We start from the raw sequence: 57,671 nt of genomic DNA on the forward strand, positions 1-57,671 counted from the left end.
GAAAAGTATTCCTAAATTTGCAGCTCCAAAAACAGCCTCATAGTTCAACGGATAGAATAAGAGTTTCCTAAACTTTAGATCCAAGTTCGATTCTTGGTGAGGCTACAACAAAAAACCCCTTTTAGATCAATGGATTTGGAAGGGGTTCATGTTTAGATTTAGGATATCTCAATCTGCTGCTCTATTTTTTCAAAGGACGATTTGGGAGCTTCACAAACAGAACAGACATATGACTTTGGTAATTCTTCAAATGTCGTCCCAGATACAATACTGGCTTTAAGGTCACCATAGGTGTCATCATAGATTGTCATACAAGAGGCACATTGATATACTTCTTTGATAGCTTTGATTTTTTCCTTTTTAGATGATTTAGTAATGGAATCAGTTGTACCCAATTGACTGAAGTATTTTTTGCTTAGTTCCATCAAAAGACCTGGAAGTTCAATTTTGTCAACATCCTGTGCATAGGCCTGATATATTTGAGTATTTGGGTCGAAATTCTTAAAATGCAGCACATTATAGGTAGGTCTAAAATCAAATTCCTTCACAATGGTTGGTTGGGTGTTCTTTTCAATGATGACCGATGAGAAATGGGACCTTTTTCCTGGATCATTGCTAATGCCAAAGGTAAGTCCATAGGTACTTATGTCATTTTGATCAAAACTCAATACCAAGAATTTTTTAAGTTCTAAGGCTTCCTTGTCATCTACAGGCAGATGCCAGTTCATCTCCAATTGGGAATGCCGAACATTGATCCCTTTTTGACCCAGAAAGCGTTCCAATTCAGGCCTGCTGCTACTTTTAATACCCTTTACAATAAACGATTTCCAAGGGGTGATACAAATTTTACCTACACTGTTATCCAGGCAAAATCCGCAGAATTCTTTAAGGAAATCCAAGTCATATCTATTATTTCTCCAGTAGAGGCCCAACCAAAATTGATCATCACCCATGCGATTCATTCCCTCGTAATAGGGAAAGGTAGTATAAGGGATTTCGAGTTCCTTATCCATGACCTTATTGTTGGTATCCAGACTCTTGTTAAGGATATAAAAAAGTTCATCCACATCGGCAACATCTTCATGGATGTCCTCAATGGCCAGCGCTATGGCGTTTATATCCCAACTGTAGACCAGCACTGGATAATAGGCCGATTTTGTCCAATGGGGCAACTTTATATTGAAGTACCAATAGTCTTCATGTTGGGAGGCTATGAAGTTGAGGTTTCCACTAAAAATGGGAACCAATCGTTGCTTAGGGTCTGTTATGTTAATTTTCAACTTGGGTAGATAAGTAAACCCTTCAAGAATATATAAATAAGTAGAACCCTTGAGCCAATAGGTCATATCGAAAATATCTGCGGACACATAGGAACTGACAATGTTTTGACAGCTTCTATCCGGAATAATGTCCGTATTGAACTTGGATATTTTTTCAAGCTGTTTTTCATCCATATTCTGAAGCGGAAACAAAAGGTCCTGACGGGAGCCAAAGAAAACCTCTTTAAGCCCGGCGGCCTCCAACATGGTTATGCTGTCTTTTAATTCTCCCGGGGAAGTAACTCCTCCCTTGATTAGAATTCTGTGAAGATTATCGTTCATAGTTTCTACGTATTAAGAGGCAACAGATTTCAATTGCCGATGCAGTAATTCTTTTATTTCTGGTTTACAACTTCCACAACCGAGGCCAGCGCCTGTTTCTGAACACAATTTGTTGAAATTATTACAGCCTTCTTTGATGGCATCTTTTAAATTTCCTTCTCCTACCTGGCTACAGGAACAAACCAATTTTCCTTTCAATGGCACGGAAGCGGTGTTGCCCCTTAATAGCTCGTTTCTTTTTTCGGAGAGCTCTATCTCTTCCTCAATAAGGCGTTTGAATTCCGCGAATTCATTCTTATCACCCATCAGGATGGCTCCAAGAAGTGTGTCATCTTTGACAATGCATTTTTTATAATAGCGCTTGGTGACATCCATGAAGATGATCTCTTCATAGCTGCTATCGTTAATAGGGGCGTTGACCATCCCTAAGCTGCACAGATCCAGATTTTCAAATTTTAGAATATTCATGAGTACGGAGCCATTATAAATACTGCTAAAATCACCCAAAATATACCTCGCAGCGCTGTCAGCCTGTTGTTCAGCAGCAGAGGTAATGCCAAAAAGCCCACCATTGAATTCGGCTATTTCACCTAGCGCAAAAATGGAAGGGTCACTCGTCTGTAAATATTCATTGACCACTACGCCCCTTCCTGTTTTGATATCGGAATGTTTGGCGAGTTCTATATTTGGTCTTGTTCCAATGGCATATACAATGGCATTGCACTTGATGGTTTTACCAGTCTTTAAGGTTACTGATAAGGATGATCTTTGATCACGCTCCTCAAAAACAGTGCTCACCTCATTATCAAAGTATAATTTTATGCCCCTTTCGATAACGTCCTCAGCCAAAAGTCTACTGGCGATATTGTCCAATTGCCTTTCCATGAGTCGAGGTGCCCGCTGTATAATACTGATGTTTACATTACGCTTTTTAAGAGCTGCTGCCAATTCCAGTCCCAAGAGACCGCCACCAACAATGACCATATGCTGTTCTTCCACCGGAAGTCCAGTATTTTGAAGATATTTTCTTAGGTCATCGGCATCTCCTCTTTCCCTCATGGTGAAACGTCCAGGCATATTAATTTGCACATCACTGGGAACAAAAGCTCGACTCCCAGTTGCCAACACCAACAGGTCGTATGAATGGGTCTGGTTATTGCTGTCTGTAATTTCTTTGTGTTCCTTGTCAATAGAAAGGATTCCTACCCCTGGATATAAGCTGATTTCCAGCTTTTTCAATTCCCCCTTCTTAAGTTTTTCCAATGCTTCCCAAGAAAGCTCTTCACTCACGTATTCGGGCAATAATACCCTATTATAAAACGGTTCCTTTTCTTTGGAGAAGACATGGAGCTCGTCCTTTTCATTTTTGTCCCGGTACGATTGAACAAAGCGGTATGCTGCCGCCCCGGCACCTACCACAATAATTTTCTGCTTTGGTTTTTCATATTTAACCACTTCTACAGCGCAGTATTTAAAATCGGGTTCTTTTGATACGGGATCTACTAAATCATTGGTGATATTATTGGCTCTGCCAAAATCATTGTTCAAAACCTTACCCCAATGCATCGGTAAAAATACTACCCGTTCCCTTATATCGAAATTCACTTTTACCTTCACCTGAACCTGACCACGGATACTTTTTATAATGGCAACATCTCCATCTTTAAGTTGACGCAAATAGGCGTCTACCTTGTTTATTTCTAGATAAGGCTCTGGAATATGGGTTAGAAGTCGTTTTACCTTACCGGTTTTGGTGCGGGTATGCCATTGATCACGGACTCTTCCCGTGGTTAAGATCAAGGGGAATTCTGGGGATGTTTTTTCCGATTGGTTATAAATTTTATGAGGCGCGTTGAAATGGGATTTATGGTCATTGGTAAAAAACCTACGGTCCGAAAACAATCTTGGCGTTCCTTTATGGGTATTGTGGGGTACAGGCCATTGAAAGCTGCCCTCCTTAATTAAACGTTGATGTGAAAGTCCAGAAATATCTATTTCTGTGCCTTTGGTCAAAAGGCAGTGTTCATCATAGACTTCGGAGACATTGTTGTAGCCGAATCCTGTAAAGCCCATTTTTTGGGCAAACTTCCAAAGTATTTCGGCATCTGGAAGAGCCTCACCCGGGGCATCTATGACTTTTGGTAAGTAGCTAATTCTTCTTTCAGAATTGGTCATTGTGCCATCCTTTTCCAGCCAACCTGCTGCTGGGAGCACTAGATCTGCATATTTGGTGGTTTCCGAATTGTGGGAGATGTCCTGAACTACCACGAAACTTGCCTTTTCCAGTGCCTTTTCAACTTTGTGGGCGTTGGGCATGCTTACGATAGGATTGGTGCAAATCACCCAAATTGCCTTTAGTTTTCCACTGTCGAGGGCATCGAACATTTCTGTGGCCGTTAGGCCTGGTTCTGATTTTATGGGCTTGCCACCCCAAAATTCTTCAATTTCCTTCCTATGATGTGGGTTCCCCAAGTCGCGGTGTGCCGCCAATAGACTGGCCATGCCGCCTACTTCCCTACCGCCCATGGCATTGGGCTGTCCTGTCAGGGAAAACGGTCCAGCACCTGGCTTTCCTATCTGCCCCGTTAAAAGGGATAAATTCATTAAAGACACATTTTTGGAAACTCCTATGACACTCTGGTTGAGACCCATGGTCCACATACTAATAAATGCCTTCGCATTCCCAATATATTGCGCCGCTTTACGAATATCGTCTGCGGAAATGCCACAAAGATCAGCTGCTTGGCGTATGGAAAGCTGAAATGCACTTTCCTTACAGGCATCAAAGTTAGCGGTGTGTTTTTTTATAAAGCTTTTGTCAATTTTTTTCTTTTCAATCAACCATCTCGCAATGGCATTGAACAGGATCACATCTGTACCCGGCAAAATCTGTAAATGTAGGTCGGCGGAAGCACAGGTCTGCGTCTTTCGGGGATCTACTACGATAATTTTTACATTGGGATTTTTTTCTTTGTGCATTTCTATGCGCCTAAAAAGTATAGGGTGGCACCAAGCCGGATTGGCCCCTGCAATAAGGAAACAATCTGACAATTCTATATCATCATAGGAAATCGGTACTGCGTCTTCCCCTACCGTTTTTTTGTAACCTACCACAGCGGAACTCATACATAACCTGGAATTCGTGTCTATGTTATTGGTTCCGATAAAGCCTTTTGTCAGTTTATTCACCAAATAATATTCCTCGGTGAGGCATTGTCCAGAAACATAGAAGCCCACACTGTCCGGACCATGTTTTTCTATGATGCTCTTAAAAACGGCCGCGGCACGGTCTATAGCGGTATCCCAGGATACCCGTTGCATAGGATGGTTGCGACTCCAACGCATTTCGGGATAAAGGATCCTGTCACTAAGGTCTTGGGCAACATAATTGAGATTTTTGCCTTTTGAGCATAACATGCCTTTATTCACGGGATAATCAGGATCGCCCTCAACACTAATAACTCCTTTTGCATCTTTTTCTACTAGAATACCGCACCCGACTCCACAGTAGGAGCAAATAGTCTTATGTACATTCTTTTTCAGCATGATATTCTGTCTTGGAAGAATACTTCTGTTTAGAAGATGAAATTACAAAATTAAGTATAAATACGTAGTGTTGTTTTGGTAATAGTTCTTAGGATTTCAAGGTGAATCCATAAAATAGGTAAGGGGAAATTGGCATTAATATCAAAAACCACTATTTAGGTGGTTTATGAAATATAATATACTTTGATTTTTGTTTAAATTAAACCAAGTTATGCAGTTGGGCCTTTTTTGAAAGATCAATTAAATTTTTCACATCCATTTTTCGCATCAGGTTGAACCGATGTGTCTCAATGGTGCGTTTACTTTTATTGAGTTTTTCAGAAATTTGTTTATTGGTAAGACCCGAAAGTACAAGTTCCAATATTTGAAGCTCTTTACTCGTGAGGTCGAAAGGCTTTTCTTCTGACTTGTTTGTGGTAGCAGATGGTAGAGGTGCCGCTGATTTGTTCAAAAGATTATTGACAAGGACATTGCTAATATCTCCACTAAAATATTTGCCTCCATCCCTTACAGTATGTATTGCCTTTAAGAATTCGGTCTTCCCTGTGTCTTTTAACAAATAGCCACTGGCACCAGCGTTCACGGACTTTAAAATGTATTCCTCTGAATCGTGCATGGATAGAATGATGCACTTTGTGTCCGTACCTTGGTTCTTTAAGATTTCAACGGCTTCAATCCCGTTCATTTCGGGCATGCGAATATCAATGATAAGCAGGTCGGGTTGTTTTTCATTGACCATGGCTATTGCTTCCTTTCCGTTGGAAACTTCCCCTATGACTAATAAATCTTTTTCTTCTTCCAAAAGGGCCTTGATGCCATCCCTTACCAGGGAGTGGTCGTCTGCTAATACAATACTTGTGGTTTTGTTCAAAACAATCAATTATTACAACACAAATATAGGGTAAAAATAAAACTAAGTATTCATACGGTATTGTTTATAAATTAAAAAACGATCACCGTCTGCAATTGCATACGATGATCGTTTGGTACTATCTTAATTAAATGATTAGTCTTTGTTAGTGTTCAAAAATTTGGGTTTGATAACCAACATCGCCCATGCCCAGTTTTGGGAGCTAGCGGCCAAATCTTTTGTGGTGCCTTTCAATTCATACATTCCGTCACTTGCAAATAGTTGTGAATATCCCAACATTAGTGAGTATCCATTAAATTTTTGAGCAAGTACGAAATCTAACTCCGTGCCCAAAGCTTTTTCACCACTTGGCAACTCCTGTTCTCCACTAAAGTTTAGGGCCTTTACCATTAAGCTCGACTTTTCCCCTAGCTTGAAATTGGCACTTACGTGTACATCGAACAATCCAATTGAATTTGCGTGGTTGCCTACGTAGAAGTAATCCATAAATCCGTTGAACTTGTGGTTGGTGCCGTAAAGAGGGAAAAATGCTTCCGTTCTATTTGTAGTATTGGTGTCATTGCCACTTATGATTTCTAAGCCTGCACCCAATCCTATTTTATCTGAAGCTTTATAGGTAATGTCCAAACCAAGGAGATAGGCATTACCAACATTTATGGCACCTTGTCTTTCCCCAGTTTGAAGAAAAGCATTTACTGCAGCTCCAAAACCTCCTTTGTTATAGTCTAGATGAGTTCCAATGGTTTGTAGGTTGCTGATCCCATCTGGTGTGACGCCATCGCTTTCAAAATTTTGAAAACCATTGTTCAATAGCAAGAAGCTTCCAGTTAGATTCTCCCAGCCTTGTTTAAGGTATAGATATTGCATGGTCTTGTAGGTAAAAAAGCCTGTTGTGTTATAGGCTGTCCCTACCGACTGGAAACCAGATGGATTGTCATAATCCTGACTAAAGGCCAATCCCAAATCAATTTGAAACTTGTCTTTTTCATATTTCAATAAAGCTGCATCATGGTTTCGTGCTTGTTGGGTCCAACCTACACTTCCTAAAATACGTTCGTCATCATAATCCAAAGTCTGCCTTCCTATTTTAGTAGAAAAGCCACTGCCTAAATTGATATTAGCCCACGCCTCAAAAATAGCGAAGGAATTGTTTTCATCATCTGGCAGTAATTGTCTGTTTTCTCCCCAAACAATTACGTCTTGAAGGCTAACATAAACAGAGTAGGCGTCAACGGAATAACCGGTGTTAAGGCGAATTCTGGTAGACACTCCAAAGCCGGCATCGGCCCCATCGGCTATAATAGTGCCAAATCCGTGACGGAATTCTGTTCTAGGACGAAATTCACCATCAATGGTAAGCTGTGCGCTTATCACTTGCACGGTTAAAAATATAAGTCCTATTAATAAATGTTGTTTTTTCATAATTTTATTATTGAGGTGGTTGGTCAATTCGTATTTACAATCCATGGTAAATTGGTAAAACCAAAAACAAATTGTATTCATTCCACAATTGTACATCAGGTTATACGGGGTTTAAAAATTCAAATTTGATAGTTATTTATCCCCTGCTGAAAATTGTATGGCACGGACTTCAACCTCTTCTTCGGCAGCAGCAAACTTTATGGCTAGCGCCATGAGGGCCGATACCACTACAAATCCCCCTATAAGAAAGTAACCACTGGATACAGCTGAGGCAGCCGCTGAGGTTTGGGCAGCCTTTATGACTTGTTCCCCAAACTCACTATTTGAATTTATAGCCGCACTTTCTGCTACGGCGGATTTCGATTTTAAAAATAGGGCTGCTAAAAAAGCACCTACATTTCCACCTGCACCAACGATACCCGAAATAGAACCAATGGCTTTTTTATTGATAAAGGGCACTACGGAAAAAGTAGCTCCCTCTGCCATTTGAACGGTTAGACTAAAAGCAATAAGGAATATCATTCCAACTGCCAAGCTTGTAGTGATGGAGAATAGTGACAACATTGCGCCCTCTGCGGCCAAGATCAAGGCCAAGAAAATGACCCTTCCTCTCAGGCCTTTTAATTTTCCAAAAAGGTCACCAAAATAACCCCCCAATGTTCTTGCAAAAATGTTCATCAAGGCAAAGGATAGCACTAAATTTCCTGCTGTGCTTCGATCCAAACCAAATCTATTCTGGAGATAGTCATCCATGGTTCCATAAACCGTGAGTTCCATTCCAAAACAAGCCGCATAAACTAAGAAAAGAATCCATACCCTATAGTCTTTTAAAGTGCTTATAAAGGAGACCTCGTCTTTTTTCAGCATTGGCATTTCTCCGGATATTTTAAGATCGGCAAAATTACCTTTTGGGGTATCCTGTGTAAAAAAGTAATAGATTAGACCCATGGCCAAGCATAAAAATCCTGCGATTACCATGGAATAACGCCAAGCGATATCTTCGGCAACACCAAAACTAATAACAGCCGCGGCGATCAGGGGCATTCCCAATCTGTTGGCCCCGCCACCTAAATTACCCCATCCTGCGGAAGTGGCATTGGCAGTTCCCACTATTTTTGGGGCGAACATAATGGAGGTATGGAATTGGGTGATTACAAACGAGGCCCCTATAAAGCCAATAAACAATCGGCAGATCAAAAACTGTAGGGGTGTTTGCACAAATCCCAAAAGAATGACGGGGATGGCACCAAGAATAAGTAAATAGGTATAACAAAGTCTTGGGCCGTATTTATCACATAATTTACCTATTAGTAATCTGGCAAATACAGTTCCCGATACGGCCAAGATAATGGAATTCCATTTCTGTGCTGGGGTTAAGCCTAGATCCTTTACGACATCAGGCATGAAAGGAACAATGCCAAACCAGGCGAAGAAGCATATAAAAAAGGATATGGACGTTATCCAAAACGTACGCATGGGAATGCTCTTAAAGTTCAATAATTCAAGTTTTGTGGCTTTTTCTGATACAGTTGATTTCATAGTGTTGTTAATTATGTTCTACTTCAGTATATATTGCTGCGGTAAAATTAAGTACTAATACGTAATAATACGTATTTTGAAAAAAAAAGAGACTTAAATACGTATGTTTTACGAAATAGAAGAAAAATCGACTTGTATCTTAAGGGATATTAAAAATGGATAAGCAATATTTATGGGATTGATGCCCATGGTGTTATGATTGGTTATGGAAAATCAACAGTTCTGTGGCTAACCAGAAATAATTAGCGCTTAGATAAAGGCAAATTATGACCAATGTCACAGATTGGACATTTGCTATACCTTAATATATGATTGAGAAACGTGATTAAAGATTGGAATTGAGCACCCGTTGAAGTTCTTCATCAAAAAATGAGGGGTGTTCCGCAACCACGTCACCAATGACAATTATGCCGGGAAGCGTCGGGTCTATTTGCCGTATCATTGCTTTCGTTCCAAGCAACGTTCCGGTTATACAGGATTCTTTATCTAGGGTGCCGTTCTGTATCAGGGCAATGGGAGTATAACTTTTTCTGTATTTGCTTACTTCCTCTGCGATAGCCTTTAATTTTCGAACCCCCATTAATATGACTATTGTGGCTGATGACTGTGCTGCCAAGGATAGATCATCAGAAAATGACCCGTCCCTTTTTGTGGCGGTCATTACCCAAAAACTACTACTTATTCCCCTTCGCGTCACTGGGATTCCCTGGCTGGCAGGAACTGCAATGGCACTTGTGACACCGGGAATTACTGTTATCGGTATGCCAAAAGATTCCACATATTCTATTTCCTCGCTTGCCCTTCCAAAAACAAATGGGTCGCCACCTTTTAAGCGAACTACGTGCCCATGAGTATACGCTTTCTCTACAATGATTCTATTAATATCGTCTTGAGTAAAGGAGTGCTCACCACATCGCTTGCCTACGTATATTTTTGGAATGTTTTCATCAACTTCATTCAATAGTTCTTCACTGATCAGGGCATCATATAAAATGATATCTGCCTTTTGTAAGGTGCGTAAACCCTTTACCGTAATAAGGTCACTACTGCCTGGTCCTGCGCCTACTAAACTTACTGTTGGGACTTTGATTGTGCTCATATTATTGAATTTTAAGGGGTAACAATTATTAAATTCTCAGCAAAACTACGTATTTATTTTTATAAAAATAGTAATAAAATACGTAATAATACGTAATATTGCCTTGTAATACCTAAAACAATACGTATGAAGACGGTTATAGTTGTTGGAAATGGAATGGTAGGATACAAGTTTTGCGAAAAATTTGTGGCCAAGGCCGACAAAGAGGCCTACCAACTGATTGTATTTGGAGAAGAGCCACGGGTGGCATATGATAGGGTTCATTTAAGTGAGTTTTTTGAAAATGCCGATGCAGAACGATTGTCCTTGGCCCCAAGATCGTGGTATGAGGATAATGGAATTCAACTTTATACGAACGAGCGGGTAACTGACATCCATAGAAATTCCAAGACCATTACCACGTTGAGTGAAAAAACACTGTCCTATGATTATTTGGTTCTGGCCACTGGATCTACTCCTTTTGTTCCTTCTATAAATGGGGTGGATAAAGAAGGGGTTTTTGTATATCGGACCATTGAGGATCTGGAAGAAACTTTGGCATATGCCGAGAAAATAAAGAAAACCGTAAAATCCCCCAAGGCGGCAATTTTAGGTGGGGGACTGCTTGGCTTGGAAGCGGCCAAGGCGGTTATGGATATGGGACTGGAGCCCCACGTTGTGGAATTTGCTCCTAAACTGATGCCAAGACAATTGGATACCAGAAGTAGCAAAGTGTTACAAGTGAAGCTGGAGTCCATGGGGATTAATATCCACCTAAGTAAAGCGACCAATCAAATTTTAGGCAACGGACAAATAACCGGGATGGAATTTGGGGAAGATGATCTGTTGGAAGTGGATATGTTAGTAATTTCCGCAGGGATTAGACCGAGGGATGAATTGGGTAAAAGCTGTGGCCTGACCATGGGAACAAGGGGTGGTATCGTAGTGGACAACCAAATGAAGACTTCTGATCCCAATATTTTTGCCATCGGTGAAATCGCTCTGTACAATCAAATGATCTATGGTCTGGTGGCTCCCGGATATGAAATGGCTGGCGTGGCGGTAGATCAAATATTGGGGGATACGGCGACTTTAATGGCGGCAGAAATTGATATGTCAACCAAATTAAAATTGATTGGTGTTGATGTTGCCAGTTTTGGGGAGCCGTTTATGCCACCAGAAAAAGGGCACTCCATCATTTTTGAAAATAAAACGGAAAGCTTATATAAAAGGATCAATGTGACCCATGACGGTAAAAAGTTGTTGGGCGGTATATTGGTTGGGGACGCCAAGGATTACAATATGCTCTTGCAGATGTACCTAAACGAAATGCCACTTCCCAAAAATCCTGAAAACCTAATCTTGGGGAGCCGCGGAGGGGAGGATGTTTCCTTTGGTAGTGCCATGGATCTTCCCGATACCGCAGTAGTGTGTTCCTGTGAGGCGGTGACCAAAGGACAGATCTGCTGTTCGGTCAAGGAAGATGGAAATGAGACCATGAAAGCTATTTCAAAAGCTACCAAGGCAACTACGGGCTGCGGAGGCTGTAAGCCCATGGTAGATGACTTGGTAAAGGAGACCTTAAAATCCTTGGGCAAAGTGGTAAAAGAAACCATTTGTGAACATTTTGCCTATTCGAGACAGGAACTTTATGATATAGTAAAACTGAAGGGAATCCAGGATTATGATGAATTGCTGGATACCCATGGGAAAGGAAATGGATGTGAGGTCTGTAAGCCTGTAAGTGCCTCAATTTTCGCCAGCATTTATAACGAAACAGCCAATAAACAAGAATCCATACAGGATTCCAATGATCGCTTTTTGGCTAATATTCAGCGAAATGGCACCTACTCTGTGGTGCCAAGAGTGGCTGCTGGGGAAATTACACCCAAGCAAATGATTGCCATGGGAAGAATAGCCCAAAAATATGATCTCTACACCAAAATAACCGGGGGACAAAGGATAGATATGTTTGGGGCAAAATTGCACGAACTCCCCCTTATTTGGGAAGAGTTGATCGCCGAAGGTTTTGAAACCGGACAGGCTTATGGGAAATCTCTTCGAACGGTAAAAAGTTGCGTTGGTTCTACATGGTGCAGGTACGGGATGGATGAAAGTGTCAGTTTTGCCATTGAAATAGAGAATAGGTATAAGGGCATACGGTCCCCTCATAAATTTAAAGGCGGAGTATCTGGTTGTATACGGGAATGTGCCGAAGCAAGAGGTAAAGACTTTGGCTTTATAGCAGTTGAAGGTGGCTGGAATGTTTATATCTGTGGTAATGGCGGTGCCAACCCAAAACACGCCCTGCTATTGGTAGAAAAGGTTGATAAGGAAACAGCAATCAAATATGTGGACAGATTTCTCATGTTCTACATCCAAACCGCACAGCCACTAACCAGAACAGCAGCTTGGTTGGATAAATTGGACGGGGGAATTGATTATGTGAAGGATGTTGTGATAAATGACTGTCTGGGAATTGTAGATAAACTTGACAAAGAAATGCAAGCCCTTGTTGATTCTTATAAATGTGAGTGGAAGGAAGCTGTTGAGAATCCAGAAATAAGAGCTAAATACACTCATTTTGTAAACTCAAATTCTGAAGATGAAAATATAGAGTTTGTTTCCCTTAGAGAACAAAAAATGCCAGCCCCTTGGAATTAACAACAATTGTTTTTTTTCAAGTCAATAACCTTTAAAATGTAAGATGATGATAGATTCACTTTTAAAAAACTACACGAGCGTTGAAGAAGATCAGGTCACCGTTTGGTTCAAGGCAGCCGAGGTTACTAAATTCCCCAAAAATGGAGGGGCGTGTGTAAAATATAAGGAGAAACAGATCGCTGTTTTTAACTTTACAAGGGAAGGGGTTTGGTACGCTTGCCAAAACCTTTGTCCGCACAAAATGGAAATGGTACTGTCAAGAGGGATGATAGGGGAGGATATGGGTACTCCAAAAGTTGCATGTCCCCTACACAAAAATACATTTTCCTTAAAAACCGGAGAGAATTTAAACGGGACTTTGGAGGCTATTGCGATTTATCCCGTAAAAGTAACGGATGGCTTTGTGTATATTGGTTTTTCTGAATAGCTTTGGAACAAACCCATATCCTCATGGAAGTGACCAATAAACTACAGAAGGCCTTTGAGCTTTTTGACCTGGCTAATGAAAAAGATCCGAATAGGGAAGTATTCCAAGGGAAGTCCTATTCAAAAGAGGTTTTGTATGCCATGCGTATGACCGAAAAGCTGAATAAATTTGCGCCAGATGCTTCAGAGCCTTTAAGGCTAACAGCTCGTTGCCAGCATATCTGTAGGTGGGAGATTCCAAGGGAATCCTATGAAATGAACAGGGTGGGGTATTTGAAATGGCGACAGGATCTTAAAAAATTTCATGCTGAAAAAGCAAGTGGAATTTTAAAGGAAGTTGGATATGATCAAAAAACCATTGATACAGTAGCCTTCCTATTGGAAAAGAAGCAGCTTAAAAAGAACGAAGAAACCCAGACGTTGGAAGATGTTATATGTTTGGTATTTCTAGAATTTTATTTTGAGCCCTTTATAGAAAAACACTCTGAAGAAAAATTAATAGACATCCTTCAAAAAACCTGGCGAAAAATGTCCAATAAAGGACACGAAGCGGCACTTAAATTACCATTGTCCGAAGGTGCTTTAGCCCTGGTTGGGAAAGCTCTACAAGGGTAGTGGCCAATTACAATTAATTTGGGTACATTAAGTTTAATTCTGCAGGTCTAATTCTGCACTCTAGAAGTTTCTGGCCATCAAATAATAATACGAAAACTTTCCGTTTAGAAAACAGAATTTAATGAACAGCGATAAGTTGCAACAGCCTTTAGATGCCGCCACCTTTCAAAGAATGCGAAAGTGGTATGTCCTTGCCTTGGCAGGCATTGCGCTCACCATTATCAGTGCCCAGATTCTTATCCAAAAACATTTAAATTCCCAATTGGATGATTCCAGAATCATCAACGTGGCTGGAAGGCAACGCGCGTATAGTCAAAAACTTGTCAAAGAAATCTTACTGCTCAAGGAGTCTGAGGGGATTGTATCGCAAGAATCTGTACTCAGGGATTTAAAACAAACATTATACGTTTGGACCACATCCCACCAGGCACTGCAATTTGGGAATGATTCCATGGGACTAAAGGTGGAGGAGGACCCGGATATTTTGGCGCTTTTCAATAAAATTGCTCCGCACCATATAGCAATGGTAGACGCAGCGGAAGATGTTCTTTCCCAATTTGGGGTTGCCGATAAATCAACTTCCAATCGCTATCAAAAAGATTTGACCATATTGCTCCAACATGAGCGCACCTTTTTGGACTTAATGGATACAATGGTAAATGATTATGATCAGCGCAGTAAGAAGCAACTACAAAATTTAAAGTATAAGGAGTATTTGTTGTTGGGGTTCTCATTGCTGATTTTGATGTTGGAAATGTTATTTATTTTTAGACCGATGTCCATTCAGATTCGTAAGACCATCAAAAATCTATTGGAAAGTCAGGTTAGATCGGAAAAACATTCCATGGAAATCGAAAAATTGTTCCAGGAAAAGGAAAAATCGCTTCTGGAGTTACAGGAACTGAATTTTGTCATAGATAATGCTGCTTTGTTTGCAAGCGCCAAAAATGATGGGAGTATTGTATTTATGAGCAAAAAGTTTTTGGAGCTGCTGGAATGTGAGAAAGAAGATCTAAATAAACCATTGTCAGAGATTTTAACGGTAGACGAAGGGCAACAACAATACCTAAAAGAAATTCTAAAAAGTAATAGGCAGCAACTTCGTTCCGAGGAGATCAAGGTAAGGACCAAAAAAGGTGATGACCTATGGTTGGACATGTCCATTACTCCTATGTTGCAATCTGCGGTAAAACAAAGTATTCTGATCTTGTGTTCCGATATTACAGAACGCAAAAAGAACCAGCTGAAAATAGAGCAGTTGACCAAGGAAAAGTATGAAGAGAGTATCAAACAAAAACAATTACAGGCAAGTCAGATTGTAGAAGGGCAGGAAGAAGAGCGGAAAAGAATTGCTAAGGATATCCATGATGGCATCGGCCAAATGCTAACCGCCCTCAAATTTAATATTGAGTCCATCAATCTGGAAAATAGTGAAAAAGCAGCCGAAAAGATCGCCTATCTAAAAACCTTAACTACAGATTTGATTAAGGGAGTTAGAACTGCTACCTTTAACCTAACCCCTCCCGAACTTAGCGATCATGGAATATTCCCAGCCCTACAAAAAATGGCTATGGAGCTATCCAAATTAACAGGGAAGAACATTTTGTTCGAGAACAAATCTGAAGAGAATATTAGGTTCGATTCTTTAGCAGAAACCAATATTTATAGGGTTACCCAAGAAGCGGTGAACAACGCAATAAAATACGCCGAGGCCAATTATATTTTAGTGACCATTAACTTTAGGGATGGAATTTTAAGCGTGGTCATTGATGATGATGGAAAAGGTTTTGATGATACCATACTTCAGAACAAACCAGATAACAGTAGTGAAGGAGGGATGGGGCTGTTTTTTATGAGAGAAAGAATGAGCTATATCAATGGACGATTGTTCATTAACTCGGTCCCGGGAAAAGGAACTAGGGTTACCATTAATTATAAGACAGAAAAAGACATCCATTATGGAGCGAAATGAATTATACCCTGTATTTTTAAAAGTATCACAATTGAATGTTCTCATTGTGGGAGGGGGCAATGTGGGGTTGGAGAAACTGACTTTTTTGTTGAAATCAAGCCCAAATGCACAGGTGGAAATGGTCTCCCTTGAATTTTTGGAGGACACCTTGACTTTGGCGAAGCAACACAATGTAAAAATCACCTACGATGCTTACCATGAAAAATATTTGGAAGGCAGACATATGGTAGTTGCCACCACGGATAAAGTGGAGGTTAATGAACAGGTGTACCATGATTGTAGGGCGCGAACCATTCTAGTGAATGTTGCCGATAATCCGCCCTTCTGTGATTTTTATATGGGTGGTATCGTAACCAAAGGAAATGTAAAAGTGGCAATATCCACCAACGGAAAATCCCCTACAACGGCCAAAAGGTTGCGTCAATTCTTTGAAGATGTTATCCCTGAAAATATAGACGATCTGGTACTGAACTTAAATGAATATCGGAAGACCATTAAAGGGGATTTTGAGGAAAAAGTAGAAACCTTAAATGAATTTACCAAAGGACTTGTCAGTAAAAAGGGCGATAACGAGCCCATTAAAAATGAAACTATATGGTCTCGGTTGAAGAAGCACTTCAGATAATTGCCAAAAACACTCCAATTCTGCAAAGTGTAGCCCTTCCCTTGACTCAAACCAAGGGGATGGTCATGGCGCAAGATGTGCTTGCCCCTATAGATCTGCCTCCTTTTGACCAATCGGCCATGGATGGATATGCGATCAATATCCATCACGAAAAGAAATATACCATCATTGGAGAAGTCGCGGCTGGGGACGGAAAAGAGGTTCGTTTAAAGGTTGGTGAGGCTGTGCGGATCTTTACAGGGGCCATGATACCTAAGACAGCCAATGCAGTTGTTATGCAAGAAAAAGTAACAAGGCTTGGGGATAGTATTGTGCTTATGGACGAGGCTGTTACTGGAAGCAATATAAGGCCATGTGGCGAGCAAATAACCAAGGGTGTTCTAGCTTTGCCAAAAGGCACTGAGCTTACCCCTCCGGCCATTGGATTTTTGGCGGGAATGGGGATTAGGGAGGTTAATGTTTTTGATAAGCCTAGAGTTGGGATCGTAATCACCGGTAATGAGTTGGTGGAAGGAGGCGAAGCGTTGAAGCCAGGTCAAATTTATGAGGGCAATTCCAAAATGCTTTTGGCGGCTGTTAAAGGGTATGGAATAGAGACCTGTACAACGTATCAGGTAGCGGATAATTTTATGGCTACCTGTGAGGTGCTTACAAAGGCCTTTCTAGAGAATGATGTGGTTCTTGTGAATGGGGGCATCTCTGTAGGAGACCATGACTATGTATATAAAGCCTTAAAAGCATTGGACGTAGAGCCTTTGTTTTATAAGGTGAGGCAAAAACCAGGGAAACCTCTGTTCTTTGGAAAACGGGGAAATAAAATTGTCTTTGCCTTGCCAGGGAATCCGGCAGCGGCACTGACTTGTTTTTATCTTTATGTATACCCTGCCTTTCAAAAAATAATGGGTCAATTGGGGAGTGGATTAGAGAGAAGAAAACTAATGATTACTACCTCAGTAACAAATACCTTCGGCAGGGCCTTGCTACTAAAAGCCAGGGTTCTACAAAATGGGGAGGTAGAAATTCTGGAAGGACAAAGTTCGGCAATGTTGCACACTTATTCCCTTGCCAACGCCTTGGTGTATGTGCCAGAATCGGTATCCGAAATCCATAAGGGTGGTGTGGTTGAGGTATTGGTATTTCCTAATTAAAACTATGGCGAGGTTAAATAGTGGATTCTAAGTATCTTTAAGAACTTTTTTGAATCAATAAAGAATGTAATGGAAAAGAAAAAAGTGAAAAACGTGTTTGTCTCCGGAGCCATTTCCCCTCATTTTATTGGGGAATCCATAGCCAAGCACCAATCTAAAACTACCATTGGTGCCCATGATATTTTTTTGGGACAAGTTAGGGCTGATGTTATTGAAGGGAAAACGGTGGCCGCGATAGAATATACGGCCTATGAAGAAATGGCAAACAAGAAATTCCACGAGATTAGGGAGGCTGCTTTTGAAAAGTTCAACCTTAACTGCATGCACATATATCACAGTTTAGGGACTGTAAAGGCTGGGGAATTATGTCTGTTTGTTTTTGTATCCTCTCCCCACAGAAAAGAAGTTTTTGAAGCATTGCAACATATAGTAGAAGAAATAAAGGTACAGGTGCCTATTTTTGGGAAAGAGCTTTTTGAAGATGAGAGTTACCAATGGAAAGTGAATAGTTAGATATGGTAGATATTACACACAAAAACCTTACCCTCCGAATAGCAACAGCACAAGCGGTCGTTAAAGTGAGTTCAGAAGATACTATAAAAGCGATAAAGGAAAACAGGGTGCCTAAAGGTGATGTGTTCTCAGCTAGCAAGGCAGCAGGTCTTTTGGGGGTAAAAAAAACGTCTGACCTTCTGCCGGACTGTCATCCCATGCCTATTGAATATACGGGGATCGATTATGAGATCAACGGACTGGAAATTACCGTTTTGGTAACCGTAAAGACCATTTATAAAACAGGAGTAGAGGTAGAGGCCATGCACGGCGCAAGCATTGTTGCCCTGAACATGTACGACATGCTAAAACCCATAGATAAAGGGGTGGAAATCCATCATATCAAATTACTTCAAAAGAAAGGCGGTAAGTCGGACTACAAGGATGATTTCAAAGAGCCGTTGACCTTTGCGGTAGTCGTTTGCTCGGATACCATTGCGAAAGGGAAAAAAGAGGACAAGGCAGGAAAGGCTATTATTGACAAGCTGAAAGCTTTGAATTATTCAGTCTCCAATTATATGATCATTCCAGATGAAAAGGAAGAGATCCAACAGAAGGCAAAGGAATTTGTTGCCGAAGGGTTGGACGTGATTATATATTGTGGTGGAACCGGACTATCAGAAAGGGATATTACCCCAGAAGCGCTGATTCCTTTGCTGGAAAGGCGAATTCCAGGAATTGAGGAAGCCATAAGGAGCTATGGACAGGATAGAATGCCTTATGCCATGTTGTCCCGCAGCGTTGCTGGAACTATAGGGACAACCTTAGTTTTGGCATTGCCCGGATCTACCAATGGAGCCAAGGAATCCATGGATGCCATTTTCCCTCATGTATTACATAGCTTTAAGGTGCTAAAGGGCTGGAGGCATTAAACTTTATTTTCTTGGCGACCAAATTTCATGCAAAGGATCACCTTTGCTACTTTTTCCCATATGGTGCCAGTCGCCATCTTTTATGTCGTAGGTAAATCCTAAGGTGGCACCTGCCCTTGAATTATCTCTTGAAAAAAACTGGATATGCTCGCTATAAGTTCCGTTTTCTGAACTAAATGCACCACCACCGGACCCAAAGAATTCCATTGTTTCCGTATTAAAGGCAATCCACTGAAAATGTCCGTTAAGGAGAAATTTCATGGTCTTACGTGGGCCTGTGGTATCCCTTCTGCTTTCCCCTTCTTCAGTGACCCTTCCAGCCATCAGCCATTTCCCGTCCAGTTCTTGTGGTTTATGTGGGTCTGTCTTCATTTTGTTATGGCTCCCATCGAACTCGAGATAAAGTTGATTGTTTTTAAAGGAATAGGGAATAGTAATGGTACTGATGCTATCATATTTATAATTGGAATTGAATTCCAGGTTCAAAACGATATGATCATTTTTTATTTCATAAAAGCCACCGACCGTTTTTATGAAGTTTGCGGGATTCTCGGAATAACTTGTGTGTACCAAGTAATTCTTATCCATCAAAAACAGATGGGAGGTGGTTATGTCATCTTTTAGTGATTCAAAAGTATAGGCATTTGAAGGTATTTGTGCCCTTACTATAGATAGTGTGGAGAAGAATACCACAAACACCGAATAACGTATCATCTTTTTTGGATTCATTGGAAAGATTTTGATGAGTTAAATTTTAATATTAAAACTTGAAAATCAATATATTAAAAGAATATTTTAGCAATATTTAGACCTTTTTATCGTGTATTTTCACAATTGGGGTAATTTTTTTTAAATCCCTTGTTTTTTCATTTTTTTTGTTTTCATTTGTCATAGCATTTTGCTTCATGTTATGAAACGTTTTTATGTATTCGGACCATTGGAAATTAGGAAGATTTTTCCAGTGAATGCCCATCAAATGAGCAGCCGAATTTTAAGTGTGACTTCCGCGATGTCCTCGATAGTTCTGGGTTGTTCCAACTGTCTCTATTCCATCAAGTTTTGATGGGAAACCTTCATTTGATAATAAAATTAAAAAATAAGAATCTATCTTATTGCCATAACACTCCATTTTTTTTTAAGTTTATAAAAAAACTATTTTAATGAACATTAAGTATATTGATCTTATCCACCAAAGTTATTATTTCCCTCAGGAGGAATTTAACCTGGATGGAGAGAGCCTTCAATTTCATGGAATTCCCTTATTGGAACTAGTTGAAAAATATGGGAGTCCCCTAAAATTTACATATCTGCCTAAGATATCAGATAATATCAATAGGGCGAACAAATGGTTTGAGGCGGCCATCAAAAAGAACGATTATAAAGGGAAGTACCATTACTGTTACTGTACCAAAAGTTCCCATTTTGAACCCGTTTTGAACGAGGCACTAAAGAACGATATCCATATAGAGACGTCTTCGGCTTTTGATATCAATATTGTGGAGAAATTGAAGAGAACGGGTAAAATCAAGGATGATACCTATGTGATCTGCAATGGTTTTAAAAGAGATCAGTACATTACCAATATTGGGAGGTTGATCAATGAAGGGCATCAGAATTGTATTCCCATTATAGATAACTATGAAGAAATAGAGCTGTTATCAGATGAGATAAAAGGAGATTTCAAAGTAGGTATCCGTATTGCTTCCGAAGAGGAGCCAAAATTTGAATTTTATACCTCCCGATTGGGCATAGGTTATAAGAATATAGTTCCTTTTTTTGAGGACCAGATTAAGAACAATGACAGGGTGGAGCTTAAAATGCTTCATTTCTTTATCAATACAGGGATTCGCGATAATGCCTATTATTGGAACGAACTTGTCAAATGTTTGAAGGTCTATGTGCGACTAAAGAAAATCTGTCCATCATTGGACAGTTTGAATATTGGGGGAGGTTTTCCAATAAAGAACTCGTTGGCGTTTGATTATGATTATGAATATATGATCGATGAGATCGTAAACCAGATCAATATCACCTGTCAGGAAGCGGAAGTTCCGGTGCCCCATATTTTTACTGAATTCGGAAGTTTTACAGTTGGAGAAAGTGGCGGAGCTATTTATGAGGTATTGTATCAAAAGCAACAGAACGATCGTGAGAAATGGAATATGATCGATTCTTCTTTTATTACAACCTTGCCAGATACCTGGGCCATTAGTAAGCGATTTATAATGTTGCCCGTTAACCGCTGGGAGGACGAGTACGAACGTGTACTGCTCGGCGGACTAACTTGCGATAGTGATGATTATTACAACAGTGAGCAGAACATGAACGCTATTTATCTGCCCAAATACAGGAGGGAAAAGCCCTTGTACATCGGATTTTTCAATACGGGTGCGTACCAAGAGAGTATTGGTGGATACGGCGGTCTTCAGCACTGTTTAATTCCACACCCAAAACATATATTAATAGACAGGGACGAAAAAGGAAACCTTGTTACAACCTTATTTAGTGAACAACAAAAAGCAGAGGATTTGCTTAAAATTTTAGGATATGAGCACGAATAACAATTATGCTGGCATTCCAGATGAGTTTGCACAATTGGAAAAGGCAAAGGTAGTTTTGATACCTGTACCTTATGATGGAACAAGTACTTGGGGCAAGGGTGCCGATAAAGGGCCCGAGGCGTTTTTGGATGCTTCCGCCAATATGGAGTTGTATGATATAGAAACTGGGACCGAGGTTTATCAGCAAGGAATATTTTTGGCCCCTACCATTACCGAGAATAGTTCTGCCGAAGCGGTGGTGAATGCTGTTCACAAAAACACCAAAGAATACATTAAACGCAATAAGTTTGTAACCCTTTTTGGAGGGGAGCATTCCATCTCAATTGGTTCTATCCGTGCCTTTAATGAGTGTTTTGACAATCTTACCGTTTTGCAAATAGACGCACACGCGGACCTTAGGGAGTCCTATGAGGGCACAAAATACAACCATGCCTGTGCGGTGCACGAGGCAAGTCAGACTACCAACCTATTGCAGGTAGGCATCCGTAGTATGGATATTATAGAAAAGACGTTTATGGATGAAGAAAAGACCTTCTTTGCCCATGATATCGTGAATGATGAATATTGGATGGACAAGGTAATTGCCCAAATGACCGATAACGTATTTATTACGTTCGATTTGGATGCATTAGATCCTTCCATTATGCCCTCTACCGGAACACCGGAGCCAGGAGGATTGCTATGGTACGAGACCTTGGAGTTTTTAAAACAGGTTTTTGCCGAGAAAAACGTAGTAGGTTTTGATATTATGGAGCTTTGTCCGAATAAGGTGGATAAATCTTCTGATTTTGTGGCAGCAAAACTTTACTATAAAATGTTAAGCTACAAATTTATGGAAGAAGCCATCGAGGATACTTATGACAACACCTACGATGTGGACGCCAAAGCCGGAAATACTAATAATTCAAGATTCGAAGATGACGAAGACTAAGGGAGCAATCTCCAATTTTATTGAAAAATATTATTTACACTTTAACTCAGCAGCATTGGTAGATGCCGCCAAGGGGTATGAGGACCAATTGAACAATGGGGCCAAAATGTTGGTTTCCTTGGCAGGGGCCATGAGTACCGCTGAGCTGGGGAAGATTTTTGCCGAAATGATCCGTCAGGACAAGGTGCAGATCATCTCCTGTACAGGTGCCAACCTAGAAGAGGATATTATGAACCTGGTGGCACATTCCCACTATAAAAGGATACCCAATTACCGAGATTTGACACCTCAGGAAGAATGGGATCTATTGGAAAAAGGATTGAACAGGGTAACAGATACCTGTATCCCGGAACATGAGGCGTTTAGACGTTTACAAGAACATATCTATAAAATTTGGAAAGAAGCCGATGAGGCCGGTGAGCGTTATCTTCCGCATGAATACATGTACAAAATGTTGCTTTCGGGTGTTTTAGAGGAGTATTACGAGATAGACCTGAAGGATTCTTGGATGTATGCAGCAGCAGAGAAAAACCTACCTATCGTTTGCCCAGGATGGGAAGATAGTACTATGGGGAATATCTTTGCTTCCTATGTCTTAAAAGGTGAATTGAAAGCTACCACAATGAAATCTGGGATTGAGTATATGACCTTTTTGGCCGATTGGTATACCGATAATTCTAAAAATGGAATTGGATTTTTCCAAATTGGAGGTGGTATCGCAGGAGATTTCCCTATTTGTGTCGTACCTATGCTTTATCAGGATATGGAACGTACAGATACGCCATTTTGGAGTTATTTCTGTCAAATAAGTGATTCTACGACCAGTTATGGTTCTTATTCTGGAGCTGTGCCAAATGAAAAGATCACTTGGGGAAAACTAGATATCAACACCCCTAAGTTTATAATAGAGAGTGATGCAACCATTGTTGCCCCATTAATTTTTGCTTACCTATTAGACATGTAATTATGGACAATTTAAAGAGAGTAATTGTAGATTTTAAAAAGCTCACCCCGGAAGTCTTAAAGTTGTTGGTTGACAAATATCCTGACGGATATGACGATCAGAATATCATCTCCTTTAAAAATGCACAGGGTGAACGTATAGAGGCTGTAGAAGTTACTACTGATGACACCAAGTATTTGGTGAAGATCAGTGCGAAACTTGAAAAGACCATGGCCAATTATGATGAAGATGATTATGAGGATTTTGACGATAATGATCCAGAAGCTATTCCGGACATCGAAATAGCGGAAGAGGACGAAGATAACGATGAGGACTAACACCCATGTTTGAAGTTGTCGCGTTTCAAATAGCAGCTTCCATAAATATTAGGCAGTGTAGAAATCTCTTGCCTTTGGAGATCCTATTCTCTGACAGTGTTGAACTATTCTTTAAAAATGGGGATAAACGATTCGTCCACATTTTTCAGTATGGATTGGTCTCTTTTTTCAATCATTCGGAAAAGGAAATCCAAGCCATCTTAAAGCAATTAAGTCCATTGTCAAAGGATAGGGTTCCTTATCAGATTTCAGAAAAAATCCAGGTAGAAGTAATTCCCGGCCAGCAGAAGGTGACCTTTAATAAGGTTATTCTTCCCAATTTTGATTCGGAATCCATTCGTTTGGTGATGTTGAACACCTCCCAATCGGTTGCGTTGGATCGATATTTGGAGATTACAGAGCAATTGCTGGAAGAGACCAATGTGCACACCAAACTTTTAGAGCGTAAGGGAAAGTTGAAGATTTCGGGTAACAACCTGAAAAGGTTCATCGGGAAGGTGCTGAACATCAAGAACGAAATTTCAGAAAATCTCTACATCTTTGATTCCCCGGACAGTACATGGGAGAATGAAGATCTTAACCGTTTGGATACGGAACTCAAGCAAACCTTTGATCTAAAAGATAGATATCGATATATCTCTGAGCGTATTGGGATTATTAAGGAAGATTTGGAACTCTTCAAAGATATTATGGAGCATAGGGAGAGCAGCCGATTGGAATGGATCATCATCATTCTGATCCTAGTGGAAGTGCTGGATTTGTTCGTGTTTCGCATACTTGGCTTGGGGTAAAAGGAGGGTTGAAATTCTTAAGTCCTGTCAATCAAAAAAGTACTTTCCAAAAATTGCTATTCAAGTACAAAAGGTATCGTTTAGAATTTGTAATTTAGAATGGATTTCATTTTAAATTATTATTCATGGAACATGCACCTTTTCATATGTCTTTGCCGTGTTATAGCATCTCAAAGACAAGAGCTTTTTATGTGGACGTCATTGGGGCGGAGATCGGAAGAAATTCTACCCGTTGGCTAGATGTGAATTTATTCGGAAACCAAATTACTTTTACCAAATCTGGGGAATTTAACTTCGTTTTTAGGGCCTATAAATTTGGGGATACAGTATTGCCCTCTTTTCATTTCGGGGTGATTGTAGATTCAGATACCTGGGAGCGCATGTACAAAAAATTAAATACCCCAGAATATGAATTGACCACAGAGGTAACCTTTTTAAAGGATAAGACCGGGGAACACCGTTCATTTTTTATTCAGGATCCAAGTGGGCACTCATTAGAGTTCAAGACTTTCAATGACCAGAGTGAAATGTTTGCCGAGTAACATTTTTTACCTTACTATTGCCCTTTCTTAAAAAAAAGGCTCAACAACTATTATTACTATGGAATTGAAAGATTTGTCTATTATTGGAAGTGAAGAATGGTGTGTGTTTAAGGAAATGGGTATTCCGGCCATAAAGGCCAGGGTAGATTCCGGAGCAAGAACCTCTTCCATTCAAGCGACAAATGCCAAGGTATTCACCAAAGGGGTACAGGAGTGGGTGAAATTTGAGGTCAATCCCTTACAGGACAACCGTAGTTTTAATATGCTATGTGAGGCAAGGCTCGTAGATCGTAGGACGGTAAAAAGCTCTTCCGGTATTGCGGAAGAACGTTTGGTGATCAAGACCCCTGTAACGATGGGCAATGTAACCTTTGATATAGAACTTACATTGGCCAATAGGGATACTATGGAATTCCGTATGTTGTTGGGAAGAGAGGCCCTTAACGACAGGTATATGGTAAACCCGGCTGAAACCTACTACCTGGGGGATATCTCCGATGAGGAGATCACCATGAAATATGCTCCCTATGTAAAGGAGAAATCTGGACTTAGGATCGCTTTACTGGCTAGTAACCCCAACTTATATAGTAACAAAAGGATTATGGAAGCCGCAGAGGCGAGAGGACATGAAATTGTTTTCTTGAATGTGGAGCATTCCTATATGAAATTGGACGCCAATTCTCCGGAAATTAGATACCGTGGCGGGAATATTCTAAAAGCATATGATGCCATTATTCCTAGAATAAAGCCAGCCGTTACTTTTTATGGCTGCGCGTTGATACGGCAGTTTGATACTCTAGGGGTCTATTGTCAGAACTCTGCAGAAGCAATCACCCAATCCAGGGACAAGCTGTTCGCATCACAACTCTTTTCAAGGAACGATATCCATATTCCAATTACTGGTTTTGCCAAATCCCCAATGGATACCAAGGATTTGATCCGTATGGTCAATGGGGCGCCGTTGATCATTAAACTTTTGGAAAGCACCCAAGGGAAAGGAGTGGTTTTGGCCGAGACCAACAAAGCGGCGGAGAGTGTTATCAATGCCTTTAAAAGTGTTCAGACCAATATTTTGGTGCAGGAGTTCATTAAGGAAGCAAACGGACAGGATATCCGTTGTTTCGTAGTGGATGGCAAAGTGGTGGCCTCCATTCAGCGACAGGCAGAAAAAGGTGAGTTTAGGGCAAACATTCACCAAGGAGGGAAAGCATCTATCATCAAGATCACCCCTGAGGAGAAAAAATTGGCTCTGAAAGCTTCCAAAGTACTAAACCTGGCTGTAGCTGGAGTAGATATCATTAGATCCAATAAAGGGCCCTTGCTATTGGAAGTCAACTCTTCCCCTGGCCTGGAAGGTATTGAAAATGCCACTGGAAAGGACATTGCCAATATCATGATCATGGCCATTGAAAGGAAGCTAAAGTTTAGAAACTGATTACTTGGATAGGTTGTCCAGCATTTCTTGGGTGGTCCTGTCCAAATCGAATTCAGCTTTCCATCCCCAATCTTTTTGGGCTACGGAATCATCAATACTGCTCGGCCAAGAATCTGCAATTTGCTGTCTTGAATCAGGAGCGTAGGACATTTTAAAGTCTGGAATGTGCTTTTTGATGTTTTCTGCCATTTCTTTTGGTGTAAAACTCATGGCTGCAAGATTGTAAGAGGAGCGTACCTTAATTTTTTCTGGAGCACTTTCCATAATAGTGATAGTGGCCCTAATGGCATCGTCCATAAACATCATAGGCAACTTGCTGTCTTCACCAAGGAAACTGGTATATTCTTTATCCGATAGTGCTTTGTGGTATATCTCCACTGCATAATCAGTAGTACCTCCTCCCGGAAGGGTCTTATGGCTTATTAGGCCAGGATAGCGTACGCTGCGGACATCCACTCCGTACTTTTTAAAGTAATATTCACACCAACGCTCTCCGGTCTGTTTGCTAATACCGTAAACCGTACTAGGTTCCATGATGGTATTTTGAGCGGTTTGCTCCTTAGGAGTGTTGGGTCCAAAAACAGCAATACTGGAGGGCCAGAAAATCTTGCTTATTTTATTGTCTTTGGCAAGGTTCAGTACATTGAAAAGGGAATTCATGTTCAAGTTCCATGCGCGCATCGGAAATTTCTCAGCGGTGGCACTCAACATGGCCGCCATCAAGTAGACTTCGTCTATTTCGTAATGCATCACCACATCTTCCAAAGCTCCATAATTGGTGGCGTCCAATAGTTCAAAGGGACCAGAAGCCATAAGATCTTTATCGCCCTCCCTTATATCACTGGCAATAACTTGGTCATTGCCATATCTTTCACGTAATGTGTAAGTAAGTTCTGTTCCTATTTGTCCGCATGCACCTAAAATGAGTATGGATTTTGGCATAAAAATGTAGTTAAATGAATTCGTGGGCAAAGATAGCTTTTATTAAAATTTGTACATTAGCCTTATGGGAAAAATATTCTTTTTTGGTGCTGTGTTTCTACTTGTGATATCATGTAAAGAGGGCAATACGGGAGTGGATAAGGAACAAGCACAAGAGGTTGTGTTCGACTTAAAAAATCTTCCAAAAAAATCAGGAATCAATCCGGAGGCCAAGGTGGTTTTAAAGGATTGGGTAGAATTCAATGCTTTGGAAACCAGTTTTGATGCACTTTATAAAGTGCAGGATAAGGAAGGGTTGACCTTGGTTGTTGAAGATTTGATAGAAAAACAAAAATTACTGGAGGCTTCAGCTTTTCCTGAGGACTTTGATGTTCCGCAAATCAAGAGTAGGCTTAAGGTGATTAAGACAGCGATCCTTAAAACGAAATTTAGTTTGGAATATGGCGTGGATACTGAGGAGCCTACTACAGCTTTGGCCAAGGCATACAATGCATTTAGAAACCAGTTCACGGTGATTGTCAATAGTCGTCTGGACACAACATTAATTATAAATGAAGATGATTAAATTTTTAGGCATACTGACGGTATCATTTCTTTCAGTTACGCTTCATGCACAACAGGAGAAAGAAAAGGAATCTATTTCAACAGTTTTAGATGCCTGGCACCAGGCAGCAGCAGATGCAAATTTTGAGGCGTATTTTTCTAGGATGACAGATGATGGGGTGTTTATAGGAACTGATGCTATGGAAAATTGGCAGAATTCTGAATTTAAGGAATTTTCCAAACCTTATTTCGATAAGGGAAAGGCATGGAGTTTTACAGCCCTTCAGCGAAATATTTATATTAACGAGGCCATGGATATGGCTTGGTTTGATGAACTTTTGGATACTCAAATGAAGCTCTGTCGAGGTTCTGGGGTACTCAGAAAAACGGATAAAGGTTGGAAAATTGCACATTATGTGCTTTCGATCGCCGTTCCCAATGAAAATGTAGATGCAGTAGTGTCCCTTAAAAAAGCGAAGGACAGTGTCATCACTCAAGAGTTAAAGGCTAATTAAGTGATCTAATACAAAAAAAGGGGGCCATTTGGCCCCCTTTTTTATATTTCTTCTAAGCTGAAATTATTGTTTTTTCGCTTTTGATTTATCTTTTTTTACTTCAGGAACAACCTCTTTAGGCGTCTCTGTTTGTTCCTTTCTGGATTCCAAAGCTTGTTTGCTAAGACTTGCCAAATTAAAGTTGGGGTCAATGGTCAAGGCTTCGTTGATCAGGGCAAGGGCAGCATCTATATTACTCTTATCTGTGTTGTAAGCTATAAGACCTTTTAAATGAAGAAAGGCGGCTTTTAAGGAAACCTCGTAAGGCTGCTGTCTTTCATAAAAGGCATAGCTCATATCATTTGTAGCATTGCTAATGCCGTATTCTATGTTTGCTGAAGCACCCGGGGCATCCCCAGTCTGAATTTTCAGATCGGCAAGTTCGTAGGCCAAATATGCGTCTGGTGATCTTTTGAACAAGAGTTCAAATTGTTCCAAAGCACGTTTTGGTTGATTCAAGGCCTTTAGTGATATTGCTTTTACTTGTAGGGCCAAATCAGAATCGGAATCATTTTTTTCAATTCCTATGGTATTAAGTGCCTGCATATGTTGGTTGTCATTGGCATAGACATATGCCAAGGTGTCCCTGCGTTCTACGGAAGGTGACATTACATTCAAATGTGTGAGGGCATTGATAACTCCATTAACATCGCCCTGTAATTTCATTTCATTATAAAAAGCTTCATAATGCTTCTGAAGTTCACTTTTGGTCTGTGCACCGCCATAAAATCCAAAGGCGAAAATTAGAACTGCAATAATTTTTTTCATTTTCTTATGTATTAAGTGCGCCAAAACTATTAAATTATTTCTAGTAATCTGTTAAGTAAATCCTTAAAGGTTTGTAGTTCAGTAAAAAAGTGGTCTTATTACCAGGTGTTACCTCAAGAGACAATGGGTTTTTGAAACCGATATTTTTTGTAGTGCATCAAATTAAAGGGGACTATCTTTTTACCCTGGGTGTTCTTGGGTTCTGAATACACAGGAGCTTGAAGTCCTTTCTTTTGTGCTTCATTGACATAGTATTCTTGTTTTGGGGGATGATGGGGATACACACCATTGAATATCTCGCCCCAATACCCTTCATTCAATATGGTATCTATAATATGGATGCAATCTTCCAAATGAATTAGATTCACTGGATGATTGCCGTTGGATAGGTCTTTTTTGCCGGATAGGAATGTAACCGGATGCCTATTAGGCCCAATGAGTCCTCCAAATCTTATAATGGTGGTTTCGAGCTTTGGGTCATTCTTAAATTTCTCTTCCACCGCCAATAATTGTTTGCCCGATTCTGTTTCTGGATGAGGCACCGTGGTCTCCGTAACATCACCTTCTAAATCCCCATATACCGAAGTACTGCTGATAAAGATAATTCTAGCCACATTACTTCCTTTGATCGAGGCGTGTAAGTGCTTCATCTTTACCTCATAGTTTTCTCTGTTGGAGCCCCTAAGGTTGGGGGGGACATTAATGACCAAAACCCTCACGTTTTTTAAAAATGCCTCGATAGGTCCTTCAATTCCATTCTCTGAAAGAGAAATTTTAAAGGGAAGAATTCCCAAAGCCTTCAGGTCCTGTAATTTTTCTGAGGAGGTGGTACTTCCATGCACGGAATGACCTTCCTTTATGAAATGTTGGGCCAAGGGAGTGCCTAGCCAACCACAACCCATGATACCTATTGTACTATTCAAAGCGTATTTTTTTAGTTGTTAAAATGGCATCGTTGAGAATAAACGGCATTGGGATACTCGTTTCTGGTCTTTCAGGAACGCTGAACAAAGGGTGGCTAAGAAGATCATTGGAAGCCTCATAAATTTGAAGTTCCAAAACCTGCTCTTTTGGAAATAGAAGCTCCAGGGTTGTGGCGTCCTTGTTACTAATATAATGGGTCAGCAATTTGCTGCCACTTCTATCCTTGAGGTAATAAGTAGATAGCTCTATTTCATTCACCTTAACGGCGGTAAGGGGAACGGCATTGGTGAAAACCTCTAAGCGGTTCACGGGGCGTTGAGGGGTTATGGTAAGTTTGATCAAACGGTTATCTCCAACAACGGTGTCAAGGGATTTCTCTACTTTGGGAGGTGCTATTTCTTTTAAAGGGGCATTGGCACTGTAGGTGAAGCCTGAGCTATATTTGCTGCTGATCACTTGGTAATTTTCATTTTTTAAGGTGGACCCTTCCAGGAATTGTTTGTTCCAATCGATCAGGACATGATCATAGGACACCCATTGCGCACTATTGTCGTCCGTATTCAGTACATACAAAAGACTACTGGGCTTAGCGCGATCCTTTGTGAAACCTGCATTGAAATGGGCCACTATTATGAAAATCACAAAAAGTAACTGGCCCAGGAATGCCAGTTTGCCTTTCGACTTATAAAATCCAAAAATAGGAAGTAAAAGATAGAACGTCAGGGAAGTCAATATTGTTGAAGCTACCATCATTTTGAGCCCTAATCCTACTGGAAACATTTTAATGAAAGGGGCATAGATCCAAAGGGCTGGCAAAGCCATAAAGACAAACAGATAGGGATTTGGATCTTTTTGGTTGATAATGACCAGAAAACAGGCCAATAGTGCAAAAAGAGGAATGATGAAAAAACTGGCCCCAGGTAAATACATGGCCACTGCCCCACAGATGATGAGCCACAAAAATATAGGGGCTACCAAGAGATTGGCAATACTGATATTTTGGTATTTATGATAGGCCCAAAAACAAATGGCAATACTTAAAAAGACAAATGCGGCAATATAGTAATAGCCATTATAGGTAAAGCCGTGCAAGATGTCAAGATATTGTGGATACAGCCATTTTAGAAGGGTCCAACTATAAAATCCGATCACCCCGTTAATCAGGAGTGAGATCCCCAAAGGAAGAAACCCCTTGAAACTTTCTTTCAAGTGAAGGCGTTGTTTTTTAATACCATAGGCCAAAAGGCAAATAAACGAGAGAAGGGCAAGAATGAACATGGGCCAAATCCAATCAAAGGGATAGGAGACCAGTTTGAAGAAGGGGACATTAAAATAAACCTCGTCATTCAAACTTTTCAGGTCGCCTAAATCGGCATTGCTAAAATGCGTTAATAGTGGCATTAAATAACTGCCCTGATGTGCCAACGTATTCCGGTCTAATCGCTCATAATTATCCCGCAATGTATGATAATCGTAATGGTCATCAATAAATGCAAAATTAAGCCCTTCAATATCGCGATCCTCTCTAAAAACTGTCAAATCGGTATCATTGGGAAGCATTTTGTAGATGCTATAGACAAGAGAATTAGCTACGGGGAATTCAGTGCCGGCAGCGGTAAACTCTTCAATAAGTCTGCTGTTGCCCCTATTGGTTTCAATCAGCATATAACTGGGGCCGCCACTTCCACGTGCCTCAAAGTTCAACACTAGGCCAACCTCCTCGGCCCATGGGTGTTGGTTTACAAAGAGATCGGCTCCGTTCAGGCCAAGTTCTTCGGCGTCGGAGATCAGGATTATAATATCATTCTTTGGGATCTTGTTTTCGGAAAGAAAAGCCCTTATTCCCTCCAAAATAGTAGCTACGCCACTTCCGGCATCACTGGCACCAAGGGAAGAATGGGGGTTGCTGTCATAATGTGACAATAACAAAAGTGCCTTGCCCTGTTCCGAACCGGGAATGCGGGCCAAGATATTGGTAGCCTTGCTTAAATTGGCCCAGTCGCCAGCGGTATATCCTTCTTGTAAGGAGGTTTTAAGTCCCATTTCTTCAAGCTCGGAGACTATGTAGTCCCTCACTTCTTTATGAGCAGGAAACCCTACCGCATGAGGTGCTTCGGATATTTTTTTGACATGTGTTAAAGCACGGTCGGTCGAAAAACTGTTGAGCAGGATGGTATCATTTTGTTGATAGGAAGGCATGGAGGAGCTGAAACTCCAATATGTGGCAAGCCCCAATAAGAAAAGGGTAATGCCCGTGGTAAATTTTTTCATTAGGTCGTAGTGTTCCCTAAATGTATAAAAATCCTATGGGAATTTCATTCTTTAAGGCGCGATATGACATTTTGAGCATATTTCTAAGGTGTGATTTTTCTTAATCTATTGATAAATAATCACAATATTGATCAAAAGCATGTATTTTATCTATTATATGTGTTAAAATATTGTATGATGTTGCGTAAAGTTCTATATTTAAAATTAACCTAAAAATCAACCATATGGGAATCAAAAGTTTTCAAGGCGCACGGGAGACCGTAAAAAAAGAATATTCCGCACCAATAATGGTCGAGGATTACATGACCAAAAAACTAGTTACTTTTAAACCAGAGCAATCCATTCTTGAAGTAATGGAATTGTTTACCAAATACAATATTTCTGGGGGTCCGGTAATGGATGACAATAACTTTTTGGTAGGTATAATTTCAGAAGCAGATTGTATGAAGACAATTTCTGAAAGTCGCTATTTTAATATGCCTATTTTGGATAAGAATGTAGAGAAGTACATGACCAAAAACGTGGAGACCATACCTCATGATATCAGTATTTTTGATGCTGCAGGAATTTTCCATAAGAATAACCGTCGTAGATTGCCTGTTTTACAAAATGGCATCCTTGTAGGCCAAATTAGTAGAAAGGATATCGTTATTGCAGCCTTAAAATTATCGGGTCAAAACTGGAAGTAGCATCTTGTAAAAATAAAAATGGTGTCTTATTATACGCTATAGATTTCTTAGGTAAATTGATATATCCTCCTCTCGGAGGATTATTTTTATTCCCTTTTAACAATCATATAAAAGTCATTGTCGAGCGGTAAATACCCTAAATCGTACACAAAAAAGTAAACTGTTCCTTTTTGCGTGGTATAGAGATGGGTGAAATATTCGAAATCGAATCCTTTGTCCAGCAATTTCGTTTTGTTGGTCTTGGTTTTGCCATCCTGAAGGCTAAAGCTCTCTAATATTCTGTAATTTTTACGCAGTCGGTTGTTGATATTACGGATCAGGTTTTTACTGTCTTTGTTCAACCTGTTGTTGAAAGCATTGCGGCAGTAATCGGAACAGAATTTCTTGTCTACGCGACCTATGATTTTCTCCCCGCATTCGGGACATTTTTTCTCCATAATCAACGAAGGTTACTATATTTTGATTTAAGATACTGAAATTCTGTCGAATATCCTCTTAATAGGTATTGGTCATATGACTGTCCACACATATGATAAAATCAGCCAGTCCTTTGTGTTCAGGTAACAGCTTGTCTATTGATTCCTGTGAAACAGTGGATATGGAGGCATAGAGATATGTTGGTGCCGATTGTTTCAAATACCATAAAATCCCTTCGTAGTTGTTGGAGTGATAAGCTCCGTTAAAATGTAGGAGCCTAGTTCCGGTATTGTAGTTCTTCAGGATAAAGTGGGCCATAGTGGCATCCTTTATCGCTTGCGCCATGACCAATTCTGGTGTGCCATGATCTCCCATCATACTCAATATATTTTGATATCCCGGCAATTCTGGTACAAAGGGGATGGGCAAAGGTGCTATCCAAGCTTTTTCATGGGGCGCAAGGGTGTCCAAAACTTCGAAACCTTTTTTATAGACCATGGAGGCAAAGCGTCTGGGAATATTGGTGGCTATGAAAGGGAGGCTGCGTTCTTTTGCAAAATTCACCAAGGGTGCGTAATCGGTTTTATAATTGGGCCAGAGTCGGGCCAAGGTATCAAATGCTTTTTGGTCTATGCTGCCCTTTAGATAGTTGTTCAAAGGCTCTTGATTATCAGTTTCGAACATTTCTGCCCCTAGGATCAAGGGCTTTGAATTGGCCAATTCGGATGCAATTTCATATTGCAACCAATGTGCAATGGCATTGTTGTGCAGTTCCCCAAAAAGGATAATATCTTTTGAAGAAAGCTCCTTGACCATTTTGGCATAGGAAACCTTTTTTCCTTTGCTATTGTAAATGGTATATGCGGGTTTGTGTTGGGCCAGCGTTGTGGTGAATACGAATAAGAAGAGTAATGTAAACAGTATTTTTTTCATGCAGGGTCAATCTGAGTTGGTGCTGTATTTAGAATAAAAAGCGTTATTTTTTTATGAAAATCATCCTTTAAAGCTTATTTCATTGTGGGTTCCGTCGCAATACGGTTTGTTGCTAGAGGCACCGCACCTGCAAAAGGCAGTGATTCTTTTTTTAATTTCTTCCTTACCGGTTTTGTCTGTCACCTTTAGCGTTCCATGTACCAACAACGGTCCATTTTCTTTTACTTCTACTTTAGTTTCCATGTTATCATTTTCTTTCTCGATTATCTTCTTTCCCTCCTCGTTCATATAATAGCTCAATGCGCCTGATGGGCATTTGGCAATTTGATCCTTTAATTCTTGTGTGGTAGCGTTCTCTGGGGTAATCCAGGGTTTCTCCTTTGGTTTGTACACATTGGGCAATGCATGTATACATTCCTCTGAATGGATACAGGCTTTTGGCTTCCATACTACGGTAAGTTCCCCGTTGCTATATTCTTTGGTGATTTCCTTATCCATAATAGCTGAAATTTTTCCTTCTTAAATTTAGTGAATTTTATCCGTAATTCCATTTTGGTGGGTGTAGGCAATAAAAAACTTGGGGTGATTATCAAAAGACAATCACCCCAAGTTAAACATCGTAAGTTTGATCTTCTACTGATATAACAATACCGCTATGTCTTCTTCGCAGATTACGCCACTTGGTTCGGCAGGAACGGAACAGTCGGACATTATTCCTTGCTCCTCGTTGTATTTCTTTTGGGCCAATTTATGATCTTCTATAAGCTTTAGAAAAGCGATTGTGTCAATACTACTGGAGTAGGCGATATAACCATTTGGTCCGCCACAGGGTTTGCTACCATAGGATGTATACCTCCATTCATCGGCATTTATACATTTTACGCTATTGGCAATTTCATTTATACGGGCAAGCATATTGGTGAGCTCTTTGGCTTCCACTTCCCCTGAATTGGTGTCTTGTATAACCGAGCATGAAAGCATGGACAAACAAATACATGATATTATGGCGAAATACGACTTTTTGATCATTGATACTATTTTTCTTTAGGTGTCAAAAAACAAAGAAGGTTGCGTTTGGATCTATATATTCTAGTATGAAACCGGATTTCTGGAAAAATTTAAATCGGGGCAGATTTGTTTGTAATGCGTGACGGTATGAGTCAATAATTTATCCGATTGAAATTTTAATCTTTTTTACCTTAGCGGTACAACCATAAATGAAATTATTATGAGAAGTCTTCTTTGGCTAGTAGCCGTTATTTGTATCGTTATTTGGCTTTTGGGTTTATTAGGTGTAATCCCAGGATTAGCAACCGGTAGTTTAGTTCATATTCTTCTGGTAATCGCTGTTGTTGTGATATTATACAATATTATTTCGGGACGCAAACCCCTATAGATAATTGGGCGAAGTTGCGGTCGGTCAGGAATTGGGAATGATTGTATGAAGGTAATTCTTGGCTTACACGAAGTATGTTAAAAAGGGTGACAATGGACTTCTTGGCCATGGTCACCCTTATTGGTTGAACTATTTTTCGCATGCCACTTATTGAGCAAGCAATTCTGTTATTACTTGTTTGTAAACATCAACCGGCTGTGCTCCTGTTAAAGCACTCTTATTGTTGAATACCATGGTTGGCACGGATGATACTCCCACACTCTGCCAATAGGCTTCTTTGGTCTTAACTTCATAACGCGCATCATCATTATCCAATCTTGCCAGGGCACCGTCTGTATTTAAGCCGACACTTTTTAGTTCTTGTAAAAGAATATTTCTATCTGAAACGTCCTTCCGTTCACTAAAATATGCTGAGACCAAACGCATTTTGAGTTCTGTTTGTTTTCCTTGTTCTTTGGCAAAATCCAATAAAACGTGGGCGTCTCTGGTATTGACAATTTTCATGTCATCAAAATAATCAAAGGTAAAACCTAGTTCTGCGCCAACTTCGGCCATATGATCTTGTGAACGTTTCCAGTCTTCTGGTGAGGACCCATATTTATTTGCAATATGTTCCTGCACGTTCTCCCCTTCGGGAGGCATATTTGGATTTAGTTCAAAAGGTTGCCATTCCAGCTCAATCTGGTCTTGAACCCCCATCTCTTGGATTGCCTTTTCTAGCCGTTTGTAACCGATGGTACACCAAGGGCAGACAACGTCTGAAATGACATCTATTTTTATTTTAGACTCCATAACTATATTTTACGATCTCACTGATTTGTATTTCACCTTGAACATTGGTGTAGTTGGGTACATCGGCAGCAAACTTTTTTGCATTAGGTCCGAAGGTTGCCTGAAAAGACTCCAGGGAGTCAAATGTCAAATGTGCCAGGGCGATGTAAGGAGCGGGTTCGGAAGGAACTCTTCCTCCCAATCCTAGATTAAACTCCAGCCCCTTTAGGGCATCTCCCAAAGTTTGCGCAATCATGGGGAGATGGGTGTTTTTATAATACTCAGTGTCAAATTTTGCCCCAGGACTATTCGGATACATTACGGATACTTTTATCATATCATAAACTTTGAAAAAATTAAACAAGACTATTGAATGTGATTAAAAATAGACTACGCTTTCCATGGGTACTATACAAAACGCAAATATTCTTAACTGCATTGAGAGATTCGTGACATTATTTACTCCAAGCGAATTTTTCAAAGGCTTTGTCTACAGGTGTTTCGGCAATATGGTTCACGTAATTGCTAAGAACTTTTTGTGATAGCCCTAATATGATTTCCAAAAGTTGTCTTTGGTTGTATCCTGCTTCATAAAACGTCTCTAATTCTGCATTGGTTACATTTCCACGATTTCGAACAATGGATAAGGTGGTTTCATGTAAGGTTTGCAATTTTTCGTTTGGCATTGCAGTCCTGTTTCTCAAAGCCTCTGTGATTTCTTCATCTACTTTCATCATGTGCGCGATTCCGGTATGGGCAGGGACACAATAATGACATCCGTGCTCTACATTTATGGTCTGCCATACAACAGTTAACTCGTCGTTGTTGAAAGAAGAATTTTGAAATAAATTGTGCAACATTTGATACGCTTCCAGAATACCTGGAGACTCTGCCAAAACGCCGTGAAGGTTTGGAATCATTCCGAACGACTTCAGGGAGTTTTCTAATAGAGATTTGCTATTTTCAGGTGCTGATTCAATTGTGTGAACTTTTAGTGTACTCATAATCTTTTAGATTTAAATTAGTAATATATTAAGCTAAGCATTTGCTTAGTATTGTGATAAAAAAATGTTACAAGTTTTTAAACGCTGTTTCAATAGCGTCTTCCAACTGCTTTTTAGTGAAAATTTTGGAAGCTACGGATATGCCCAAGATAGAGGTCATTAAATAGTTGGATTCACTTTCTATTGTCTCTATATCTTTTTTAGAATCCTGTTTTAGGTTCTTTTTAAACAGCTGTTTAATGTCGTTTGCGAATTTTGACAATTCAGTCATTAAAATGGGATCTGCATTTTGACCCAGTTCATTTACCGTATTGGTTATCAGGCATCCTTTACATACGTTATTTTCTTCGGAAAACTCCAGAAAGTCATAAAAGTATTGTTTGATACCCGCCACCCCATTTTGGGATTTTTCCAACTTGTCGGTAATACGATGTATTTTCTTTTTGTAGGTATTGATACTTTCTAGAAATACCCCTTGTTTGCTTCCAAAACTTGCGTAGATAGAGAATTGGTTAATGCCCATTTCCTTTTCCAACATACGTACGGATGTATTTTCATACCCATTTCGCCAGAACAGGGACATTGCCTTTTCTAAAACCTCTTGTTCTATATATTGTTTTTTTCTGGCCATGATTTCTTAACTACGGCACAAAACTAAGCGATTGCTTTGAAATAGAAAAACATTTAAGAGGACTTTAGTATTTGATAGATGGGAGGGTGGCAACCCGCGAAAAACATATTCTATCTTTTGGTCCACAACTCCTTGCCGCCATACAAGTGTTTGGTAAGCAGTTCTTCCAATACCCCCATGATATTATCTCCGTTCATGAATATTACATAACCGTTTTTCGACTTTGGAAAAAACATGGCGAAGGTGCTTACCCCCGGATCTTTACCGCTATGTAGCATTAAGGTTTCCTCATTGCTGAATCCGGTGAGGATTTCCCACCCAAGGCCAAAATAATTATCCTCTTTAACCTTAGCGTGATGTTCTTGCATTTCAAGGAACAGTTTATCTGACAGTCCGCCACCATTACTAACATAGGCAATGAATCTACCGTAATCTTCCACTGTGGTCAGGAGATTAGCAGCCGCATTGGCTTCGTAATATTTGTTAGTGGCAATCTGCTCGCCATTTTCATCAAAATTCCTGGCATACCTCGTTTCATCCATGGATTTATCCCACCAAAACCTAGTGTCCGTCATCCCGACAGGATCAAAAATAAATTCTTTTGCTAATTCCTCTAAACTCCTGCCAAACTTAACTTCTAGAGCTCTCCTTAGAAATTCAAAACCTTCCCCGGAGTATTGGTACTGTGTACCAGGATCAAACTCAAAAGCTAGTTTGTTAGTATCCGAGAGGTATCTCCAGTTCGGAAATCCGGTTTGGTGGGATAGCACAAGTCTAGGGGTTAATTTTTTTGTTCTGGGATCATCTTTAACATCTGGATCTACCCAATACTGATACAATGGTTCATCTAATTCCAGCAAACCCTTATCCACAAGTTTTAAGGTGGTCATGGCGACGATAGGCTTGGTCAGGGAAGCTACCTTAAAAATGGTATTATAAGGGGCTTTCGTTTTGGTATCCAAGGTACCATACACCTGAATTCTTGTGAGCTCCCCATTTTCTATAATACCTAGTCCCAAGGCGGGCACTTTATTGTCTATCAGTAATTGCTCTATCCCAGCGGCTTGCCCATCTTCAGGTTGTGGGTCATGGTGATCGTAGCTCAGGGCTTCACTTAGTATCCAAGCACCCTGTGCCAAGATCCAAACGTGGGTGAATTTCGCTGTACTTGTGGGTAAACCCACTTTTCCGTTTTCACGAATATAGAAATGATGGATGCCCTTTTGAATAACCCCATATAGTTTGCCGTTGTTATAAAGTGGAAAGAGCTCCAAACTTGTTTCATCTACCTTTCTGATGGGTTTCTTAGCTGGACTGGAACAAATATTTTTCTTGATGTTTTCGAAAAATACCTTCCGGTCCTGGAATCCGCCTTGATCGTGATAAAATTTTAAATCTTCGGCTATATGTGATTCCAGATAGGTCAGGTCACATTGGTTAAACCCTTTTTCGAAGAAAATACTGTCTTGCTTTTTTAGTTCGATAAATAAAGGTGAATTCCTATCAACTTGACCTTTAACTCCGAAAGTGCCAAAGATGAGAATAAGTGCGGTTAAGATTTTCGACCCTGTCATGATATAAAATTTTTAAGGCAAAAATTAGAAATTAGTAGGAATTAGTATCAAAGCAGACCCGCCAATATACCGCCAAAAGAGCGTCAAGCTTAAATAAAACTAAAATTCAGCCTAAAGTATAATTCCTTGTTCTTGTCAATGGCCGCGGTATTCCTGATAATAACGAATATATTGGTAAGAACCAATAGTACCATAACCATCATGGTAAACTTATTCCCCAGGGAAAACCAATTTTTAAGGAATGCACTTGTCATAAAGATGATAAAAGATAGTACTGTCATTAGTATCTGAACAGATACGATCTGTTTGGCCAAAGGATTAAATTGCTTTTTAGCAAACATGATCAATAGGGGGAGCAAAATATTTACAGGGGGAAAAATAGTGCCCACCAAAGAAGAAAGGTTAATGAGCTTCAACAAGGTGTAATTTAACTCCCCTACACTTTCATTTTTTTAAGTAAATCATTTTCAGAAATGCCCAAGGTGGTGGCCAAAACTTTTAGGGTATGGCCTTTGGGCTCTGTACCAGCTTCAATGCGTTGAATAGTTCTCACCGAGATGCCAGATTTTTCATATAACTCCTTCTGGGTCAGGTTTAAGCTTTCACGGAACTCTTGTAATCTGGACATTGATCTTAGGTCATTTTTAGTTTGCCTACCGGTGGTATCGGTTAAAAATAACAATTATTATTTTGTTGCCCTTAGATTTAATTTGCTTAACATGTGTGATATTACGATCCTTTAAAAGCTAAACTCGCAGGTCGGACTAGAGCATCAGAATTTCTTCTGTACCATCCTATGTGGCTTCAGGGATGAACTGATGATAATTTCAAAATCGATTACCCCCAAGACCAGTTCTTCTTCAGTTATTACTTCAACCTTCCATAATCCCGATTTAACATTGTTCTTGTAGGTATAGCCACGGTAACCGCCATCCCGCCCTCCTTTAATATCATAACCTATATCTTCCACTATTTCCCATTCGCCCGTGGTCTCGTTGTACCATTGCCATCTATGCAATATCGATTTTTCCAAAGCTGTTGGGGCAAAAATGGAGGAGAAGACATACACATTCTCGTCGGGATGGTGAATAAACTTGATCCTGTGACTTCTCCAAAACACATACCATTCATCGGTCTCATAACTGACGATATATTTGTTGTTTTCCAATTTAATATCATGTGCAACAACGCCTGTATCCATTGCAAGCGGTACGGGCGGGATGAGCTTTAAAAAGTAAAATGCATTGATCAGCATATAGATAGATAATATAACGGCCACTAGTCTTACAATACTTATTTCTGATCGTGTACTGGGGCTTAGACTGTATATTAAGAATATTAATACCAAGGTGCACCCTAAACTGACAAACCCCGAAAAAATAAAAATCCGTGTATTCATTTCACTTATGAACACAGGGATGATAAAGCTGAAAAAGGTAAAGCTTATAAAAAAATACACGCTGAATTGTAAATACTTGTTGGAGATCCTTTTTTTAAGCAACTCATTGGCAAAAAATAACACGAGAAGAATGATAAAAAAGGAAATAGTCTTGGACAGGGAAACACTTCTGGAGAAATAGATTACATAGGCACTGGAAAGTCCCCCAAAGAAAAATTGGATGGCCAAGGGTAAGTATAGTTCATAACGTTCCAAGAGGGTGTTTTTCCACCTACCGTCGTCAACTAAATTATAGAGATACAAGGTAACGGTCAGTGCAGTCATGTACAGGCACAGGACAATAAGGTCGTACAAGCGATCTATACGGCCAAGGGTCAGAGTGTCAAAAATAAACCCCGCAATGAAAAAAAATAAAGGGGCATATTTCTGATGTTTCTTAATGAAACGACGAAATGCACTGTTTCTAAACCTGGCCAATACTCTTTTCATATCCTGTTTTCCGCTTATGACTAAATCGATATTCTTCTCTGCAAGGATTGCATATAGGATTCGGATTTAACAATTCGGAAAATTACGATTAACGTTGGGAATTATTGACCCTAAACGTTTTTTTAATACTTAAATGCAACCTGTAGAATTAAAAGGGGCTTTGCAAAAAGTATTCTTTTGTTGATATGAAATTGGTCGTTATTCAATGAGGATTGACGTCAGAATAGGATTGTCAAATTTTATTTCTTCTATTAAATAGAATTTTTAGCCCGATAAGAATCAACTGAAAAAATAAACATAAGGGTAATAAGGCCATATAGACCCATAAAACAACCCCAGATTCACCACTCCACATATTGCCACCTGTACTTTTTGTAAAATATGCTATAATCAATGGGCTAAAAAATATGAGGCAATTTGCAATAAGAAAGAAATTGACATTATTCCTTCTGTTCTTTTTGGCGTCTTTGACAAAAAACAGAATGATTGTTGAAATGGGAATAAACAGAAATAATAGAATCATAGGTGGTGCTTAATTAAATTCAACCGTTGGGATTAAGGTCAGCAAAAAGAGAACGGAATTCAAACAAGGCTATTGTACGGCATCTTTTAAATTATAGCACTTATGATTAAAAAAAAGAGGTGAGCCCTAGTTGGAACGTCAATTTATTCTTTTGTTGGTCTACCTAAATAAATATAGATCACACCTTTCGGATCTGGATCTAGGAATTTGAACAGTTTAACCCTGACAATTGGCAAATCATAATCCTCTTGTTTGTAAAATTTCAAGAACTTTTTTGCGATGAGGGAATCACTGGGTCTCCCATTGGTGGTTTCAGCTATGGTATAAAATGGTAAAATCCTATTGAGATCTTTTGGTTTGGAATGTTTAAACTTTTTAGCCCTTGCTTCCATGGAAAGACCTTCGTTTTTCTTTTGGACCTTTAAACTATCCAAAGCTTCATTGAAGTCGTAACTTATTTCAAAATCCTTTTTGTTATCCTTTTTTATTTTTTTCAACAGCTTAATATAGGATTTGTTCTCAGAATTTTCCAGAATCCCATTTTCAATAAGATGGTTCTGAAACTCAGAAAGAACTACTTTTAGTCCTTCGTAATATTCAGGATTTCCTTTGGCCAGGTCTTCGTCATATATTTCCTCAATACTAAGCCTAGTTGTTTTACACCCTACATTGATGAATTGTAAAAACAAGCACAGTGCAAAAATTAAATAGTGTCTATGCATATGTTACTTTATTGACATGAAATAAGCTCCAACCAAACGACGGAATGTTTTATTGTGGGTAGTTAATGGGAATGATTGCTCCAAGAAACCAATGTAATGAATTGGATACGGTCCAAATAAAAGGCATGAAAATATTTGAACTGTAGTAAATATACTAAATTATTGGCCTTGGCCATTATTACAATTGTATTTCAATATTGAGTTGTCAGTTTTGTATATTATGCATCTATTCTTTGAATGAACCAATAGCACATTTATGAAGAAGAAAGAAAATGGGAGGAATAAAATAAAGAAGCCTTGGCCTACCAAAGATGCTATGGCACAGGTTTATAAAATGAATCTTTGGGGAGATAATAAGTCCGACTTTTATTCTGGGGCAGGGTCGCATCACCCTGAGATAGTAAACCCATATATAGAGTCGCTAACATCATTTTTGACTTCTTTTAAAAATCCACTTGTGGTATGCGACTTAGGCTGTGGAGATTTTAATGTAGGTAAAGAATTGGTAAGATATACTGCGAGGTATGTTGCGGTAGATATAGTACCAGGCCTAATAGCGCATAATAAAGAAAAATATAATGAAGAAAATCTTGAATTCCATTGTTTGGATATCGCAGTGGATGATTTGCCAAAAGGAGATTGTGCTTTAGTAAGACAAGTACTACAACACTTATCAAATGCAGAAGTACAAAGTATAGTAGGCAAGTTGACTGAATTTAAATATGTTATTTTAACAGAACATCTACCGGCAGGAGATTTTATACCCAATAAAGAGATTATTTCTGGCCAAGGGATTAGGCTAAAGAAACAGAGTGGAGTAAACCTATTGGCCCCTCCATTTAATTTTAAGGTAAAAAAGGAAAAACAATTAGTAGCTGTGAATTTAAGTGATGGTGAAGGGGTTATCCTAACAACACTTTATACCGTATTTTAGATTATATCAATTTATGAATACCCAATGATCCCAATCACCAAGATTTGCTACTTTCGGTACACTCATCATTCATCAATGTAGGTGTCGGTTCGACTAGTTTGGAAGATAAATTTTAAAAATACCTATGTTTCTAAAATAGCAATGCTGCCCAAATTGGGCAGCATTGCTTATGTGTTACCTTTTGATGTTTAAAAGTTCAATTGTGCTTGCAGCCTCAATAAATTCCCTTCTTGTAGATTAACAGGTTTCAAAAAATCCTCGTATCTCCTTTTAGAAATGGTATAATTAGCGACTAATTCAAAATTCTTAAGCGGTTGCCATTCAAGCCCTATTTCTAAATCATTGACCTTATAACTTCTAGCGTCCCTTTCGTGCTTTTTACCTCCATCATAATACTGATACCTTGTAAAGGGAATCAATGTTTGTTCTTTGAAGTCCAATTTATACATGATTTGGGCGTATCCACCTTCTAAACTTGAATTTTCAATGGTTGAGGTGGTGGGATTAAATTCTGGTCCTTTTCCAATATTGTATTCCGTTTGAAAGCCGAAGGGTTTTGGGTACAAAATGAAAGAAGCGGCTATTCTTTGATCTAAATAATTTAAATCCTCATTGGCATTTAGTACACCAGTGCTTAAATTGGCTTTTGAAAGTACATATTGACCAGTATATCCTTGTATTCCTGCTTCAATGATTTGGTTTTTCACCTTAAAGGGATACGTAACCCTTGCCACAACATGCGGATCGTTATTTGCTTCCGGATTGTTTGCTGCTTGTCCATTGAATGCACCAAAACCAACTATCCCATAATCCCCGCTACCTTTTAATCCTGATTTTACAAGTTCAGAAAATAGTTCTCTGTATTTTTTAGGTGCCCAATAGAAGAAAACCCCCAGATCCCTTTCATTGGCCACGGCGCTGTTCAAAGCATCATTTCTATCCAATGGAATCCTATTCTGACTCGATTGCATATTTTCAAATCCATATGGAATTTTGCTTTGCCCAATTCTGATTCTATATTCATTGTCTTTGTCTAGACCAATATCAAAATACGCATCCCTTAATTGGGCAAAATGCAACCTCTCCGAACTTGCACTACTGGCTAAGTCAGGTTGAATATAAAAGTAGACTTGTTTGCTAATTTGTCCGTATAAAATGACACGCATACGTCTAAGGAAAAAACCGCCATCCTTGCCCCAAGATCTATCGCACTGTTCACAACCTAAGTTTTCGTTTGTTTCCAATAGTCGGTTGTATCTCACTTGGGTATAGCCTCTTATCCCTATGTTGTCATACCATTTTTTGTCTATTTTAATTGGTAATGGTTTATTTTCTGTTGTAGTTTTCAATGTATCTGTCTGTGCATTAGTGTTTAATGCCATTAAGATGATTAGTAAAGCAGTAATTTGATATTTGGATTTCATGTTTTTTTTATCTTTTAGAAATTGGGCGAATATAGTTCACAATTTGAAACTCCAATATTAAGTAATTGTTATGTTTTAACTCACCTTATATTAGGTAGATAGCGATCAATTTACAGAAGATTTTAGAACCTTATTTGCCCTAATGGGAGACTGGCTCTTACCATCTTACGCTAACCGGACTGACAAATGTCATTGTTGTCTCTTCATAAAAAAAATATATTTCTGTTCACAGATTTCAATATTCTTAATTATGAAGCGAAGAATACTTTGTCCAACAGATTTCTCAAATAATGCTCAAAACGCAATTGATTATGCTATTGAACTATTTAAGAACGAAACCTGTGAGTTTTATATTCTTAATACCTATAGCGTAGAAGGCTATGCACTGGAGATGAGCGTTAGCAGGGATCTGGAGGGATCTCGTAAAAAATCGATCGGCGGCTTAAAATTTGCCCTTAAACAGATTTCAGATGGCGGTACTACCAAGAACCATAAATTCCGAAAGATCTCTGAATTTGGGAATTTAATAGACACGATGAAGAATATTGTTGATAAACAGGACATAGATTTGGTGGTCATGGGCACCAAGGGAGCAACCGATTCCCGATTGGAAATCTATGGAGGCCAAACCGTACTTGCCATGGAAGAAATCAGAGACTGTCCGGTACTCGCCATACCGGCAATGACTAAATATAAAGAAATAAAAGAAATTGTTTATCCAACGAACTACAGATCAACTATCAAAAGACGGCAATTTCAGTACTTGGTAGACATAGCAAAAATCTCTAATGCTTCAATCGTCATTGTTAATGTCATTAAAAAAGAGGTGCCTCTGGATGAAGAACAAATAAATCATCAAAACCTATTGAAAGATTATTTTGAAGGATTGGACTACTCTTTTCATACCTTGAAAGATAATAATGTACAAAAGGGTATCAACTCATTCATAAAAAGTCGAGGTAGTGATATGGTTGCCTTTAGGAATAAAAAACACAGCTTCTTTGAAATGATTTTATCCAGACCCATGGTAAAAAATCTTGGGTATCAAAGTACTATTCCCATACTGGCACTTCACGAATTTAGATGTTAATGACAATACATTTCAATGGCCTTCAAGGGTTTTATGTAACCGCCATTCAAAAAAATGAACAAAATAGGATGGATGTATTAGGCCCATTCCCTTATACGTGTTTAATCTATGATGGATGTCATAGGATACAAATAAACAGTAGGATAATTTTAAGTATCAAACCTAAAAACAGTATGCCATGAGAATATTAATACCAACAGATTTATCCGAATTATCAAAGGTAGCCATCCGGTATGCGGTAGATTTTAGTAAGGACACAGAGGTTGCCCTTATATTACTACACATAGTAGATATCAATGCACCCGGAAGGGCCAGAATAGGATCCAAAAAACTTGGGGAGGCTATAAAAAACAGTTCCGAGGAGGGAATGAAGGATCTTGTGGCATCTATTAAAACGAACAATAACCATAAGATAGATATAAGCTATAAAATTATTCACAGCTCTTCCATACAAAAGGCAGTGGAAATAGCCGCATTGGAAAATAAGATCGATTTGATCTGTATTGGAACTAAAGGGGCCAGTGGCCTAAAAAAGATCCTCTTCGGAAGTAATGCCGCCGGCATCATTGAAAATAGCAGCATACCTGTCCTGACCATTCCCGAATTTGCGGAATATAAAGGTTTAGGGCAGATGGTGTACTCTACCGACCTTCAGCATGTTAAGGAGGAGATTGCTTCCGTTATCCCATTTGCGAAATTAATGGATTCATGGATACATATCCTCCATATCAATAGGGGCAAGGAGGGCTTTGAAGGAGATTTGGAAGAGGAGGAAGAGCGACTTAGAAAAGATTTTTCCTATCAAAAAATAAAATTCAGGGAATTTAAAAGCAGCTCTATTATTGAAGGGATCAACAAATTTCTTACAGTTGTAGAGGCCGATATGGTTGTGATGTTCACCCACCATACCAATTTTTTAGAAAAGGTATTTCAAAAGAGTGTCACTCAAAATACGGCATTCCAAACCAGAATACCGCTGCTAACGTTCCAAAAGGAGTAATAGATATGAATGCGTGCCATGTAAAAGATGCGTAAATCTGGTTTTTCCTCTCGAAGGCATAAATAACCATGTATTCCTCAAGAATGCCATAGCAAAAAATAGGGTGTTGCTGTTCCTTGGATTTCTATGATCGAAGTCACTACGATGCCATAAATAAAGTCCAACTGGTTAAAAAACTGACGTGCATTACCTAAGCGAAAGCCATATCCTACTTTTTCTGGTGCAAATCCTTGTTCTCTTGGGGTTGGCACGGTCCTTAGGTGTACTCTGTGAGTCCATAAAGATCCCTGCTATTACAGGTGAGATTCTGGCCGGCGTCATTTTGGGTCCAACACTTTTCGGACGGGTAGCACCGGAATTACAAAACATGCTGTTTCCCCATAACGAGGCACAGTACATTATGTTGGAAACGGTTTCATGGCTTGGGGTTTTCTTTCTATTACTCTCCTCTGGCTTTCATGTAAATGTACAGCAAGCGCTCCGAAGCGGCAAAGCCGCCATCCTTATCGGTATCGTTGGGGTGCTGTTTCCCATCGCCATAGGTTATCCTGTATTCAGTACTTTGGACCCTGTTTATTGGGGAGAGGCGGCAACATCCCTCTCGTTTCCATTGTTTTTGTCCGTGGCAGGATCTATCACGGCCATAACCGTGGTGGCACGTGCATTGGGGGATCTTGGCATCAACAAAACGCCCGAGGCCTCCCTGGCGCTTTCGGCCTGTGCGATCAATGATATTTTTGGATGGTTATTGTTTACCGTTGTGATGTCCCTAGTTACTGCCCATTCCATGAGCGTTATTGATCTGGGAGGCAAGGCATTAATGGTAATAGGGTTTATCGCCCTAAGTATTGCTATTGGGGCCAAAATATTGAATTATGCCATTAGACGTGTCCAGGCTACATCATTACCTCAGCCCGCAGCTGCACAGACCCTTATTGTAAGTGTTGGGTTGCTTTGTGGGGCCATCACACAATGGATGGGTATCCATGCCATTCTGGGATTTTTCCTGGCCGGTACCATGGCGGGAAGCTCAAAAAGGGTCACTGAGGATCTTCGCAACAATTTGTCGGACACCTTGCACGCCATTTTTGTGCCCCTTTTTTTCGCCACCCTAGGTCTTAAGATAGATTTCTTGGTCGGTTTGGAATTGTGGCCTACTGTACTTTTTTGTGCGGTGGCTATTTTGGGAAAATTTGCAGGGGCTTGGTTAGGCGCCTATTTGGGCAAACAGTCCCAGAAAACTTCTGTTTTAATGGGCTTGATCTTTATTCCTGGAGGGGCCATGGAGATTGTGGTGGCAACCCTTGCCATTGAATTGCAACTCATAGGGCAGGCAATTTTTGTGGCCATCGTTTTTTCGGCCCTCCTATCTTCCATTCTCGCCGGCCCTCTGATCGGATTTCAGGCCCGGCGTTTAGGAATAGGGAAACTTAAAGAAGATGTGGGGACCAAAATAATAGATGTGTAGGGGATAGGCTAAACAATGGTTTTTAGCCAATGTAGTACAATAGTATAGCTATGGCGCGTAATGATGCAGTCTAGGTTATTTTGGTACTGGTGTTTTTTCTGAAGACAAAAGATATAAGTCTTGGTATTTCATTTACGGGATTATCGTCAAACCACTCTTTTAATTCCATCAATTCAAAACCGTTATTTTTTGCATCATCAACATATTCGGAAATGTGGTGAATATAAACTTCTAACTCCTGCGTTCCGTTTTCGGTTTCGTATTTTGCTTTACTGCCTGAGTACTGTTTGAAGGGATGCAGTTCGCTTATAAAGAATATACCTCCATTCTTTAATTTCTGATTTGCCTGATTAAAAATATGGTTCAAATTATAAATATGTTCAAGAGTAAGGCTTGACGTTACCAGGTCCGCGAATTGATTATCGATTTCCCACTCTTTGTTGAGATCAGCTCTTTTAAATAGAGCTCTATGATCAGGAGTTTTCTCTTTGGCAATATTCAACATCTCTTGGGAGAAATCCAGTCCGATCACTTGCTCGGCTTTACCCAATAGCCAGCCAGTATTTTTCCCTGTTCCGCACCCTAGTTCCAACACATGTTTAAACTTGTATTTCGATAAGGTCTCAATGGTTGCTTTTTTGTCTAGATCACGAGTCTTATTTATGTTTGTATCGTATTGTCCGGCCCAAGAGTTATATGCTTTTTCTATACTCATTTCTATTTCTTCTCAGTTAATACTAACAGTCCCAGGGAAGAGGAGTTGTGTGTTTCAATAACTGCCTTAGCAATGGTCAGCATAAGGTAGATTTCAATGCGTTTTATACTGGCTTTATTAGTTGTTATTTAATTTATTGTTTTTCAAGCTCAAGAATTCTTGTGTTAAGTTCCCCTTTTATGTCTTCAAGATTTTGAATTCTGCTTTCTAGACTTCTAATTTTATCCATTGCCTTCAGTATCTCGGTTTCAAGTTTTTGAATTCTAGCTTCTTTGCTTGGATTCATATTACATCCAATTAATAATAAAGAAAAGGCAGCAATTAAAATTATTTTTTTCATAAAAGTGGGTTTTTGAGTTTATAAGAACTGTACGTATATGGTGGGTTCAACGGGGGTTTGAACCATCCTTGTTCTGTAGGAGGTTGTTTTAATTTATTTCCTCAGTTTTAAAGATCATTTTCACTTTGTTTTTTCGAGATACCCTAAGGTATAGGCCAAGTTTCTCGTCCGATTCCGCCATTGCTACTCGGTCTATTTCATAAGTCCATTTTCCATTCTCAAAGGTGTAGGTCACCCCTCCCATGGATCCCTGAAATTTCGCTTCACCGTCAAATAATATTAAGTCGGGTTTATCAGTAATTTGTTTTGGTTTGTTCCAAGAGATATAGCGAAGTTCATTGTTATCCATTATGTCAATCCTTATGAGGTATCTATCGGTTTGGCAAACGAGAACATTCTTTTCCCAATCGGCAATACTGGGATGAATTTTATGTTCGGTTTCTAGGTGCAGTTTTCTTTGCAGGTCTAGCTCTTGTGGCGAGTTGTAGTTGATTGTCATAATACCGCCATCGTCAGAAAGCCATATATCACCTCTGAATAATCCAAAGCCATTATACCGGTCAATGGTGTTGGCATCGTTGAATGTTGCGGTGGTTAGTTTTTCTTTAAAAATGGAGTCGAACAGTACTGGATAATACAGGATAAACTGCTCTTTGGTTTTAAGGTCCGGGATAGGATTTGGTCGTTTAATGGGGAACTTAGCCCGGTCTGCCAGTTCTTGAATCCGGTCGTGTTTTATTAGGTCGACCAGCGTCTCTAGCTGGCTTAATCTTTCTTTTGTTATACCATTAGATGTCTGTCCAAAGCTTAAAGTGGAAAGTCCAAGTAGAAGTAATACAGTGATGGTTTTTTTCATTCTAAATCGATTGTGTTCTTGCGTTTTAGTAGTTGGGTAGTATAAGCTACTAAATTAGGAAATATGAACCGAAAAGAATCCCGTTAGCCAACAGGATTCAGAAGTATAATGTATAATGCCTCAATGATTATAGCTATTGTTGCCTACTGTTCTGATATGGCTTTCATTTTATTACCTCGTTTTTCATGTGTCACTTCAGCAAGTCCAAGTGCTTCCATTAGAGGTGGGATATACATGCCAAATCTACCTTTGAAGCCTTTTTTTAAACCGTACCATCCTCCAATTGGGTTCTTTGGAGAGCGGCCCCAATGCTCAACAGTGCCTTCCTTGGTTTCCACTTTCTCATCCTTGCTCCCAAGTTCCATCCAGTCCCCGTGCTCTTTGAGCATGGTATATAAGTCTTCGAGGCAACGGATGTCATAATGAAGGATGGTGGATTTAACCGTACAGACCAATATTTCTTTTCCGTCCTTTTCAGCGACATGCATGGTATATTCTGATGACAATGGAGGTGTTTTGAGCACCATTGGATTCTCTTTGGTTCCTATTTTTTCTTTATAATTCATGCTATGTGTATTTGTTGTTAATTCAATGAAATTATTCTATCCGTAGTGCAGGTTGCAGTTCGTCTAGGATTTTTTAGGACGACATCTGCGATAGCGGTAGGAGGTTGATGTGCTGGCATCGTAGACTTATCCAAGTAGGAAATCAGGTGGCTGCTATTTTTATAACAGCCTTTTTCTTTAAATTATTTAGCATTTTTTATCGATTTTGAATGTTTTCCACAATGAATCATAACCCTGGTTAGGGTATGTTTTTAATTTATTGAAGGTCGAGTGGTCTTAAAGATTCATTGCACTTACTGTATTAAATGCCTTTCAGATTTCCTTTTGATTGCCTGGCGGATAAAACCACCCAAAGTTATAAAGGATATCGCTAAAAGAAAGCTATACTCTTTTAATGGATTATTGGGCCATAAATCGATGAGAGTAACAATTAGGGCTACTGCATTTGCGATAAGAAGAATCCAAAGTAAAAGTCTGACTATACGATCCATTTATTCTTTTTTTTTAAAATTTACCCTAACGTCTATGCTATAATTTAGGAGTGTGAAATCCGTCAGGATTTCCAGCCAAGAAATCAAGCTGAATAAAGGTAGGGAAATTCGTTTTAAAAGTAATAGAGTATCGCTGAATTATAGCCACTGTTGTCTCAAGGTTTGTATACTGAAATTACAATTTTACCATTGTGGAGTGCATCCCCGAAGCGTTGAATCGCCCTGGGTATTTTGTCAAAAGTATATGGGCCGTCTATTACACAATTTATCTTCTTGTCCTCATATAGCTGATTAATATAATCCAAGTCCTTATTAGCTTTTAACATGACCATATGAATACGTTTCTTGCTAAATAACTTTAGTATTGGAATCATATAAAATATTTGCAACAGCTTGCCGGACCTGCCACCTATGGTAACATATTTTCCTTCCGGTTTAAGAACCTTTAAAAATTCCCAGAGCGATCTATTGGTCCTGCAATCAACAATTAGATCATATTTCTGGTCACTCTTCGTAAAGTCTTCTTTTTTATAGTCAATTACGGTGTCGAACCCTTGGGTTTCCATCGCTTTTAATTTATCACCTGTATCGACCCCTGTGACATTTGTGTTGCAAAGTTTGGCTAATTGAATCCCAAATGAACCAACGCCACCGCCGCCTCCATTAATCAAGATCTTCTGATGATCTTTGATTTGTCCCACATCCCGAAGCGCTTGCAGGGCGAGCATGGCAGCGTGTGGTATACTAGTTGCCTCTTCAAAGCTCATGCTATTTGGCATTCGAGCAAGTGCTTTTTCATCTATGCAAAGAAACTCAGCAAAGCTGCCAAATCCGAATTCTGAAATATCGCCGTACACGGCATCACCAACTTTAAATTTGGTAGCATTATTTCCCACCTGCTCCACAATTCCTGCTACTTCCATTCCTGGAATTCTTAATTTTTTCTTGGGACTAAATATCCCAAAGATCAGACGATAGGCCAAAGGCTTTCCGGTGGTAATGCACCAATCGTAATCATTGATCGCCGTTGCACAAACCTTAACCAGCACCTCTGAATTTTTTGGTTCAGGTTTTTTGACTTCTATAAGCCTGAGTACTTTAGCAGGCTCTCCGTATTTTTTAATAGTATATGCCTTCATGATTGCTTATGTGCCTCAATGATTAGTAAATAAAGCGTAGCGATCCAATAGTAGCCTTGATTTCACATACATTGTTGGTAAAAGTTATTTTATATTTTCCATGTCATTTTTTCCTCCAAAGTAGTGCGACTTATTTCATAATTCGAATTTATTCTGAAAGGTTAAGCTGCCATGAAATGCCGTATTTGTCCTCACACCATCCGAATTTTTTGCCAAAGCCGTAATCGCCTGAACCTTTGTAATTGTCAAGAGGAACCATAATTTGGCCTCCATTTGAAGAAAGATCTTCGAATAAGGTTTGTATCTCATTTTCAGAGTTGCATGCAACAAAAAGTGATACCCCTGGCGTAAAGGTCCACGGGTGGTTATAATTACTTTCGGAAACCATGTACTCGGTACCATTTAAAGTAAATACTCCATATTTGATAAGTTCCTGAGTTCCTCCCGCTTCTCCTTCTGCGTATTTTATTACGCTTTTGATTTCCGAATTTGGAAATATAGATGTGTAGAAGTTTATCGCTTCTTCTGCCTTTCCGCATTGATCACCCACAAATGTTAGAAAAGTTGTTATTTTCATTTTTTGAAATTTGGTTAAAATGAAATCTTTCGTAATTAATTACTGCCAACAGGTAGTCTAAGAACCCTTTGTTGAGATTTGATATTTATAAAATCGAGTTTGGATTCGAGCCGGATTAAATGTACAAAAACTTTCGAATTGCAGTAAATATGCTAACAGTGGATTATAGGTCTTGCATTTATCTTTTTAGCGTAAAGTGCCCTGAAAAGATAACTCCATCTCCAAGATTGGTTTTAAACCAATAGTCATTGGAACTCACTTCTCTACCTTTATAAAATCCATCCCATCCAATATCGTCCGATGACAGCTCAGCTAAGAGTTTTCCGTACCTATCAAAAATAAATGTTCGGGAATTCGGATAACTTACTATTCCCATAATATGCCAATAATCGTTTCGGCCATCACTGTTTGGAGTGAAAAACCTAGGATAGTCAATTAACGTAACATCTTCTGTGTCCTCACCGCATCCGTCTTTATCCTTTACCATTGCAGTATATTTACCTCCTGGAATATCGGAGAAATAATTGCTCTCTTGGAAATTTACCCCATCCAAGGAATATTCAAAATTTCCATCTCCGGTAGCCATTATTTCAATAAAATTAATTTCTGAAAGTCTGCTATGCCGTACCTCAGTTATTGAAGGAGATGATGATTTTATGAATTCAAAATCAAGGGTGTTTTCGCAATAAATCCCGTATATGTTTTTGCCAATCGTTAGTGTATAGCTGCCTGCATGTATCAAGTCCACTCTATATGTGTTGGAAATTATACTGTTATCCTCATAAGCCCAACTATAAAAGTCAAAATCATTTTCCACTTCAATAGGTAGCGAAGGCTCAAGATGACACAAATAATAAGCGGGCTCAAGCTTTGTTACAGGAAGTTCAATTACCAATAAGTCAATGCTCGTTTCAGCATAGCATAAGCTGTTCAATGAGTTCTCTACCCGTACAAATACGGTTTGATTCCATGGTTCAGTATTTTCAAAGAATGGGGATAATGGACTTGGCAATTCATCTCCATTTGCATCAGAATATATGAAATTCAGCCCAACTTGGTCACCAACAATTTCTGACTCAATATGGGAAAGATCAAAGTTAGCAAACCCGCTTCCCAAATTACATGCAAAAACGGGCTGTGGACTATTTAGTTGTGGTTGGGATGATGTTCTGAAAACCAAAGGTGTCTCTTCATAACAATTGGTCTGGGAATTGGTTACTCGTACGATAATTGTTTCTTCATTAAGTGTAGTATTGGTATAGGGGTTGGGCAAAGGGTTGGGCAATGAATTGCCATTGGAATCAAAATAGGATATTGACGTGTTCATTTGATTTCCTAGAACGAGTGATTCAATAGACGAGGTGTCAAAATATTCCGAAATACCATCTCCGTTATCATCACAGCCAATCAAAATATCTAAATCATGGACTACGGGCAATGGGTTCACCATTAGCTTAAATGTTGTCTCGTTAAGACAAGTATTTCCACTATCAAAAGCGCGGACGGTTATTTCTTCCTCATTAATGACTTCGTTTATAACGGCATTTAACGGTTGTTGTATTTGGTTGCCATTTTCGCGATAAAAGGTCACTGAAATAGCATTGCTTCCTGCTAAAATGTCATTTTGGACCTGTTCCAAATCGAAAGTAGCAAATCCATTTGCATCATTACTGCATACAAAGAGATCTGAAACAGAAGATAGATCTGATATAGGATTGACAATAAGGTCGAAAGTTGTCTCGGAATAGCAACAAACATTGTTGTTATGTGCCACTCTAACCATGATCGTTTCCCTGTCCCTAAAAGTATTGGTAAATGGGTTGGGTAAGGTTGCGTATTCCCTACCACTGCCGTCAATAAAAGTAACCTTCATATTGTTTTGGCCACCAAGGACTTGCTGGGTAACATGGGCAACCTCAAAAGAGGATGAAATACCTGTATTGAAACTATTTTCACAGGCATAAATATTTTCAATACCATAAGCATTTGGAGGATCTTTTACATTTATGGTCTCTGTTATAAGCTCAGTGCTGCCATCATTTGCTGTGATTGTAGCACTTATAGTATATGTGCCGTCAACTGAAAAATCATGGAAAGGCGACAAATCTGTAGAAGTATTGTTGGTACCTGAAGCGGGATCACCAAAATTCCAGAGTATGGAAGTCAGATTGCTTGTAGGTGCTATGCTAAACTCTTTTAAAAAATCTGAACAATCATTTAAAATGTTCATAGAAAAGTCATTGGTCACATGATTTACGTTACCTGTAACATTTATGTAAAAATTTGCTTCAGGTCTGCCAAAATCAGCGGTATCGACATATTCATCAAAGCCAAAATCCTGTCCTCCTGCGATCCTGGTACACCTTCTTTGCCATGACACTCCCGTGTCTTGTGTAGAACCTGCAATGAATGCAAGTCCATCTCCGTAGACAATTCCTTTGTGCACTTCGACCAAAATTCGTTTAACCCCTGCCGGAACTACTATTGGGGTATCAAACACTACATTAATAATTTGGGAATTTTCTCCTATGACCGGAGAAAGCTCTTGATATTGGCTACTACCTATTAAATTTGCCTCAGAAAAGGAAGAGGGAAAATTTTCATCAATTTCATAAATATTAAAGCTGATTTCAGGAAGCCATCCAACTTTATTAATACCAACTTGTCCAGACGTAATGAAGAATTCCTCATTAGTTGAAATACCAAAATCTTCTAAATAAAAATCTCTTGCCCAATATATGTGAGATGACGAACATGAGTGTATTCTGGTTTCAATAATATCATCACAAACATTGTGGGACAGTCTGGTTATTGACCCAGAACTTTGAGTGTTGAAAACCTCACCGGTTACATTAATATAAAAATTGGCATCCGGTACCGGAATGGTCAATTCTGATGTTGGGGTTAAACTATTATTCCCTTCGCAACCTTCATACCATGAGAGTCCGGTATCTTCAGCTGTACCAGCAATGAATACTTGTGACGACTCTGGATTATAAAAGTCTTCAATCTTTTTTACGGTTACAAGTATCCTTCTTGTACCCGCTGGCACAATAATTGGTTCATCAAATTGAGCTTCAACAATCACCGGAGCTCCATTGACTACAGGTGCTCTTCCTATTCCTCGTGTACCTAGCAAGGTGCGAGGATAAAGTGAGTAAAAAAATTCTGGAAAATTTTCATCAATACTAAAAACACTGAATTGCAAATAGGCGCCATTATTTGACCTACTTAAGGCCACTTGGCCGGAATTGATCACAAACTGTTCATTGGACGCAATGCCAAAATCTGACAACGTAAATACTCTTGACCATCCTTCATCCCTTTCACATGAATACATGTCGGTTTCTATAGGGGTCGTTCCAATATTATTGGTCAAGGTAATTTGGGCATTAATGCCATTTAGGAACAAAAAGAATAGGAGTAAGAGGGCACTATTAAACATGAAGTTGGTAGGTTGTTAATGTTCTTAACAAAGCAAAATAATATTCTTATGAAGGTTGGGTAAAGTTTTTTGACTAGCTACAGGAAATTAAGTTTAAGGAACATACAATTTGGATTTTCTTTTTTATTAACATTTTAAGCTTGCTGTGAAAGCTTAGGATAAAAATCCGATCTTAAGGTTTGATGTTAATCAAATGGAACATGGAATTATACTGGGTTAAAAGTACAAAAACTTTTGAAATGTAGTAAATAAGCTAAATAATGGATATTTGCCATTGTAATGTGTAGTGTTTCTAATTGATTTGTATCAGACCTGGCCGGTTATCGCTTAAAAAATTCACACCAATAGTTCCGTCCTTACATTCATTAATTTTCCAGACTGAAGGGAAATTATTGTTCTTCACATACATAAAACATTTCTGATCAATCCCTATTGATTCTTTAAATATTCTACTCAATTGAATCACGACTACGGATCATTCTTCAAACATCACTTGACCTTTAATATCATATTTCAAGCTGTATTCCCTATAAGTTGAGTAGCCTTTCCACCCACCGTTATAATAAGTGGTCTCCATAATCATGTAGAAGGTATAATTATTTGT

General features: G+C 39.4%; 57 protein-coding genes and 1 tRNA gene (1 of these 58 running past the window's edge). 24 read left to right on the forward strand and 34 right to left on the reverse strand.

Translation table 11 applies throughout. From position 1 onward, the window contains the following. The first annotated feature begins 33 nt into the window (after window positions 1–33). Window positions 34–105 (forward strand) — tRNA-Arg (locus ABXZ32_RS08640). 53 nt (window positions 106–158) lie between these two features. Here ABXZ32_RS08640 and ABXZ32_RS08645 read toward each other — a convergent pair. From ABXZ32_RS08645 to cobA, 6 genes are all read right to left on the reverse strand, one after another. Next, window positions 159–1,601: a rubredoxin gene (locus ABXZ32_RS08645; protein WP_354618281.1), complete on the reverse strand. Its 1,443-nt coding sequence runs from the start codon at window positions 1,599–1,601 to the stop codon at window positions 159–161. A gap of 12 nt (window positions 1,602–1,613) precedes the next feature. After that, window positions 1,614–5,147 carry a molybdopterin-dependent oxidoreductase gene (locus tag ABXZ32_RS08650; RefSeq protein WP_354618282.1) on the reverse strand — a complete coding sequence of 1,178 codons (3,534 nt, stop codon included), beginning with the start codon at window positions 5,145–5,147 and terminating at the stop codon, window positions 1,614–1,616. A 199-nt stretch (window positions 5,148–5,346) separates the two neighbouring features. After that, window positions 5,347–6,018, reverse strand: coding sequence for a response regulator transcription factor (locus tag ABXZ32_RS08655; RefSeq protein WP_354618283.1), 672 nt, complete (start codon window positions 6,016–6,018; stop codon window positions 5,347–5,349). A gap of 135 nt (window positions 6,019–6,153) precedes the next feature. Next, window positions 6,154–7,440 (reverse strand): alginate export family protein, encoded by a 1,287-nt coding sequence (locus ABXZ32_RS08660; protein WP_354618284.1) that lies wholly within the window; start codon window positions 7,438–7,440, stop codon window positions 6,154–6,156. A gap of 132 nt (window positions 7,441–7,572) precedes the next feature. Then, window positions 7,573–8,979: an MFS transporter gene (locus ABXZ32_RS08665; protein WP_354618285.1), complete on the reverse strand. Its 1,407-nt coding sequence runs from the start codon at window positions 8,977–8,979 to the stop codon at window positions 7,573–7,575. 325 nt (window positions 8,980–9,304) lie between these two features. After that, window positions 9,305–10,078: a uroporphyrinogen-III C-methyltransferase gene (cobA, locus tag ABXZ32_RS08670; RefSeq protein ID WP_354618286.1), complete on the reverse strand. Its 774-nt coding sequence runs from the start codon at window positions 10,076–10,078 to the stop codon at window positions 9,305–9,307. Between the two features lie 126 nt (window positions 10,079–10,204). Between cobA and nirB the strand changes: the two genes are divergently transcribed. The 8 genes from nirB (at window position 10,205) to moaCB (ending at window position 18,931) form a co-directional block, all read left to right on the forward strand. After that, the gene (nirB, locus tag ABXZ32_RS08675; protein ID WP_354618287.1) at window positions 10,205–12,721 is read left to right on the forward strand and encodes a nitrite reductase large subunit NirB; all 2,517 of its coding nucleotides are present in this window, start codon (window positions 10,205–10,207) and stop codon (window positions 12,719–12,721) included. A 46-nt stretch (window positions 12,722–12,767) separates the two neighbouring features. Further along, window positions 12,768–13,148 (forward strand): nitrite reductase small subunit NirD, encoded by a 381-nt coding sequence (gene nirD, locus ABXZ32_RS08680; protein ID WP_354618492.1) that lies wholly within the window; start codon window positions 12,768–12,770, stop codon window positions 13,146–13,148. Between the two features lie 23 nt (window positions 13,149–13,171). After that, on the forward strand, window positions 13,172–13,762 hold the full coding sequence (locus tag ABXZ32_RS08685) for a DUF4202 domain-containing protein (RefSeq protein WP_354618288.1): 591 nt from the start codon (window positions 13,172–13,174) through the stop codon (window positions 13,760–13,762). Window positions 13,763–13,883: 121 nt separating this feature from the next. Beyond that, window positions 13,884–15,734, forward strand: coding sequence for a sensor histidine kinase (locus ABXZ32_RS08690; protein ID WP_354618289.1), 1,851 nt, complete (start codon window positions 13,884–13,886; stop codon window positions 15,732–15,734). Then, entirely contained in the window at window positions 15,721–16,359 is a 639-nt protein-coding gene (locus ABXZ32_RS08695) for a precorrin-2 dehydrogenase/sirohydrochlorin ferrochelatase family protein (RefSeq protein WP_354618290.1), read from the forward strand. Before ABXZ32_RS08690 ends, ABXZ32_RS08695 begins: the two co-directional genes overlap by 14 nt. Then, the gene (locus ABXZ32_RS08700; protein ID WP_354618291.1) at window positions 16,329–17,507 is read left to right on the forward strand and encodes a molybdopterin molybdotransferase MoeA; all 1,179 of its coding nucleotides are present in this window, start codon (window positions 16,329–16,331) and stop codon (window positions 17,505–17,507) included. Before ABXZ32_RS08695 ends, ABXZ32_RS08700 begins: the two co-directional genes overlap by 31 nt. Before the next feature lie 69 nt (window positions 17,508–17,576). After that, window positions 17,577–18,020, forward strand: coding sequence for a molybdenum cofactor biosynthesis protein MoaE (locus ABXZ32_RS08705; protein WP_354618292.1), 444 nt, complete (start codon window positions 17,577–17,579; stop codon window positions 18,018–18,020). A 2-nt stretch (window positions 18,021–18,022) separates the two neighbouring features. After that, window positions 18,023–18,931 carry a bifunctional molybdenum cofactor biosynthesis protein MoaC/MoaB gene (gene moaCB, locus ABXZ32_RS08710; protein WP_354618293.1) on the forward strand — a complete coding sequence of 303 codons (909 nt, stop codon included), beginning with the start codon at window positions 18,023–18,025 and terminating at the stop codon, window positions 18,929–18,931. Window positions 18,932–18,934: 3 nt separating this feature from the next. On the opposite strand, the gene ABXZ32_RS08715 is transcribed toward moaCB, so the two are convergent. Further along, window positions 18,935–19,660, reverse strand: a complete 726-nt coding sequence (locus ABXZ32_RS08715; RefSeq protein WP_354618294.1) for a hypothetical protein — start codon at window positions 19,658–19,660, stop codon at window positions 18,935–18,937. Between the two features lie 431 nt (window positions 19,661–20,091). On the opposite strand from ABXZ32_RS08715, the gene ABXZ32_RS08720 reads away from it, so the two are divergent. From ABXZ32_RS08720 to rimK, 7 genes are all read left to right on the forward strand, one after another. Further along, on the forward strand, window positions 20,092–21,492 hold the full coding sequence (locus tag ABXZ32_RS08720) for a type III PLP-dependent enzyme domain-containing protein (protein ID WP_354618295.1): 1,401 nt from the start codon (window positions 20,092–20,094) through the stop codon (window positions 21,490–21,492). Then, on the forward strand, window positions 21,479–22,423 hold the full coding sequence (gene speB, locus ABXZ32_RS08725) for an agmatinase (protein WP_354618296.1): 945 nt from the start codon (window positions 21,479–21,481) through the stop codon (window positions 22,421–22,423). The genes ABXZ32_RS08720 and speB overlap by 14 nt, the downstream gene beginning before the upstream one ends. Continuing rightward, window positions 22,410–23,387 (forward strand): deoxyhypusine synthase family protein, encoded by a 978-nt coding sequence (locus ABXZ32_RS08730; RefSeq protein ID WP_354618297.1) that lies wholly within the window; start codon window positions 22,410–22,412, stop codon window positions 23,385–23,387. The genes speB and ABXZ32_RS08730 overlap by 14 nt, the downstream gene beginning before the upstream one ends. A 2-nt stretch (window positions 23,388–23,389) precedes the next feature. Further along, window positions 23,390–23,704: a hypothetical protein gene (locus ABXZ32_RS08735; protein ID WP_062056440.1), complete on the forward strand. Its 315-nt coding sequence runs from the start codon at window positions 23,390–23,392 to the stop codon at window positions 23,702–23,704. A 5-nt stretch (window positions 23,705–23,709) separates the two neighbouring features. Continuing rightward, a complete protein-coding gene (locus ABXZ32_RS08740; protein WP_354618298.1) occupies window positions 23,710–24,495 on the forward strand; it encodes an RMD1 family protein in 786 nt (261 codons plus the stop codon). A gap of 125 nt (window positions 24,496–24,620) precedes the next feature. Next, window positions 24,621–25,037: a VOC family protein gene (locus ABXZ32_RS08745; RefSeq protein WP_354618299.1), complete on the forward strand. Its 417-nt coding sequence runs from the start codon at window positions 24,621–24,623 to the stop codon at window positions 25,035–25,037. A 58-nt stretch (window positions 25,038–25,095) separates the two neighbouring features. Beyond that, entirely contained in the window at window positions 25,096–26,472 is a 1,377-nt protein-coding gene (gene rimK, locus ABXZ32_RS08750; protein WP_408016962.1) for a 30S ribosomal protein S6--L-glutamate ligase, read from the forward strand. Here rimK and ABXZ32_RS08755 read toward each other — a convergent pair whose 3' ends face one another. After that, window positions 26,473–27,414: an NAD-dependent epimerase/dehydratase family protein gene (locus ABXZ32_RS08755; protein ID WP_354618300.1), complete on the reverse strand. Its 942-nt coding sequence runs from the start codon at window positions 27,412–27,414 to the stop codon at window positions 26,473–26,475. 64 nt (window positions 27,415–27,478) lie between these two features. Between ABXZ32_RS08755 and ABXZ32_RS08760 the strand changes: the two genes are divergently transcribed. Then, window positions 27,479–27,979: a hypothetical protein gene (locus ABXZ32_RS08760; RefSeq protein ID WP_354618301.1), complete on the forward strand. Its 501-nt coding sequence runs from the start codon at window positions 27,479–27,481 to the stop codon at window positions 27,977–27,979. After that, window positions 27,966–28,472 carry a nuclear transport factor 2 family protein gene (locus tag ABXZ32_RS08765; RefSeq protein WP_354618302.1) on the forward strand — a complete coding sequence of 169 codons (507 nt, stop codon included), beginning with the start codon at window positions 27,966–27,968 and terminating at the stop codon, window positions 28,470–28,472. The genes ABXZ32_RS08760 and ABXZ32_RS08765 overlap by 14 nt, the downstream gene beginning before the upstream one ends. A 63-nt stretch (window positions 28,473–28,535) precedes the next feature. On the opposite strand, the gene ABXZ32_RS08770 is transcribed toward ABXZ32_RS08765, so the two are convergent. The 3 genes from ABXZ32_RS08770 to ABXZ32_RS08780 all read right to left on the reverse strand — a co-directional run bounded on the left by ABXZ32_RS08770 (window position 28,536) and on the right by ABXZ32_RS08780 (window position 32,474). Continuing rightward, window positions 28,536–29,279 carry a hypothetical protein gene (locus ABXZ32_RS08770; protein WP_354618303.1) on the reverse strand — a complete coding sequence of 248 codons (744 nt, stop codon included), beginning with the start codon at window positions 29,277–29,279 and terminating at the stop codon, window positions 28,536–28,538. A gap of 113 nt (window positions 29,280–29,392) precedes the next feature. Further along, the gene (locus tag ABXZ32_RS08775; protein ID WP_354618304.1) at window positions 29,393–30,202 is read right to left on the reverse strand and encodes an SDR family oxidoreductase; all 810 of its coding nucleotides are present in this window, start codon (window positions 30,200–30,202) and stop codon (window positions 29,393–29,395) included. Continuing rightward, window positions 30,195–32,474, reverse strand: a complete 2,280-nt coding sequence (locus ABXZ32_RS08780) for a M28 family peptidase (protein WP_354618305.1) — start codon at window positions 32,472–32,474, stop codon at window positions 30,195–30,197. Before ABXZ32_RS08780 ends, ABXZ32_RS08775 begins: the two co-directional genes overlap by 8 nt. A gap of 224 nt (window positions 32,475–32,698) precedes the next feature. Here ABXZ32_RS08780 and ABXZ32_RS08785 point away from each other — a divergent pair, with 224 nt between their 5' ends. Beyond that, the gene (locus ABXZ32_RS08785; protein WP_354618306.1) at window positions 32,699–33,163 is read left to right on the forward strand and encodes a CBS domain-containing protein; all 465 of its coding nucleotides are present in this window, start codon (window positions 32,699–32,701) and stop codon (window positions 33,161–33,163) included. Window positions 33,164–33,249: 86 nt separating this feature from the next. On the opposite strand, the gene ABXZ32_RS08790 is transcribed toward ABXZ32_RS08785, so the two are convergent. The 4 genes from ABXZ32_RS08790 to ABXZ32_RS08805 form a co-directional block, all read right to left on the reverse strand. Continuing rightward, window positions 33,250–33,600: a hypothetical protein gene (locus ABXZ32_RS08790; RefSeq protein ID WP_354618307.1), complete on the reverse strand. Its 351-nt coding sequence runs from the start codon at window positions 33,598–33,600 to the stop codon at window positions 33,250–33,252. Window positions 33,601–33,658: 58 nt separating this feature from the next. Continuing rightward, entirely contained in the window at window positions 33,659–34,513 is an 855-nt protein-coding gene (locus tag ABXZ32_RS08795; RefSeq protein WP_354618308.1) for a ChaN family lipoprotein, read from the reverse strand. 60 nt (window positions 34,514–34,573) lie between these two features. Further along, window positions 34,574–35,011 carry a (4Fe-4S)-binding protein gene (locus ABXZ32_RS08800; RefSeq protein ID WP_354618309.1) on the reverse strand — a complete coding sequence of 146 codons (438 nt, stop codon included), beginning with the start codon at window positions 35,009–35,011 and terminating at the stop codon, window positions 34,574–34,576. 135 nt (window positions 35,012–35,146) lie between these two features. Beyond that, window positions 35,147–35,542 (reverse strand): hypothetical protein, encoded by a 396-nt coding sequence (locus ABXZ32_RS08805; RefSeq protein WP_354618310.1) that lies wholly within the window; start codon window positions 35,540–35,542, stop codon window positions 35,147–35,149. A 199-nt stretch (window positions 35,543–35,741) separates the two neighbouring features. Between ABXZ32_RS08805 and ABXZ32_RS08810 the strand changes: the two genes are divergently transcribed. Further along, the gene (locus tag ABXZ32_RS08810) at window positions 35,742–35,909 is read left to right on the forward strand and encodes a lmo0937 family membrane protein (protein ID WP_337300871.1); all 168 of its coding nucleotides are present in this window, start codon (window positions 35,742–35,744) and stop codon (window positions 35,907–35,909) included. Here the strand turns inward: ABXZ32_RS08810 and ABXZ32_RS08815 are convergent. The 10 genes from ABXZ32_RS08815 to ABXZ32_RS08860 form a co-directional block, all read right to left on the reverse strand. Continuing rightward, entirely contained in the window at window positions 35,884–36,051 is a 168-nt protein-coding gene (locus ABXZ32_RS08815) for a hypothetical protein (protein WP_354618498.1), read from the reverse strand. The genes ABXZ32_RS08810 and ABXZ32_RS08815 overlap by 26 nt on opposite strands. Window positions 36,052–36,056: 5 nt before the next feature. After that, a complete protein-coding gene (locus ABXZ32_RS08820) occupies window positions 36,057–36,701 on the reverse strand; it encodes a DsbA family oxidoreductase (RefSeq protein WP_354618311.1) in 645 nt (214 codons plus the stop codon). After that, window positions 36,691–37,017: an EthD family reductase gene (locus tag ABXZ32_RS08825; protein WP_354618312.1), complete on the reverse strand. Its 327-nt coding sequence runs from the start codon at window positions 37,015–37,017 to the stop codon at window positions 36,691–36,693. The genes ABXZ32_RS08820 and ABXZ32_RS08825 overlap by 11 nt, the downstream gene beginning before the upstream one ends. 118 nt (window positions 37,018–37,135) lie before the next feature. Continuing rightward, a complete protein-coding gene (locus tag ABXZ32_RS08830) occupies window positions 37,136–37,684 on the reverse strand; it encodes a carboxymuconolactone decarboxylase family protein (protein ID WP_354618313.1) in 549 nt (182 codons plus the stop codon). 67 nt (window positions 37,685–37,751) lie between these two features. Further along, window positions 37,752–38,315: a TetR/AcrR family transcriptional regulator gene (locus ABXZ32_RS08835; RefSeq protein WP_354618314.1), complete on the reverse strand. Its 564-nt coding sequence runs from the start codon at window positions 38,313–38,315 to the stop codon at window positions 37,752–37,754. Window positions 38,316–38,425: 110 nt separating this feature from the next. After that, window positions 38,426–39,889 (reverse strand): serine hydrolase, encoded by a 1,464-nt coding sequence (locus ABXZ32_RS08840; protein WP_354618315.1) that lies wholly within the window; start codon window positions 39,887–39,889, stop codon window positions 38,426–38,428. A gap of 89 nt (window positions 39,890–39,978) precedes the next feature. Then, window positions 39,979–40,305 carry a DUF4870 domain-containing protein gene (locus ABXZ32_RS08845; protein WP_354618316.1) on the reverse strand — a complete coding sequence of 109 codons (327 nt, stop codon included), beginning with the start codon at window positions 40,303–40,305 and terminating at the stop codon, window positions 39,979–39,981. Between the two features lie 20 nt (window positions 40,306–40,325). Next, window positions 40,326–40,517, reverse strand: coding sequence for a helix-turn-helix domain-containing protein (locus ABXZ32_RS08850; RefSeq protein ID WP_354618317.1), 192 nt, complete (start codon window positions 40,515–40,517; stop codon window positions 40,326–40,328). 144 nt (window positions 40,518–40,661) lie between these two features. Continuing rightward, complete coding sequence (locus ABXZ32_RS08855; RefSeq protein WP_354618318.1) at window positions 40,662–41,777, reverse strand: DUF2914 domain-containing protein; 1,116 nt, start codon at window positions 41,775–41,777, stop codon at window positions 40,662–40,664. A 666-nt stretch (window positions 41,778–42,443) separates the two neighbouring features. Beyond that, a complete protein-coding gene (locus tag ABXZ32_RS08860; RefSeq protein WP_354618319.1) occupies window positions 42,444–43,022 on the reverse strand; it encodes a hypothetical protein in 579 nt (192 codons plus the stop codon). A gap of 256 nt (window positions 43,023–43,278) precedes the next feature. On the opposite strand from ABXZ32_RS08860, the gene ABXZ32_RS08865 reads away from it, so the two are divergent. Continuing rightward, window positions 43,279–43,956 carry a class I SAM-dependent methyltransferase gene (locus tag ABXZ32_RS08865; RefSeq protein WP_354618320.1) on the forward strand — a complete coding sequence of 226 codons (678 nt, stop codon included), beginning with the start codon at window positions 43,279–43,281 and terminating at the stop codon, window positions 43,954–43,956. Window positions 43,957–44,144: 188 nt separating this feature from the next. Here the strand turns inward: ABXZ32_RS08865 and ABXZ32_RS08870 are convergent, their stop codons facing one another. Continuing rightward, window positions 44,145–45,380: a porin gene (locus ABXZ32_RS08870; protein ID WP_354618321.1), complete on the reverse strand. Its 1,236-nt coding sequence runs from the start codon at window positions 45,378–45,380 to the stop codon at window positions 44,145–44,147. Between the two features lie 250 nt (window positions 45,381–45,630). Here ABXZ32_RS08870 and ABXZ32_RS08875 point away from each other — a divergent pair, with 250 nt between their 5' ends. The 3 genes from ABXZ32_RS08875 to ABXZ32_RS08885 all read left to right on the forward strand — a co-directional run bounded on the left by ABXZ32_RS08875 (window position 45,631) and on the right by ABXZ32_RS08885 (window position 48,938). Continuing rightward, a complete protein-coding gene (locus ABXZ32_RS08875; protein ID WP_354618322.1) occupies window positions 45,631–46,470 on the forward strand; it encodes a universal stress protein in 840 nt (279 codons plus the stop codon). 178 nt (window positions 46,471–46,648) lie between these two features. Continuing rightward, a complete protein-coding gene (locus tag ABXZ32_RS08880) occupies window positions 46,649–47,470 on the forward strand; it encodes a universal stress protein (RefSeq protein ID WP_354618323.1) in 822 nt (273 codons plus the stop codon). A 181-nt stretch (window positions 47,471–47,651) separates the two neighbouring features. Then, entirely contained in the window at window positions 47,652–48,938 is a 1,287-nt protein-coding gene (locus tag ABXZ32_RS08885; RefSeq protein ID WP_354618324.1) for a cation:proton antiporter, read from the forward strand. 70 nt (window positions 48,939–49,008) lie between these two features. Here ABXZ32_RS08885 and ABXZ32_RS08890 read toward each other — a convergent pair whose 3' ends face one another. The 8 genes from ABXZ32_RS08890 to ABXZ32_RS08925 all read right to left on the reverse strand — a co-directional run. Beyond that, a complete protein-coding gene (locus ABXZ32_RS08890; protein ID WP_354618325.1) occupies window positions 49,009–49,653 on the reverse strand; it encodes a class I SAM-dependent DNA methyltransferase in 645 nt (214 codons plus the stop codon). A gap of 133 nt (window positions 49,654–49,786) precedes the next feature. Then, a complete protein-coding gene (locus ABXZ32_RS08895; RefSeq protein ID WP_354618326.1) occupies window positions 49,787–49,993 on the reverse strand; it encodes a hypothetical protein in 207 nt (68 codons plus the stop codon). Window positions 49,994–50,081: 88 nt separating this feature from the next. Then, a complete protein-coding gene (locus tag ABXZ32_RS08900) occupies window positions 50,082–50,849 on the reverse strand; it encodes a hypothetical protein (protein WP_354618327.1) in 768 nt (255 codons plus the stop codon). Between the two features lie 143 nt (window positions 50,850–50,992). Next, window positions 50,993–51,415, reverse strand: a complete 423-nt coding sequence (locus ABXZ32_RS08905) for a DUF6855 family protein (RefSeq protein WP_354618328.1) — start codon at window positions 51,413–51,415, stop codon at window positions 50,993–50,995. Between the two features lie 646 nt (window positions 51,416–52,061). Continuing rightward, on the reverse strand, window positions 52,062–53,045 hold the full coding sequence (locus ABXZ32_RS08910; RefSeq protein WP_354618329.1) for an NAD(P)-dependent alcohol dehydrogenase: 984 nt from the start codon (window positions 53,043–53,045) through the stop codon (window positions 52,062–52,064). A 148-nt stretch (window positions 53,046–53,193) separates the two neighbouring features. Beyond that, window positions 53,194–53,622, reverse strand: coding sequence for a VOC family protein (locus ABXZ32_RS08915; protein WP_354618330.1), 429 nt, complete (start codon window positions 53,620–53,622; stop codon window positions 53,194–53,196). A gap of 178 nt (window positions 53,623–53,800) precedes the next feature. Further along, entirely contained in the window at window positions 53,801–57,067 is a 3,267-nt protein-coding gene (locus ABXZ32_RS08920; protein ID WP_354618331.1) for a T9SS type B sorting domain-containing protein, read from the reverse strand. A gap of 475 nt (window positions 57,068–57,542) precedes the next feature. Continuing rightward, window positions 57,543–57,671, reverse strand: the 3' end of a protein-coding gene (locus tag ABXZ32_RS08925) for a hypothetical protein (RefSeq protein ID WP_354618332.1). It continues 711 nt past the right edge of the window; 129 of the gene's 840 nt are visible here — the last part of the coding sequence; its start codon lies off the right edge, out of view; it ends in the stop codon at window positions 57,543–57,545.

The sequence above is a fragment of the Sediminicola luteus genome, assembly GCF_040566555.1.
GTDB lineage: Bacteria > Bacteroidota > Bacteroidia > Flavobacteriales > Flavobacteriaceae > Sediminicola.

Coding starts and splice junctions, on each gene's coding strand:
- ABXZ32_RS08770 (WP_354618303.1), bottom strand. CDS start 29,279: ATGAAAAAAATTATTGCAGTTCTAATTTTCGCCTTTGGATTTTATGGC.
- ABXZ32_RS08700 (WP_354618291.1), top strand. CDS start 16,329: ATGGTCTCGGTTGAAGAAGCACTTCAGATAATTGCCAAAAACACTCCA.
- ABXZ32_RS08880 (WP_354618323.1), top strand. CDS start 46,649: ATGAGAATATTAATACCAACAGATTTATCCGAATTATCAAAGGTAGCC.
- ABXZ32_RS08840 (WP_354618315.1), bottom strand. CDS start 39,889: ATGACAGGGTCGAAAATCTTAACCGCACTTATTCTCATCTTTGGCACT.
- ABXZ32_RS08820 (WP_354618311.1), bottom strand. CDS start 36,701: ATGGAGTCTAAAATAAAAATAGATGTCATTTCAGACGTTGTCTGCCCT.
- ABXZ32_RS08835 (WP_354618314.1), bottom strand. CDS start 38,315: ATGGCCAGAAAAAAACAATATATAGAACAAGAGGTTTTAGAAAAGGCA.
- ABXZ32_RS08660 (WP_354618284.1), bottom strand. CDS start 7,440: ATGAAAAAACAACATTTATTAATAGGACTTATATTTTTAACCGTGCAA.
- nirD (WP_354618492.1), top strand. CDS start 12,768: ATGATAGATTCACTTTTAAAAAACTACACGAGCGTTGAAGAAGATCAG.
- ABXZ32_RS08860 (WP_354618319.1), bottom strand. CDS start 43,022: ATGCATAGACACTATTTAATTTTTGCACTGTGCTTGTTTTTACAATTC.
- ABXZ32_RS08900 (WP_354618327.1), bottom strand. CDS start 50,849: ATGAAAAAAACCATCACTGTATTACTTCTACTTGGACTTTCCACTTTA.
- ABXZ32_RS08665 (WP_354618285.1), bottom strand. CDS start 8,979: ATGAAATCAACTGTATCAGAAAAAGCCACAAAACTTGAATTATTGAAC.
- ABXZ32_RS08745 (WP_354618299.1), top strand. CDS start 24,621: ATGGAACATGCACCTTTTCATATGTCTTTGCCGTGTTATAGCATCTCA.
- ABXZ32_RS08690 (WP_354618289.1), top strand. CDS start 13,884: ATGAACAGCGATAAGTTGCAACAGCCTTTAGATGCCGCCACCTTTCAA.
- ABXZ32_RS08760 (WP_354618301.1), top strand. CDS start 27,479: ATGGGAAAAATATTCTTTTTTGGTGCTGTGTTTCTACTTGTGATATCA.
- ABXZ32_RS08855 (WP_354618318.1), bottom strand. CDS start 41,777: ATGAAAAGAGTATTGGCCAGGTTTAGAAACAGTGCATTTCGTCGTTTC.
- ABXZ32_RS08650 (WP_354618282.1), bottom strand. CDS start 5,147: ATGCTGAAAAAGAATGTACATAAGACTATTTGCTCCTACTGTGGAGTC.
- ABXZ32_RS08825 (WP_354618312.1), bottom strand. CDS start 37,017: ATGATAAAAGTATCCGTAATGTATCCGAATAGTCCTGGGGCAAAATTT.
- rimK (WP_408016962.1), top strand. CDS start 25,096: ATGGAATTGAAAGATTTGTCTATTATTGGAAGTGAAGAATGGTGTGTG.
- ABXZ32_RS08740 (WP_354618298.1), top strand. CDS start 23,710: ATGTTTGAAGTTGTCGCGTTTCAAATAGCAGCTTCCATAAATATTAGG.
- ABXZ32_RS08645 (WP_354618281.1), bottom strand. CDS start 1,601: ATGAACGATAATCTTCACAGAATTCTAATCAAGGGAGGAGTTACTTCC.
- ABXZ32_RS08715 (WP_354618294.1), bottom strand. CDS start 19,660: ATGAATCCAAAAAAGATGATACGTTATTCGGTGTTTGTGGTATTCTTC.
- ABXZ32_RS08705 (WP_354618292.1), top strand. CDS start 17,577: ATGGAAAAGAAAAAAGTGAAAAACGTGTTTGTCTCCGGAGCCATTTCC.
- cobA (WP_354618286.1), bottom strand. CDS start 10,078: ATGAGCACAATCAAAGTCCCAACAGTAAGTTTAGTAGGCGCAGGACCA.
- ABXZ32_RS08695 (WP_354618290.1), top strand. CDS start 15,721: ATGGAGCGAAATGAATTATACCCTGTATTTTTAAAAGTATCACAATTG.
- ABXZ32_RS08915 (WP_354618330.1), bottom strand. CDS start 53,622: ATGAAAATAACAACTTTTCTAACATTTGTGGGTGATCAATGCGGAAAG.
- ABXZ32_RS08800 (WP_354618309.1), bottom strand. CDS start 35,011: ATGGATAAGGAAATCACCAAAGAATATAGCAACGGGGAACTTACCGTA.
- ABXZ32_RS08870 (WP_354618321.1), bottom strand. CDS start 45,380: ATGAAATCCAAATATCAAATTACTGCTTTACTAATCATCTTAATGGCA.
- ABXZ32_RS08730 (WP_354618297.1), top strand. CDS start 22,410: ATGACGAAGACTAAGGGAGCAATCTCCAATTTTATTGAAAAATATTAT.
- ABXZ32_RS08765 (WP_354618302.1), top strand. CDS start 27,966: ATGAAGATGATTAAATTTTTAGGCATACTGACGGTATCATTTCTTTCA.
- ABXZ32_RS08785 (WP_354618306.1), top strand. CDS start 32,699: ATGGGAATCAAAAGTTTTCAAGGCGCACGGGAGACCGTAAAAAAAGAA.
- ABXZ32_RS08830 (WP_354618313.1), bottom strand. CDS start 37,684: ATGAGTACACTAAAAGTTCACACAATTGAATCAGCACCTGAAAATAGC.
- ABXZ32_RS08735 (WP_062056440.1), top strand. CDS start 23,390: ATGGACAATTTAAAGAGAGTAATTGTAGATTTTAAAAAGCTCACCCCG.
- ABXZ32_RS08815 (WP_354618498.1), bottom strand. CDS start 36,051: ATGCGAAAAATAGTTCAACCAATAAGGGTGACCATGGCCAAGAAGTCC.
- ABXZ32_RS08920 (WP_354618331.1), bottom strand. CDS start 57,067: ATGTTTAATAGTGCCCTCTTACTCCTATTCTTTTTGTTCCTAAATGGC.
- ABXZ32_RS08720 (WP_354618295.1), top strand. CDS start 20,092: ATGAACATTAAGTATATTGATCTTATCCACCAAAGTTATTATTTCCCT.
- ABXZ32_RS08795 (WP_354618308.1), bottom strand. CDS start 34,513: ATGAAAAAAATACTGTTTACATTACTCTTCTTATTCGTATTCACCACA.
- ABXZ32_RS08805 (WP_354618310.1), bottom strand. CDS start 35,542: ATGATCAAAAAGTCGTATTTCGCCATAATATCATGTATTTGTTTGTCC.
- ABXZ32_RS08905 (WP_354618328.1), bottom strand. CDS start 51,415: ATGAATTATAAAGAAAAAATAGGAACCAAAGAGAATCCAATGGTGCTC.
- ABXZ32_RS08890 (WP_354618325.1), bottom strand. CDS start 49,653: ATGAGTATAGAAAAAGCATATAACTCTTGGGCCGGACAATACGATACA.
- moaCB (WP_354618293.1), top strand. CDS start 18,023: ATGGTAGATATTACACACAAAAACCTTACCCTCCGAATAGCAACAGCA.
- ABXZ32_RS08810 (WP_337300871.1), top strand. CDS start 35,742: ATGAGAAGTCTTCTTTGGCTAGTAGCCGTTATTTGTATCGTTATTTGG.
- ABXZ32_RS08850 (WP_354618317.1), bottom strand. CDS start 40,517: ATGTCCAGATTACAAGAGTTCCGTGAAAGCTTAAACCTGACCCAGAAG.
- ABXZ32_RS08910 (WP_354618329.1), bottom strand. CDS start 53,045: ATGAAGGCATATACTATTAAAAAATACGGAGAGCCTGCTAAAGTACTC.
- ABXZ32_RS08755 (WP_354618300.1), bottom strand. CDS start 27,414: ATGCCAAAATCCATACTCATTTTAGGTGCATGCGGACAAATAGGAACA.
- ABXZ32_RS08875 (WP_354618322.1), top strand. CDS start 45,631: ATGAAGCGAAGAATACTTTGTCCAACAGATTTCTCAAATAATGCTCAA.
- speB (WP_354618296.1), top strand. CDS start 21,479: ATGAGCACGAATAACAATTATGCTGGCATTCCAGATGAGTTTGCACAA.
- ABXZ32_RS08895 (WP_354618326.1), bottom strand. CDS start 49,993: ATGAAAAAAATAATTTTAATTGCTGCCTTTTCTTTATTATTAATTGGA.
- nirB (WP_354618287.1), top strand. CDS start 10,205: ATGAAGACGGTTATAGTTGTTGGAAATGGAATGGTAGGATACAAGTTT.
- ABXZ32_RS08865 (WP_354618320.1), top strand. CDS start 43,279: ATGAAGAAGAAAGAAAATGGGAGGAATAAAATAAAGAAGCCTTGGCCT.
- ABXZ32_RS08780 (WP_354618305.1), bottom strand. CDS start 32,474: ATGAAAAAATTTACCACGGGCATTACCCTTTTCTTATTGGGGCTTGCC.
- ABXZ32_RS08685 (WP_354618288.1), top strand. CDS start 13,172: ATGGAAGTGACCAATAAACTACAGAAGGCCTTTGAGCTTTTTGACCTG.
- ABXZ32_RS08790 (WP_354618307.1), bottom strand. CDS start 33,600: ATGGAGAAAAAATGTCCCGAATGCGGGGAGAAAATCATAGGTCGCGTA.